We start from the raw sequence: 50,686 nt of genomic DNA, 5'->3' as shown, positions 1-50,686 counted from the left end.
CCTATAGGGTAGCCAGAACTACCTTGACCACCGAGGAACTACTACGAAGGAATGAGGGTTTTAAGGATCAAGGTTATCCGTACAGGTAACTTTTGTTGCTCAATCTGACCCTTTTAAAACATCCTCTAAGGGAGGCAGGGGGGATCGGCAGGTGACTAAAACTACAGCAAATCACTTTTCAAACGCCCTCTCAAAAATAGTGGTCGGATACCTGACAAAGCAGAAAACCTTAAAAAGCTTCAACGACGCCGTCGTGCGACTGAAATTCGAGTTGAGCGGCTCACTGAGCAACTCGCTCGTACCCGATTGCCCAAGGGCCGCGATTTAACTCAAGAGCAGTGGATGAATGCTCTCAATATGGCAGCCTGGGTTGCACCTCAAGATGAAGCCGAAGCAGCGATGTGGCAGGCTGACCTGCTGAGGAAATCCAGCCCGCTGCCCTTTCCGATTGCCTACGAAAGTAGTGAAGACCTGAAATGGTGGGTGAATTCCAAAGGTCGATTGTGTGTGACCTTCAATGGTTTATCCGAACTTGAGTTTGAGATTTACTGCGATAATCGCCAACTTCACTGGTTTAAGCGATTCCTAGATGACCAAACCATTAAGAAGCAGAGTGGCCACCAACATTCTGCTGGTAACTTTACTCTGCGATCAGGGCGCATTAGTTGGCAGCTGGGCGCTGGCAAAGGCCACCCGTGGGAACTAACCGAATGATGTTGTATTGCAGCGTTGACACTCGGCTATGGACAAAGGAAGGAAGCGAACAAGTTAGTCAGGAAAAAGCTACCAAAATTGCCCGAGTGGTCTCTAGCACTAGGGCCAGAGGCAACCTTACCGCTCAGCAAGAAGCCTTTATCCGTAAGCGTGAAAAGACTCTGACCTTACTCCAAAACTCTTTTCCACGGCCCAGTCGGCCCTTATATCAGGGGAACCCAACTATTCTTGTAGGTGTTAGCTTTGGACTAGATAAACCTGCCACTCTAGCGATTGTGGATGTCACCACGGGAAAAGCCATTGCCTACCGTAGCATCCGCCAACTGCTAGGCGATAACTACAAGCTGCTCAACCGGCAACGGCAGCGCAAACACCAAAAGGCTCGACAGCGGCGCAGCAAACAGCTACAGTTTGCCCCTAACAATATTTCTGAGGGTGGGTTAGGAAAATACATTGATTCGTTGATTGCCAAGGCCGTTGTTGAAATTGCTCAACAGTACAACGCCAGTAGTATCGCTGTAGGCAATTTATCCAATATTCGTGAGATTATTGAAAGCGAAATACAAGCTAGGGCAGAGCAACAAACTTCTCTTAAAGAGGTTCAAGCTAAATACGCACTGAACTACCGTTCCAGCGTTCATCGCTGGAATTATAACCGGCTTGCCCAAAAAATTGAGAGCCAAGCCCTACAGGCGGGGTTAATGGTAGAGCAGGTGAAGCAACCATTAATAGGAACTGCCCAAGACAAAGCGCGGGAAGTTGCTATTAAAGCTTTTCAAAGCCGCACAACAGGATAAGTAATTGACAGGGTTTTATCAATATTGATATACTGCTTTTAGCGCCGCAACTCATACCAGTGATGGTCAATGTGTTGTGTTAAATATGAGCTAGTTTGACTACTTGAAAAGTAGTCTTGCTTTCTGGCTCAGGTGACTGTCCACCCGAAGGTCGCTGGTGCGCTGGCGATTTGAGGGCACGGGTTCCGTAGTGATGGTTGCCGCTTACACCTCCGAGCAAGGAGGAATCCACCCCAACCCCAAATTTGGCAAACCTAAGCAGGAGCAATTTTCCTAAGAGGTTTGCCAAAAGTCTGAAACAGCTAGTATGTAAAGCTTGCAGATTGTTTGCTGTAGTTCAAGCAGTTCCAAAAACCGCTTGGATTTTCTTGCTAGGCTGACCTTTGCCAAATTGGCTTCTGAAAGGTCTGCTAGATAAGGGTTACAGCTCACAAGGGTTGCCTCTCTCTTCGAGGCACGGGAACGATTGAAAGCCAATCCAAAAATTAAGATAAATCGTTTGAAGCGTCGGAATGACCGAAAGGGTTATTCGCTGTGTGTATACGCTTGAAAGTCAGGTTGTTTGACTCTCTCAGCACTGTAAAGCTTGCAAGACTTAAAGAGTGAGAGGCAGTCACTCTTTGAGACTGAGCTGACACTTTGCAGAACAAAAGTACTGCCCAAAGAATTTTGCGTTATCCTTGAGAATGGGTGGATTGAAAGGCGCACTTCGTTCGGGATTATTCCTGTGGCGTGCATTCTAGCGTAAGCAAGGCTAGAGACGACAATTAAAGTGTTAACGATCATTTAGCAAGCCTTAGCGACACGAACGCGTGAAGGCGTCACCGATTTAGTTAGGACGACACTAAAGTGTTAGCGACGACAACTAAATCGTTACTCGACAGTTTTAGAAGAATCGGGATGGCGGGATTCGAACCCACGGCCCCTTCGTCCCGAACGAAGTTCAGAAAATCTTCTAATCCCTTCTGCCCCTCGATTATAGCGGTTCTCAATAAACCCTCCTACCAATTTCCTACCAGTGACCTACTGAACTCCCCTATCTTTTAGGTCTCCGAAGAAACCATATTGTTCTGAAATAAAGATGTGACAGGCATTACCCTTGGAATGTTAAAGCCTGTCAAAACTAACTGAGACAAATACTAGGCCGGTTGGCCGAGACCAAGGGCATCGACTAGGATGGAGCATTGATACTTGAGTTGGCGATCGCAGGCCGCTAGCAGGTACATAACAGTGTTGTCGCTTAAGGTCGCCAACTGGGGCGAGAAAGCCCCATAGCGCCGCAAAAACTCTAGATAGTAGGCTTGATGTTGGGCGTGAGAGAGGTCAGGGGCGACCTGAATGACAAAATCGTAGTCTTCTATGGTTTTATTCTTCCCGTTGCAGTTGCCTTCGGTCAGGTCTACCCGACAGTCTTCGTACACCAAAAAACAGTGAATTTGGGGAATAAAGTCTAGATCGTAGGGTTGTAGCAGCGCATTGACCCCCGTGACGATCTCATCGTTCAGACGGTAGAACCCCAGATTTTTGTGAACGGGCAGGCTATGTTCTTGAGCTAGGCGAGCGATCGCCCCGTGTTTGGTGGTGCAGCTGCCATAACCTTCCTCAAACAGAATTGAAGAATCTTCGTTATTGGAGTTGGCGGCGTAGGGCAAATTTTTCGTCCAGCGGCAAGCCTCGTGAAAGGTCTTTAGCCCTTGCTGTAAAAACTTTTCAGCGATCGGGCCGTGGGCTTGGAGCATTGCGTCAGGTAAGGTCTCGATGGGGTGCATGGTTTCGATTTAGAAGGTTAAAGGATAAGGCCGTGGGCCGGGCAGCAATAATTGGGCGGCGTTGGGTAAGCCTGGGATGATTGCCCCCTCATCCCAGGCTCACGGTATACAGCAACCCAGCCAGCACAGCACCCACGAAGGCGAAGCCAAGATAGGCCAGAAAAACAGGACGGCGAGCCAGCGCAAAAACAGCAATCATCGCCGGAATACTGGTGGCACCGCCTGCCAGCAGAAACGTCATACCTGCCCCTGGGGACAGGCCTTGCTGGATGAGTCCGCCCACTAGGGGCAGTGCCGCATAGCCGTTGAGGTAAGCTGGAATGCCGACCAAAGCAGCCCCCAGAATGGAGAGCAGACCGCCATCGCCTGCGATAGTTTGAATCCATCCGTCCGGCACATAAATTAGCATCAGGCTCTCGATCACAAAGGCCAGGGCCAGCCATTTGCCCAAAAACCAGGCATTTTTACTTGCCCCTTTCCAGAACGTTTGCCGCCGCTCTGGTTGTGTCCAAACCCGCCAGACAGGCGGTTTTGGATTGCGCACCCGACTGCCGCCACAGCCGCCATTATTGGCTCCGTCTCTCAGGGGATTGGCAAAGGCGGCGGACGACCACCCCGATCGCATCAGGGCTAGGGTGCCAAACCCTCCAAGTAAGCCAATAAAAATGGTGGCAGCGGTTTTTGCGATCGCAAATTTCAGACCCAGGGTAGCCACTGTCAGCACAAACATAGACGGATCCATCAGCGGCGACGACAGCCAAAACGCCATCACAGCCGCCACAGGCACCCCCATCGACAACAACGCCGCAATCAACGGAATCACGCCGCAGGAACAAAAAGGCGAGAGTGCCCCAAACAGGGTCGCCACAGGAATCATCACCGCAATGCGTCCCTGAAATGCTTTGGAAATTAGATTGTCAGCCCCACTAGCCTGAGCGTAGGCGGCAATACCGATAGACAACAGCAGAAAAGGGGCGACTTTCCATAGGCCAACAGCGGTAAAGGTTAGGCTATCAGACAATTGGCCTGGCACGAAAAAGGCCAGGAGCAGGAACAGCAGGGCGATCGCTAGGGCTACCCCATCCCATCGCCGCACACTGCGATTAAATCTTGTCAACACGTTAGTTGCCATCGAGAGTCAATCCTTTAGGGTTTAGATCTTCGGTATTTAGGCAAACATCGAAATAAAAGCCAAAATGTTTAGGGTTTAGTCACCGCCGTCTGGTGCAGGTGTTTTCGCTACATCGTCCATCTCAACGACATGATTGCGGGTGCAGCACTCCTCAAACAGAAAATCGATAAGCTCTTTGAGCGCCTCTGACCGTACGCTATACCAAATCCACTGCCGGTCTTTCTCAGGGGTGACGATGCCCACTTGCCGGAGCTTGTCCAGGTGGTGAGACAGGGTCGGGGCAGAAATGTTCAATTCCTGCTGAATCTCCCCCGCTGGCAGCCCCTTAGGATAAGCCGACAGCAGCAGTCGCACAATCCGCAGCCGCGACGGTTGCCCCAACGCGGCAAAAGCAGCAGCAATGTCTTCAATGGAGCGTTCAGGAGGCTTGCCTATTTCCATGATTTGACAATATTCAAAATACCAGGCTATGTCAAGCACCAGAACGCAATGTAGCTTTTTTACAAGGTTTCATCCAATCCGTGGAGCGCGTTACGGCCACCAGGTCGCGACCAGAAAAAAGTTTTAACCCAGTGCCGCTGCTTTCGCTGTGAACGACTTCGGCAATGGCTCGAATCTGAGCGATTAAGAACGGCTTAATACAATACTCGGGCGATCGCAAATCCATCGTAACCCTTACTCCCCACCGTCTGAATGGCCGTTGCCGACAGTCTAGGGTCTAGAGCTATCAACTCACAAAAATGCCGCACGCCTTGCACCTTAGGGTCAGCGCAAGCGGCATTTGCTACCTCACCCTCGCGCACAACATTATCGCCAATAATGACTGTCCCTGGGCGAGAAAGCTTTAGTGACTCATGCAAATAATCGGGATTGCTGGGCTTATCGGCATCAATAAAGATGACGTCAAAGGGTTCAACGCCTACTTTTACCAATTGCCTTAATGAATCAATGGCCTTACCGACCTTGATATCCACAATTTCTGCCAAGCCAGCTCTATCAATGTTGTCAGTGGCGATATCAGCGTACTGAGGGTTGACTTCTAGGGTCACAACACAGCCATTTGGTAAAACCGATCGCGCCAGCCAAATGGTGCTGTAGCCTCCCAGCGTTCCAATCTCTAAAATCCGTTTTGCTCCTTGGATTTGGGCTAAAAGCTGCAACAGTTTTCCCTGATTGGGGGCAACATGGTGGGGCGGCAGCCCAGCGGCTTGGCTCGCTTGCAGTGCATGGTCTAAAGCAGCATCTGACGGTAGAAAAGCCTGGGAAAAATACTTATCTACTGCCATCCAAAGCTCTTGATTCAATGGTTTTAGCCCCCTAAATCAAACGTCTACGAATGGCCGATGACACTTGCTCAACGGCAATAACGACCAAAAAGATCACCAAAATAATGGTCAGCGCCTGATCGTATCGGAGCAGCTGCATCGAGGTTGCCAGCTCAACACCAATACCCCCTGCGCCTACCAGTCCCAAGACGACGGCTGAACGCACTGAAGATTCCAATGAAAATAGGGTTGAAGCGACAAACGAAGCCGATGTTTCTGGCAGAATTGCCCCGATAATAACCCCCGCTTGCGATGCTCCTAAGGCTCTCAGCGCGTCTACAGTACCCGGCTCAATTTCCTCAATCCTTTCAGCAAAGAATCGACCGCAAAATCCCATCACATCCACAGCAATGGCCAAGATTCCCGGTCCCGGGCCGAGCCCTACAACCACAATAAAAATCAGACCCCAGATTAGGTCTGGAATAGCTCGCAAAAATCCAATAAAGAAACGGGTAACACGATAGACAAGCAAATAAGGGGTCGTATTTTTTGCCGCTAATAAAGCTAGAGGCAAGCTTAAAAAGGCTCCAAATACAGTACCCACTAGAGCCATCTCAAATGTTTCTAAGGTGGCTTTGAGAATATTGGGTAGACGAGTCAAGTCTGGTGGAAAAGCATCGTCCAGAAATTCATAAAGCCGAAAAACGCCTCTGATCATTCGTTCTGCCGTCAGCCCACTGATAGAAACGCCATGCAGAAAAATGCTGAGCATGACAACACCCAAGACAAATAGAAAGGGTGATGGGCGTTTCCAGCGAACAGGAGGCTGTAGGGAGTGAAGCTCAGTTTGCATAGGTCAAATTTGTGAGCAATAACTTTTTGTGATTTAATGAGCTGAATTTTGGCCTATCTGCGTGCTATCACCTCAGATTGCACCTTGGGCGCACTACGCTGATAGAGCCAATCGAGGGCATCTGAATTCACGTTAGTGACCGGTTGATCCAGCACGATCTGTCCAGACGATAGACCAATAATCCGGTCGGCATAGGTCATCGCCAGATCCAGCTGATGTAGGTTGCAGATCATAGTCAACCCCTGCTCTCGGACAATTGTGTAGAGTAAATCCATCACTTCTCGTCCCGCTTTGGGGTCCAAACTTGCGACGGGTTCATCTACTAAGACAATGTCCGGGTTTTGCATTAACATGCGGGCGATCGCAACTCGCTGCTGTTGCCCACCCGATAATGTGTCTACCCGCTGAGTCGCCAGGTCAGCTAAGTGAACCTGGGCTAGACAGTCCATCGCTCTTTGTCGCTCTACTGCCGGTGCAGTAGCGGGAAACCAGTACCAGGGGCCACGACTACGGCCCAGGGCACCCTGCAAAACATTGTGGAAAGCGCTGAGGTTTTTAACTAAGTTAAAGTGCTGAAAAACCATGCCAACACGCCGCCGCACTGTCCTGAGGCGAGCATTCGGCAAAGCCGTAACTTCCCAGTTTCCCAGAAATACCTGGCCAGAGGTTGGTTTCTCCAGGCCAACCAGACATCGCAATAAGGTGGATTTTCCCGATCCATTGGCACCAAGAATTACAACGCTCTCCCCAGGTTTAGCCTTAAAGCTAATCTGATTCAGGGCTAGGGTGTGGTTAGAATAAACTTTTGTGAGCTGATTGACCTGAAGGGAAAGCATGCTGCGGTTGACCTATTTTATTCGCCGACAAACTCTGTAAATTCATTAACGCCAATCGCCCTGTAGGCCTCGCGAACAGAATCGTAGTCGCCGTCTTCAACGGCTACCAACTCTGAACCAACAAACTTTTCGTTCGCATCAACGGATGTAATTGCAGCAATTAAGGCTGCTTCATTAGCCAACATTTTCTCCGTCATTTCTTCTACCAGTGAGGGGGCGATATTTTTGCTGGCGATTAACACGTCACTAGGTAACGTCTCGCCCCGGAAGAGAATGGGATAATCTGACTCCTGCGCCCCTTCTGCTTCCAGAAAGCGCTCATAGTCGATATAAGAACCACCCCAGGCCTTAACGTCTGCGTTCTTCAACGCCTGTAGTTCAGCATCGCCAAGCATCAATACCTCTAAATCGTTTTGAGGATTGAGACCCTGATCAACCAAAATTTTGGCAGGCCCTAAGTGACCGCTGGTAGACCCAATATCAGACATAGACAGCTGTAGCCCCTTTAGCTGCTCCGCAGTAGTGATGCCGCTATCGGCCCGAACGGCAATCACTGAGAAGTAATTGGGACGGGTAATTGCCAAAAAGGGTACAGCTTGAGTTTTAGCGTTGATCACCACATATTCTGCTGGACCGGTAAAGACAATGTCGACCTGATCTGATTGCAGCGCAACTGCCGCTGCGGCCCGGTCGGCCACCGGAAAGAATTCAATCTTGCGCCCTAGGGTAGCTTCTAGTTCCTTTTGAAAGGCTCCATAGTCTCGCTGCAGCTCTTCTAAACCCTGAACATCTGTCACGGCTAACCGCAATGTTTCTGGTTGATTACCGCTGCCAGGCTGAGAGCTGTTTTGAGATTGAGTGGTTGATGCCGTACAGCCTACCAAAAACAGTAGTGAATAGCCTAAAAAACCGCGTCGTTTCATTCGTTTCTCCTCACATTTCTAGATTTTTCTGGTTGACTCGATCAAGAATTAATTTTGCTATTGCAGTAGTTGATTTAGTTAAGACACTTTGGCAGGCGGAATTCCCTGCTAGGGGCATTGCAGTGTGTGACACAGTGCAATGCCCCTACGTCGAATCTGTCCTAATCCCATAGACGTTTGGGAGGAACCCGTAACGCTAGAGTTTTTCCTTAAGCAATAGGATGAGAAAAGCTTGAAATAAATCAAACTAGGTGCTGTCTTAACTTGGCTGAAAGCGTATCAATCAGGGCAACGGTTACGATCAAAATGATCATAATGGCGCAAACGTCTTGATATTTAAAGGCGCGAAAGCTTTGGTAAAGGGAAACCCCAATTCCGCCAGCACCAACAATTCCCAATACTGCTGCTGAACGCACATTTGATTCAAAGCGGTACAGCGTGAACGAAGTCCACAGTGGCACAACTTGAGGAATCACGCCAAAGACAATTTCTTGTATTTTGCTTGCCCCTGTGGCACGGATACCTTCTACAGGACCAACTTCGATGGATTCGATCGCTTCTGAAAACAGCTTTGCCAAAATACCGGCGGTATGCACAAATAGCGCTAATACCCCGGCAAAGGGGCCTAAGCCCACTGCAACCACGAAGATGAGCGCAAAAACAACCTCATTAATCGCTCGCATCGTATCTAGCAACCGTCGCACAGGGAAGACAACCCAGGCCGGACAAATGTTGCTTGAGGCCAGAATTGACAGGGGAACCGCCAGAATGGCAGACAGCAGCGTGCCCCAAATGCCCATAGCCACGGTTTCGAGGGTATCTTGCAGGTAAGACCGCCAGTTGGAAAAGTTAGGCGGAAAATATCTGGTAACGTATTCTGCCATCGTGCCGCTGCCCTGGAATAGTTCCACAAAGCTCAGGTCACTCAGGTGGCCTGCGTAAATTAAGACAGCGATCGCCAAGGCTAAATAGCCAATGCGAACTGGGGTAATGCGGGGGCGCTCCTGAGCCAGAAGATCGCGAGCCGCAGGAGAGGCAACGAGTTGATCAGGATGAATAGAAGCCGGAGATTCAGTCATAGGGTAAATAGGTCAAGGTGCGATCGCAGCTTACAAATTTCAGGCGCTCGTCCACTTCGACAGCTAGGGTGGGCTAGGCCCACCCTAGCTAGGTCGCCTAGAGAGCTTCGAGCTGCTTGTTCAGTTCATCGAGCTGAGACTGCTTCGCTTCAGGGCTCAGGTTGGCATCGTTCTGCACTTCCATCATTTTTTGGCCCAGGTCCAGCTCGCGGATCGTATCCCAATCGGCATCACCAGCCGGGTCAAAGCCTTGCCAGCCCAGGGGCTCTAGCACAGCCGCATCTTTGTAGTTGAGGAAAAAGTCTTTAACCTCTTCCTTTAGGCAATCGGGCAAGTCATTCCGATAGGCTACCGGATCGCTGGGGATAACGGGAGATGTCCAGATAATCTGAATATTCTCAAAGGCTGCTGGATCACCTTGCTCAAGTTTCAGCATGTTTTCGCTGTTGTTGGTAGCGACATCAACCTGATTATTGGCGATCGCCTGGGCCGTAGCTTCATGGCTGCCCGCAAACACCAGCTCATCAAAGGCCTCATTTGGGTTAATGCCATTTTTGGCAAACACATAAAAGCTAGGCACCACAAAGCCCGAGGTCGAGTTGGGGTCGTTAAAGGCAAAGGTTAGATCATCCGCGTTGTTGATCACGTACTGATCGCCGTCGCCGGCCTCAACATCAATGTTTTCAAGGATGGGATTATCTTTGTTCGTAATTAAGTGGGAGTAGTAGCCCTTGGTGCCGTCTACGTTAACGGTTTGGGCAAATGCTTCAGCATCAGAACGAGCCGCCGCTTCAATGTAAGACTTACCGCCATACCAGGCGAGCTGAATCTTACCTGCGCCCATGGCCTCAATGACGCCAGCGTAGTCGGTGGCGTAGAAACCATTGATAGGGCGACCAACCTCGGCTTCCATAGCATCCAAGAAAGGCTCCCACTGGACTTTAAGGTTCTCTTGAGACTCAGTGGAGATGATGCCAAAATCAATTTCGGCTAACTCTGGCGCACAGGCTGCACCGGCGGCATCGGTAGCCTCACCGGGGGCATCAGCATTGTCTTGCCCGGCTGTGCTGCAGCTTGTAATTAGGGCAGTACCGGCTAAGACCAGAAAAAAGCGGGCAGACCACTGGGTTAACGCAGATGTCATGGTGGCAAATCCTTATGGCTACAGGTTAAAACTGTGGAAATGAGTTAGCTATGGGCTTGAGAAATTCAGCTCTCGCGTGGGGGATACCCAGGCGGAAACCTTGACGGACTCTTGTTAAAACGCTGAAAAGACTTCGGCATGGCCGCTCAAAACCAGCTCCTCGGCGGCGGCACCGTAAATCGCATTGAGCTGTGGGTCATCTAGGCTCTGGATATGACCGTCAAACCGAACGGTGCCATCCCGGAGCGCGATCGCACGTTTGTAGTAGCAGCGCACCACCTGCACCTGATGCAACGAGGTGATGATGGTAATGCCCTGCTCTTTGTTCAAATGGGTCAATAGCTCCATCACCTTCCGGGCCGACTCCGGGTCAAGGGAAGCGATGGGTTCGTCGGCCAAAATAATTTTGGCTCCCTGCATCAGACAGCGGGCGATCGCCACTCGCTGCTGTTGTCCACCCGACAGACTTGAAGCCCGCTTATAGGCCTGATTTAGGATGCCGACTCGCTCTAGAGCACTGAGCGCGCGCAATTTTTCCTGCTTGCTAAAGCCCCGAACGAGCGATCGCATCATCGAAACCTGCGACAGGTTGCCCACCAGAACGTTTTCCAAAACCGTCAGACGATTGACCAGATTGAACTGCTGGAAAATAAACCCAATCTGGCTCCGCAGCTGACGCGCCTTAGAATGCAGCTTACCGTCGACTTGCAGCGGACTACCAAAGATTTCTATGGTGCCCTGTTCGGCTAGCTGCAGGGCATTCAGGTTACGCAGTAGGGTAGACTTCCCGGAACCAGAGGCTCCTACCAGCGCCACCATTTCCCCCATATCAACCTGCAAACTCACCGCCTGGAGCGCAGGTAGCCCCCTGAAAGACTTGGATAACTGCTGAACCTTAACAGCGGGGGCGGCAAAGGAAGCCTCCAACGCACTCTCCGTAGCTGATCGCATGGCTATTACTGGCCCAATTGAACATCAATGGCCCGAAAATTATGGATGTTGACCGCCAAACAATTTATGTAGATGTCTAGACAAGGCGATCCATAGCGAACCACAGATATCTTCCAGCAGACAGTTTAAGATTCTCCTCACGACAAATTAAGTTTGCGTAGAAGTCTGTTTAAGCTTTCTTCCTGTCGGTGAAGATTACCCTCCAAAGCGGTGTGACGGTGAAACGGCAGCAGATATAAGCTAAAGCTCATTCTCCAACACCAGCTCCATGCGATCGCCCCGAAATCGGGTGACGCCGTACTCAATGACCACACCCGTTTGATCGACATTGATCGACTCAGATAGCAAAATCGGTCCATTAGCGGGCATTTTCAGCAGTCGTGCATCGTTAGCCTGGGCTAGACGGGCCGAGAGGCGCGTGCTGCGGCGAATGTGGTCACAGCCATATTCCTTCTGCAGCATCTTCGAAATAGAGCGATAGGTTTTGCAGTGGTCAACTAATCCTGGAAAATGCTGGCCTGGAAAGTAGCTGCTGGAAATACTGATGGGTATATCGTCAATGGAGCTCAGGCGCTCAAATAGTATGACTGTCGCTCCGACGTCAATCTCCAACCGTTTTGACAGCTTGGCATCGGCATTGAGCTCGACAATGCGGAGCACTTGCCACACGGGTTGTAGCGATTGGGCCTTGAGGGATTCATTGAATCGCACCCGCTTGCCAATCGGCACGGCGATCGGATCAGCCATCACAAACGTGCCTCGGCCCCGCTCGACGCCAACGATGCCCTCTTGCCGCAAAACCTCTATCGCCCGGCGCAGGGTGTGGCGGTTTACCCCAAATCGCTCGCTGAGCTCGGTTTCGGTGGGTAAGCGATCGCCGACTTTAAATACAGATTCTTGAATATTGCCACGTAGCTGACTGGCAATTTGCAAGTATAGAGGCAGAGCTTCTTGATGCATATTTGAGGGAGAGAAGCAGTAAGTATAGATTCTCACAGCGACAGGGGACCACAGACCTGGTTCGGGGCGTTAGCCCACCAGTAGACCTAGCACGGTACTTTAACTCAAACAAATAGGGATTGCGTTCTATTTCATCATGCCCCATAATTCATCTAGACATCTATACAAGCTTAAGTTGCCGTTAATCTCTGGTTAAGTGATGGTGGACACAGCCCAAGCACAGTCACGATCGAAGTGGATGTCGGCCCTGGCTAAGGCACCTCTTTCGCTATTGGAGGAGCGTGTTACAAAGTTGGGGGCACTGCCCGAGTATCGCTTTCTGCGATCGCCCGAAATTGGCTTAGCCATGGTGCGTGGCCGCGCGGAAGGGGCGGGTCAGCCTTTCAACTTGGGAGAAATCACCCTGACCCGCTGCGTTGTTCAGCTAGAGCAAGCTGGGGACGACTCTATCTCGGGTTTTGGCTATGTGGCGGGGCGATCGCAGCGCCATGCTGAACTTGCCGCTGTCTGCGATGCCCTGCTGCAACACCCAGACTGGCAATCTAAGGTTCAAACCCAGGTAATCGAGCCGCTGCGAGCCGCTGCCCGCCAACAGCGAGTGGCTGAAGCGGCTGAGGTCGAATCTACCCGCGTCAATTTCTTTACCCTGCTGCGAGGAGAAGCTTAAAGCAGAGCAGCACCCGTCGCTACAAAATCTAAATTTCACGCCCCCATAGTCCTTGCTCTATGCTCACGACCCAACTCCCTGGATTCAAAGATCCTGTCCATGACGCTCAGCAAACCTTTCGAGCGCTGCTAGATGCCTTGGCGCGACCGGGCATCCAGCAAACCAACACATCCCTGACCCCACCGGAGGGGCTAAACCCTGGCTGCGCGGCGGCTTGCCTGACGCTGCTCGACTTGGAGACAACGGTGTGGCTACAGCCGGATGTTGCAGAATCCGCACGCTCTTGGCTGGTGTTTCACACCGGGTGCCGATTCACGGCTCAGCCCCAAACGGCTGATTTTGCCGTAATTAATAATGTTGAAACCATGCCCAACCTGGAGGACTTTAACTGGGGCACAGCAGCCTATCCAGAGGCCTCAACCTCTCTGCTAATTCAGCTGCCAGCCCTGGAAGGAACGGGGTCTGTCACCTTACAAGGCCCAGGCATTTTAGAGTCCATCACTCTGCAAATGCCTCTGGGCAGCGACTTTTGGCAGCAGTGGCAGGCGATGACCGCTCACTATCCCCTTGGGCTTGACGCCTGGTGTTTTGCCGATCGCCAGGTTTTGGGCCTACCGCGCACGGCCCGGGTCGCGGGCAGACAGGAGGGGGGTAGTGAATCTGCCGACTAATCCCAAGCGGCAGAAAGCTCGTGCCTTCCATGAATCATTGCGCTTTTAAAAGCATGGCTACAGTTTTTTAGTCGAGTTGTAGATCGAGAAATCGGTTAATTTGCGGAGAATGTTATGCCCTATGTTGCCGTCAAAGGTGGAGAACAGGCGATTCAAAACGCCGAAGCCTTGCTTAAGGCCAAACGGCGCGGCGAATCGGCTGTGCCAGAGTTATCGCTAGAGCAAATCAAGCAGCAGATGCAGCTTGCCGTTGATCGGGTCATGGCTGAGGGCAGCCTGTACGATCCAGATTTGGCGGCTCTGGCCATCAAGCAATCGTGGGGGGATTTAGTTGAGGCCGCCTTCTTGCTCCGCGCCTACCGCACCACCCTACCCCGGCTCTACTACAGCGAACCTGTCGAGACCGATCGCATGCACATTCAGCGGCGCATTTCGGCAGTTTTCAAAGATGCTCCCGGTGGCCAAAAGCTCGGCCCTACCTTTGATTACATCCACCGGCTGCTCGACTTCAAGCTGGCCGCCGAAAATAACCAGTTTTTGGCTCCAACTACCGGACTAGGGGATGCGATCGCCGAGACATCCACCTCCACACCTCGCGTCCTCAACACCCTAGCCCAGGAAGGGTTAATCGGCGCAACACGGTCAGACAATCCCCCCGATCCTGAAGCCGATCCTCCCTCCCCCCACCTCCCCACCCCCCCACCTCCCCACCTTCCCTCACCCCCCTTCGACATCACCCGCGAATCGCTCACAACCCCCACCAGTCGCGATGCTCGTTTGCAAAACCTGGCCCGCGCTGACGAAGGCTTTCTGCTGTCGATGGCTTACTCGACCCAGCGGGGCTATGGCAAAAATCATCCCTTTGCAGGGGAGATTCGGGTGGGGGAGGTGGAGGTCGTGATCTGCCCAGAAGAACTGGGCTTTGAGGTTGCGATCGCCGACATCACCGTCACCGAAGTTCAAATGGTGAACCAGTTCAAAGGCAGCAAGCAGATTCCGCCCCAGTTTACCCAGGGGTATGGCCTCACCTTTGGCTATAACGAGCGTAAGGCTATGGCCATGGCACTGGTAGACCGAGCCTTACAAGCTAAGGATCTGGGCGAGGCGATCGACGGACCGGCTCAGAATGAAGACTTTGTCCTATTTCATTCCGATAACGTCGAGGCCCAGGGATTTGTTCAGCACCTCAAACTGCCCCACTACATTGATTTTCAGGCTGAGCTAAACCTGATTCGCCAGCTGCGGCGCAATTATGACCAGGCCCAAGCAGAACAAAACGGCGTTGAGCCAACGTCACCGCAAGATCTAGATTCCCCGGCATCCAGCCTAGGCTATCCCCCATCTGCCAGCAACGGAACCTCGACCGAGGTTCCCAAAGTTGATCCTACTTCCCCTGATTCTCGCTCCCCATCGGAGGTGCCAGCATGAATCTTCTTTTTGTCACTTCCTCAATAACTACCAACCATTGACCCATGACTCTTTCGCCCCATTCTCCCAGCTCCCCGGCCCCCCCAGAACCGGGCTTTAACTTTGCCTACCTAGACGAACAGACCAAGCGATCGATCCGCCGTGCCACCCTCAAGGCGGTGGCGATTCCGGGGCATCAGATTCCCTTTAGCTCCCGTGAAATGCCGATGTCCTACGGTTGGGGAACCGGGGGAATTCAGGTCACGGCCTCGGTGATTGGTCAGACAGACACCCTGAAGGTGATTGACCAGGGCGCTGACGATACCACCAACGCCGTCAATATTCGCCGGTTTTTTCGTAAGGTCTGCGGCATCAACACCACCGAACGCACCGAGGAGGCGACGCTGATTCAAACCCGCCACCGGATTCCTGAAACGCCGCTGCGGGAGGGGCAAATCATGGTTTACCAGGTGCCCATGCCGGAGCCGCTGTACTTTATCGAGCCCTCTCGCACCGAAGCCAACAAAATGCACGCGCTGGAAGAATATGGCCCGATGTATGTGCGGCTGTACGAAGACATCACCCGCTATGGCCACATCGCTATGGCCTACGACTATCCGGTGATGGTGCACGATCGCTACTTGATGAAACCCAGCCCGATTCCCCGGTTTGACAACCCTAAACTGCACATGAACCCTGCCCTACAGCTATTTGGGGCGGGGCGAGAAAAGCGAATCTATGCCCTGCCACCCTATACCAAGGTGAAAAGCCTTGATTTTGAGGATCATCCCTTCACTGTTGAAACCTGGGAGCAACCCTGCGAATTCTGCGGCGCGACAGACACCTATCTCGATGAGGTGGTCACCGATGACCAGGGCAGCCGCCTGTGGATTTGCTCTGATACAGACTACTGCAACCAGCGACAGGGGGAGCAGGCAAATGCCACACATCAGTAAGGATTAGATATCTAAAGCGAAGGAAACGAAGACTATGCATCCTCAAAAAATAAAGAATCTGGCACATCAGATAATCCTGATATCTAGTCAGCTGAACAATGCTCCATCATTAAGTAGCTCTATACAAAATAGCCAAAATCAAGATTATAAAAAACTAGTATTAGAGGTTGAGAAAGCATGGAGCGAAAAATTTTCGGGGCAATACATAAGACAGATAATAGGAGATCTTCTCAGGATCGCCCTTGCTGGCGATTCTGAGAAGCTAGAAGAAGAAATAGCTAAACAGAATTCACATTTTGAAAAATACGAAACTCTTCAGGAAGTATATATTCCTTTGCACGGTATTGAAATATATTCCTCAGATGTTCTTGAATTGGGAAGAGTAAAACTATTTCAAGTCACTCAGGAAAGATTCGATGAACTCTCTAGCTCTATGAAGAATATTATTAAGACTATGGCCTATTCTGACACCGAAAAGAGACACATAGCAGAAGAGAATAGAAATGAACTTGAGGAAAAACTAGGTGCTGGGACAATATGTGCAAAATTCTGTGTGGTTGCGGAGCCAAGGAAGGCTAAGGAGTTAGCTATTATCGAAGTCACGAATGTACTGAAAATTTTGAGATATTCTATTACAGCTTTCGATTATTCTGGCTCAATGAGAATAGAACTGGGTTTGGCAGATCAAAAATCTTCTAGCGGAAGATCAGCATTCGCAATATCAGAGCAGGGCTTTTGGGACAACCGAGAAAGGCTGACACAGAGCTTCCGAATCCACCTTAATGACACAGAGAAGCAAAAGTTTCATGAAATAGGACTTTTCGATCTGTCAACCATTATGTCTAAAACGGAAAACAAGAAGACAGAGTTTGAGAAAACTCTTTTGAGATTTTTACACTGGATTTCAGATTCTCATGAGCAATTTGAAAAAGAAAATCAATTGCTCTCATTGTTTATTGGCTTAGAGTCTCTCTTTGGCTCAGGAAAGAATGCCGTAGGATTTGGAGTTGCCATGATTTTGGGTAAAGGCCTTCAACAGAGGCTGGATCTCAAAAATGAAATATCAAGACTTTACACGAAATTCAGGAATCCAACGGTTCATGGAAGTGAAAGTAGAGTAGATGAGGTTTCCGAATCCAATATAATTTACTTGCGAGAAATTACGATGAAATTGATGATCCACATGCTTTATTTGGCAAAAGAAAAGAAAATTAGTTCGAGAAGTGAATTGCAAAAGCTTGTAGAAGAAATGCAGCTTTCATAAGTCAAGTTTTTTATTGGTTATTATGAAACCCCTACTAACAGTTGCTGACTTAAGTAAATTATACGGTGGCATTAATGCTTGCGATCGCATCTCTTTCGATCTCTACCCCGGCCAAGTCCTTGGCATTATTGGCGAATCTGGATCGGGAAAAAGTACGTTACTAAATGCCATTGCCGGTCACATTCCTGTGGATGCGGGGGAGATGGTGTATTGCGATCGCAGCGGTCAGCCCATTGATCTGCGCACTCTGTCAGAGGTTCACCACCGCAAGCTGATGAAAACCGAATGGGGTTTTGTGCAGCAAAACCCCCGCGATGGGCTGCGCATGACCGTTACTGCCGGAGCCAATATCGGTGAGCGCTTGCTCGATGTGGGCAATCGCCACTACGGCAATATTCGCTCCGAAGCCAGCCAGTGGCTGAGCCAGGTAGAAATTCCCCACAGCCGCATGGATGACCTGCCCAGCACCTTTTCTGGCGGCATGCAGCAGCGGCTACAGCTCGCCCGCATTCTAGTGACCCAGCCCAGGCTAGTGCTTATGGATGAGCCCACGGGCGGGTTAGATGTTTCGGTGCAGGCCAAACTCCTAGACTTGATGCGATCCTTAGTCCGTACGCTCCATCTCAGCGTCATTTTGGTGACCCACGATATTGGTGTCGTCAGGCTTTTAGCCCATCGACTGATGGTGATGCAAAACGGTCAGGTGGTCGAAACCGGGCTGACCGACCAGGTGCTCGACGACCCCCACCATCCCTACACGCAGCAGTTGGTGAGTGCCACCCTCATGCCCTAGGGGAAATGCCGCGCGTTCTACTGTTATTGACACCCTTAAACCATGACCCAATCGCTGCTATCGAATCATTTGCACTTGTCGGTTGCGCCGCCCACCGGGGCTATGCTCCGGGCCGAAGGGCTTTACAAGCGCTTCGTTTTGCACCATCAAGGGGGAGTTTCTATTCCGGTTTTAGAGGGGGTTTCCCTCACGGTGCAGGCGGGTGAATGTGTGGCGTTGCAAGGGCCATCGGGCTCTGGCAAATCGACGTTTATGCGATCGCTCTACGCCAACTACCGCATTGACGAGGGCTCAATCTGGGTCAAACATCAAGGCGACTGGGTCGATTTGCCCCAGCTTCCCCCCCACCAGCTGCTAGCCGTGCGGCAGCACACCATCGGTTACGTCAGCCAGTTTCTCCGGGTGATTCCCCGCGTCCCGGCGCTGGACGTAGCCGCTGAATCCCTGCTAGATCTGGGTATGGATCCCGACATGGCCTACGACAAAATTCGCGGACTGTTCACTCAGCTCAACCTGTCGGAGCGGCTGTGGCAGCTGTCTCCCACTACGTTTTCTGGGGGCGAAAAGCAGCGTGTGAATATTGCTCGCGCCTTTGCCGTCAACTACCCCATTTTGCTGTTAGATGAGCCGACCTCTGCCCTCGATGCCGCCAATCGCGAGGTCGTGATGCAGCTGATTGAAGCCCGCAAAGCCCACGGCTGTGCCATGGTCGGCATTTTTCACGATGACGAAGTTAGAGAGCGAGTTTGCGATCGCGTCCTCCAGTTCTAAAGACCTTAGGACTCCGATAACGCCTAGTTAATCTTGATCCGATATGAGTATAGATGTCTAGATGTATCTGATGTCATTCTGCCCCTATTGCGTATCCCATGACCGAAACTATTTTCACCAACTACCGCTTACAACTACCTGGCGAAGAGGTGCTCGGTACGCTAGTTGTGCGGGATGGCATGATTGCCGAGGTGCAGCCCGGCGTTGTTTCCCAAGGGCACAACGGCGACGGCGATTACTTGCTGCCTGGCTTGGTCGAGCTGCACACCGATAACTTTGAGCAGCGGCTGTCGCCCCGGCCCAAGGTGCGCTGGCCGATGGATGTGGCGGCGGTCTACCACGATCGCGACTTGGCGGCGGCGGGCATTACCACGGTCTGCGATGCGATCGCCGTTGGAGACATCACCCCGACCTCCATGCGCATGACCCAGTTTGACCCGATGATCAACACAATTCATCAGGGCCAAATTGAGGGGCGCTTTGCGGTCGATCATCACCTTCACCTGCGCTGTGAACTGGGCTACGAGCACGCCCATGATGTAGCGGCGACCTATGCCGATCATCCTCTGCTGTCGCTCATTTCGCTGATGGATCACACCCCCGGTCAGCGGCAGTTTTCCCAGGTAGAGAAGTACAAAGAGTATTACCAGGGCAAACACGGCGTCGGGGCTGATGAAATGGAATGCTTCATTCAAGCCCGCATCGAAGCCCAGCAGCGCCATGCCGATGAGAACCGCCGCAAGCTTGTAGAACTTACCCAGAAGCATCAGATTTGCCTCGCCAGTCACGACGACGCCACCCCTGAGCATGTGCAGGAGGCGGTCCAGGACGGAGCCGAAATTGCCGAGTTCCCCACCACCCTCGATGCCGCTAAAGAAGCTCACAGCCACGGCCTCCAGGTGTTAATGGGCGCACCAAATTTGATCTTGGGCCAGTCTCATTCTGGCAATGTTTCCGCCATGGAGCTGATCGAGCGAGACCTAGTCGATATTATCTCGTCTGACTATGTGCCCCAAAGTTTGCTACAGGCCATGTTTTTGATTACTCAGCAGCAGCCTTTATACAAAGCCATGCAGCTATTTACCTTAAATCCCGCCAAAGCCATTGGCCTGGATGGCGATCGCGGCAGCCTCGAAGTCGGCAAACGCGCTGACTTTGTTACCGTCCACCACGACGGCGTTGTCCCCCGCTTCACCGCTGTCCACCGTCAGGGCCAGCGCATCGCCTAGAAACGAATTTCTGATTACTCTTCCCCCATTCTTTCTTTCATGAAACATCCCTCATTTACACCCAAACTGGCTCTACAAGGCGCAACTGTGTTGACGCCAACCGGATGGTTAGACTCAGCAACGGTGCTGATTGAAGACGGAAAATTTGTGGCCGTCGATCAAACGGCCAAGCCCAGCGGCTATGTGGCGATCGATGTCACCGGTCTGCACCTCTTGCCCGGCATTGTTGATATTCACGGGGATGCGTTTGAACGCATGATTTGCCCTCGGCCGGGCGTAAACCTGCCGTTGGATATGGCCCTGGTGGAAAACGATCTGGCTTTGCTGGGTGCCGGGATTACTACATTTTTCTACTCGATTACCGACTCTTTTGAGCCGGGGCTACGCAGCCGGGATATGGCGCGTCAGCTCATCAACCAAATTTCGGCATCTGACAATGGGCTGCGAGTCGATAGTCGCATTCACATTCGCCACGAACAAGCCAATACCGCTGATTATGATGAACTGTGCAACTGGCTAGACACTCGTAAAGTCACGTTGATTTCTCTCAATAACCACCTCCCGCCTACTACCGATGACGAAACGGTACAGCGATATACGAAGGGGCTGCGTCAACGGCTGAAGCTGTCTGAAGCCGAGATTTTGGCTCTGGTGCAGTCGGCCTATCCCCGCCAGGAGGAGGGTCTGGCTCAGTTTGAAGATTTGGTGCAGCGCTGTCATCACCTGGGTATTCCAGTGGCCTCCCACGATGATGAGACGGCAGCCGATGTGGCTAAAAGCCGAGAGCGGGGGGTGGCGATCGCAGAATTTCCCGCCTCCATCCCGCTAGCAGAAGCATCCCGCGCCTACGGGGCCGCCGTCTTAATGGGAGCCCCTAACCTGGTGCGGGGCGGTTCCCATGTTGGCTATATGAGTGTTGCCGCAGCGGCCCAATCCCAGGTTCTAGACTGCCTCTGTTCTGACTATCACTACCCCTCGCTATTCCACGCCCCCTTTCTACTGGCCGAACAAGGGCTAATGCCCTTTGAGCAGGCCTGGAAGTGCGTTGCCGAATACCCGGCTAAAGCGGCCAAAATTGGCGATCGCAAAGGCAAAATCGCCCCTGGCTACGATGCCGATTTTCTTCTGCTGACTCCGAATGATCCGTTACCCAGCGCCATTCGGGCGGTCTACATCAACGGCCTGCCGGTCAAACAATCCCTCTAATTTTTCTGCCCTATGTCACCCTCTCTCACCACTCTGCTGGATCTCTATCGCCAACGGGGTCAGGCCCAATACGGTGGTGAAGCGGTTAGCCAGCTCCACCACGCCCTCCAGTGTGCCACCCTGGCTGAGCAGGCCGATCAACCGCCTGAGATGATCGCCGCCTGCCTATTCCACGACCTGGGCCACCTGGTTCATCACCTGGGCGACGACCCCGCTCGGCGCGGCATTGACGATCGCCATGAACACCGAGCCATCCCGGTTTTAGCACTGCTGTTTCCCGCTGCGGTCACCCGGCCAATTCAGCTCCATGTCGAGGCCAAACGCTATCTCTGCGCCGTGGATGAGACTTACTGGGATTCTCTATCGGCGACTTCCAAACGCAGCCTAGAGCTTCAGGGCGGTGTGTTTTCACCGGCTGCCGCCACCGCCTTTATCCAGCAACCCCATGCAAACCAGGCCGTACAACTGCGCCGCTGGGATGATCTGGCCAAAGTGCCTAACCAAGACACCCCAGATTTAGAGCATTTCTTACCCAGCCTCCAGAAAGCCTGTCAGTCTGCTGCTGCGCCATGACCCTGATTGCTCAAATTAGCGATCTGCATGTGCAGTCGGCGGGTGCCTTGGCCTACGGCGTTGTGGATACCAATTCATTGGTGCGGGCTGCGATCGCCCATCTAAACCGTCTGAACCCCCAACCTGATTTAGTGGTTGCTACAGGTGATTTAGTGCAGCAAGGCACCCTGGCAGACTATCAACAGCTGAGAGAGATGCTATCAAACCTGCGCGCTCCGATTTATCTGATGCCTGGGAACCATGACCAGGGGACAAACCTACGCCAGGTATTTGCCGATCATCACTACCTGGCTAGCTTTAGGGATCATCTGAGCTATGTCGTAGACGACTACCCGATCCGCCTGATCATGCTAGACAACACGCTGCCGGGGGAAAAGTCGGGCCGACTCGACCATCAGCGGCTAGCGTGGCTAGAGGCCCAACTGGTGAGAGCACCTGAGGCCCCTACTCTGATCTTTATGCATCACCCCCCGTTTATGACCGGCATTCCCTGGATGGATCGACGTCGGGTGGGTGGCAGCGATGCGTTAGCCGACTTGATTGCCCAGCACAGTCAAGTCGAACGGATTAGCTGTGGCCACCTGCATCGGGTGATGTATCTTCGTTGGGCGGGCACGATCGCTAGCACACAGCCTAGCCTGGCCCATCAAAGCTTCCTCGATCTACAGCCCCATACAGCCAGCCAGTTTGTGATGGAGCCCCCTGCCTATCAACTCCATATCTGGGGAAATGGTAGTTTGGTTTCCCATACGGTTTTTGTCGGTGACTTTGATGGCCCCTATCGGTTTTCCGATGGGCAAAAAAGCACCTGAGCCGACTCATCCAACCAAAACCATTTCTGGTTCCCCCTTAGAAGCCATGACTGAGTGCATCCCAAGTTTGCAAATTCATCATTCTGACAGCCATCCAGTCCGTCATTCCCGTGCAGACGAGAATCCACCGCGAATAAGCAGACCTACTGATTTATAGAACTAGCCGCCAGGGCTTGCACCATTTCCAGTGGTACCTGCTCAGCCCGAATCAATGACAGGTTTGCCTTCAGGCTGGTGACCTCCCCAGCACGGATCGCGAAGAACTCGCCGACCTGTTGGTTAGCCAGCTTGCTGGTGACGTCTGTCTTGGCTTCGCTGAGCATAGGCTTCAGCTTGTTGAGGGCGGTGTTTTCCTTCACCTTGCCGACAAACCAGGACGAGATTTGATCTCGACACCGGTAGTCCAGATCTCCAGGGCTCTGGGTAGCGAGCAAGATGCCTAGCCCGGCGGAGCGGGCTCGTTTCAGCAGACTTTCCATCGGCTCTTTAGTCGAAGGTTTACCCTGGGCAGGCAGGTACAGATCGGCCTCATCAAACAACACCACCGCCTGGAGTTGGCCCGAGGGATGCCTCTGGGCATAGCGGTTGAGGTTGAGCAAAAACTGAGATACCCAAAACAGAATGCTGGCGTTATCTCCTAGGCTGCTCAGATTGATCACCGATAGCCGGGTCTTCTGGGGGTAAGACGAGGCCAACAGCTGCTCGGTGGACAGTTGTTCGCATTGAGGATTGAAGAGGTGCCCGGCCATCAGGCTGAGGGTCTGGAGGTCTTCCGCCAGCTTTTTGCAGTGCTTCGGGTCTAACACCCCGATCGCATTCACCAGCAATGGATCTTGCTCGGCGATGAATGAAATCAGCCGGTCGATGCTCAGGGGGTTATCGGTCTGAAGGGTGCTGAGCACGGCGATCGCCTGCCCCAGAACCGCCATCCGGATTTTATCCAGCCCCGCCGACTTGTAACCCATGATGCCGCCCAGGGCGGCGGCGCAGTAGTTAGCCATTTGCTGCCGCTCAGCGCTGGGCAATTGCCCTAGGCCCGGCGGGGTGATGGCAATGCTCAGCGGTCGCCCGGCGTTGCCCAGAGTGCCGGGGGTGTAGACCGCGACATCGATGTGGTCGCGCAGCAGTTGCCGGTAGGCCATCAGCCGAGGATTGTCGGTGGGCTGTTCCCAAGCCTCGGGGTTGGCGTAGCTGCACAAATCGCCCTTGCGATCAAGCAAAATGGCGGGCACGTCCCGCAGCAGCAATTGTTCGATCAAGGTCAGGGCCAGGGTGGTTTTGCCGCTGCCCGAGCCCCCCAGAAACGCGGCGTGACGCACCAGCGCTTCCCGAGGTAGATCGACCGGAGTCGGCACTGTGGTGCGAGTTTGGCCCAGGGGAACGGCTGACGCTGGCTCGGGTAAGGTTGGTTCCACCTCTAGGCCGGGAATAGGTTTTGACTCATCTTCAGGAGCATTATCCCCAGGCTTTGTGGTTTGCGGCTGAGGCGTTGGTTGGGTTGGCTGAGGCTGGCCACTGGACCCGAAACCGGCGGCAAGCTTCAGGTTGGCCAAATCCAAGATGCGCTGGAGCGAGGGCAATTGCGACAGGGGTTTCTCGGCCTGGAGCCAGGCGGGGTACTCAGGGCGATCACCGTACTGCTGCTCGAAGCTTTGAATCGCCAGCATCGTGCGCCAGTCAGAGTCGGCCACCTGGGCGCGACGGCCTCCTTGACTAAGAAAGGTACCAATCTGCTGGGCAATCTGGGTTCGAGGATTGTTGGGAAACTCTGTGGTGCGTAGGGCAACGGGGATGCGATCACCAGCGTTTTGCTGAAGCTCTCGGATTTGCCTAGCCAATGCACCTCCCCTTGCGTGTTTTTGACACAGACTCAGCAGTAACGATTCCTGGGTGGCATTCGGCTCCAGGTGTAGGTCTGTGGTCAGATAGTCTTCATTGATCTGGGTAGTGAAGTGGCAACCATTGCCCAGTTCTTGCCCGCAGCGCTGGATGCTATTGCCCATGAGGTGAAGCAGCTCGCGATCGTCGTCGGGAGGCTCAAAGCTCCCCGCTAGGTGGTCGTTCCAATGCTGGCTCAGCTCATAGTCTTCCGGAGGTTTCGACCCATTATCAGAACTCGAAGCAGTGTCATCTATGTCGGGTAATTGTCCTGTAGTAATGCTTTTTTCTCGCTGACGGCGACACCATTCCAAGACATCGCGAGTTGTCTGACCCGCTAGCGTCTCAGCGATAGAGTCAGGGAAAGGATATAACGCTTCGTCACTGTTGACCGATATTTCTGCCAATTCGTAAAGATTTTGCAGTCGCCGCGAGAGAATTTGCCTGACTTCATCTCCTGAACGCCGGGCACTAAGGCTTACGGGGGTTGGATCTAGCTCTAGGCGATCAAGATGGGGTCTTGGCAGGTGTTGTTTCAACAGATCGTAAAAGCTCTCTAGGCAGGAGAGCACGACGATGACGTTGGGAATCTCAGCTAGCGTAACGATAGTCTGAACAGCTCGCCGGAAACGCTGCCCAGCTTCATCCATACCGTGAATATCTTCGAGTTGGTCTAAGCAAACGACGAAGGCTCCGCCGGTAACCGCTTGAATCAGCAAGGCAAAAGACCGCAGCATCCGCAGTGGGTCATCGTCGTGATCGCGGGCGGCCATCCCACCTAAAACTCTGCTGTCATAGGGAGTTAGGGGTTCGCACCGCAGCAATTTAAGAACTTTAGCGCTGATAGCAGGCTGGCCGGGTTGCAGGTATAGCAGCGCCCGAATAACGTCGATATCAACCCCATTAAACTGTGGCAAGGCAATCACACGATCTGCGATTGGGTAGATTAAATCGATTAGCTCTTCCTGGGATAAATCGTCTTCTTTCAGTAGAGCAAGTTCATTAGGCGTAACGACGCCTGAGCTTTCGGCTAAGGCATTAGAAAACTCAATCAGTCCAGTTTTTGGCCCAAAGGGTTCGTAGTAGGGCTTATCGAAAGAATCGATGGTGTTTCTCAGCACATACCGAGCATAGTTTGACACCGCAGAGGTCATCTGCATGTAGCTAAAGAAGCCCTTCTGTTGTTCGTGGGTTTGATTGCGAAAAAACCGCATCAAATGAGTTTTACCCGCCCCCGACTCTCCCAGCAGCAATAGGATGCGGCCTGAGTCGCTAGCGGCAGAACTATCGGCACGATTCAGCAACCGTTCGTAGGCTAAGCGAGCTTCTAGATGAATAGTATCAACGTCGTAGAGGTCTGGCTGCCAGATTTGGTGTTGGTGGGTGACGGCATGAAAAATATCAAGCCCTTGGTGAGAACAAAAGGCGTCAAATCTTGGGTCAGTAGTCATAGCAATTGGCTTTAGTCAAGACGAATAAAGTGGAACGTACTGTTTAGATGATTAATTTCGGAGGCCGATACATCGTTGGCATCTAGGGCGTAGGCCAGGTCAGCCCGACTTAGATCGAGTCTTCGCTGCTGATTAGCGGTTACCAAACGCTGTTTGAAGTCTTCTAGACTGAGCGTTAGGTCTGGGTGCTGTTGCTGTAAGGTTGCCCAGACCCGAGAGATAAATACTTTGGAATCTCCTAACCGGCCATCTTGAGTTGCTTTGGCCGCGTTGAGAGTAAGCTCAGCAAACGCTTCATCTGACAGGGTAGGTGAGGTGTTAGTGGTAGGGGCGTCGGTTTTTGGGGGTGGCGGCGCGGCGCTGCTGGGCAGGGCCTGACGCAAAATCGCGGTGCGCAGTTCATCGGGGGTGGTGCGCTTGGCTTGGGCGACCTTGGCCACCAGCTGCGACAGCGCTTTGTCCCAGGACAGGGGCTTGGGGGTTTGAAGTAAATCATTCAGCAGAGCAGCCATGACGGTGCCCTGGTTAAACGATTGCTGTCGCAGGTCGGGAAGCTTTGCCTGGAGACGTTCAGCGGTTTGGGGGTTGCACAGATGCTGCCACAGCAGGGCATTGCGCGCCTGGGTGAGCGTGCCAAAGGGGGCAATGGGCAGGTCAAAGCCCTGCTGGAGGATGGCCGCTCGCAGTCCGTCTGCCTCCGCTAACCGTCTGCGGGTCTCGGTCGAAAGGGCAGGCAGGTTAAAAGCGTGGGCGATCCAGTCGGTATTCTTTAGGGTTTTCCACTGGAGTCGAGGGGGCAGGGTCTTGAGTCTGAGGCCGTCGAGGATATGCTGACGCCCGCGATCGCTCAGTTGGTGGCGGGCCGAGCTGACAGGCTGGGTGTAGTCTTGCTTGCTGAGGTTGGTGAGAGTGGTTTCGATTTGCTCTGTATAGGCGGTGTTCGATAGCTCGCTGCCAGCGATCGCCTTTAGGGCAGCTTTCAACTCGCTGATGGTCATACCGTTGGCATCGGCGAAGAGTAGGCGGCTCAAGAGCAGGTCTGATAGGGGAATGGGTTGCAGTGAAAGCATCATGCCTCCGAAGGTTGGGGGATGGAAGAAGATCGGGTAGCGAGGGCCTGATCAACGGCATCGAGAATGCCTTCGAGGTCTCTAACCACATCTTCTGAGAGGAAGCGCAGCACCAGAAACCCCTGCTGCTGCAACAGCCGATCTTTGCGGCGATCGCGGCGGTAGTTGTCGAGGGATTGAAAGTGATAGTGGCCATCTAATTCGATCACAATTTTGGCCGCTGCGTCTAGAAAATCCACCTCCATCGGGCGACCGCCAAAGTCGATGTCTAACCGCGCATTCACCTGAAATCGCCCCACGGTCGTCGGTTTGGCCTCTAGATACTGAAACAAGAACCACTCCGCCTGACTGCGATAAACCTCTGCTGCCTCTGCTGTATCGGGCTGGTGAGCCTGATTCAGGAGAGTCAGTGCCGTATCCAAGGCTTCTGGGGTAGTTCCGTGCGTTTCGGCCAGGTGAAGCAGGGGCTGAAGCTGCTCGTCGTCAAGGCCATGAGTGCTCAACCACTGCCTAATATTGCCCGGTTCGAAAGACGGGACATCGATTAGGCCACCGCGCAACATTGCCTTAGCTCTCGATTCGGGCAGCTCGTTTAGCAAGTACTGAACCTGGGCAATGGTTAGCGCCAGGGCTACCGGAATCTGCGGCACCGCCTCTACCAACTGGGCGAGGGCGGTGAGGGCGACAGCGGCCCGATCATCCTCGGGTAGCAGCACCAACAACCCCGGCACCACAGACTGTGGAAATAGCCGAGCTACGGCAGCAAAGCTGGCCAGCACCGTAGAGGAGTCCGCTAGCGCCAGGGACTTAGTTTGTGGCTCTGAACTGGGGAAGGCAGGGAGCCAGGTGAGGATGGCTCGGAGCTGATCGGCATCCTCTGATAGGGGCGCTAGCTGCTGCCAAAACAGCTGACGCTGGTAGTCGCTGGTACTGGCTAAGAAGGCGGTTAGTTCCGCTTCGGGGCGATGGGCCAGGGTGGCAAAGTTTTGCAGGATCCGCGATCGCAGATCATCGTGCTGCGCGATGGTCGAAGACCGGCATTGAAGGGCCATCGTGGTGAGCCAGGTTTCGAGAAGGGTGGCGATGGACGTGTAGACCCCCACACCCGTCAATCGGTCTGTCTGTTTTGACCACTGGGTCCACAGCTGACGGGCCGCAATGGCTTTTCCCTGTAGAACCGACAGCGTTGGAATGGCCTGACACCGCTGGGACTGATGTAGGGTAAGGCGGGTAATTCGCGAAGCGTTCCCTGCGGGAATCGCTGTGGACTGCGGGTCAAAGGTCAAAACGTAGAAACACCCTTGCACGGTCAATTCAATGCTAGCCAGGGTTCATCCGACTCATCCCAAGATAGCTCTGCTTAACCAAAGCTCAATCGGTGTGTGAAGGGGATGTTGTAAAGGTTTTCAGGGGCGGGGCTCAGGACTGCAAACCCTGGGACGGCGACTTCATTACTCCCGTCAAGTGGGTGTAAACGCGAACTTGGGCTAAAACTGAGATGGTCACGGCTGCCTATAGCTTCGCTCGCTTTTGGAGGATTGCCCCGATGGTTGAACCGTTATCCCTGTTAGCTGGAGCCATTACCACCTACGTTGTCCCCAAGGCATTGGAAAAAGTGGGCGAGAAGGTGGGGGAGGCGGCCTTGGCAAAAAGTGGTGCGGCTATCCAGGCGACGCGCAGGGCAGTGCAAGACAAGTTGACGGCCACCCAGACGGCGGGTGTGCTGGCGATCGCTGAAGCCGAACCCACCGACGCCAATCTCAAGCTGCTAGAAACCGTTCTGCTGACCCAAATGCGGCAAGATCAGCTGTTTGCCGAGCAACTGCAAGCGCTAAATCAACAAATCCAGGCGCAGTCGCCCGGCCTGCAAGCGGTGCTGGACACAGTGCGGGTCAGGGGCAATGTGGAAGTGGGCAATGTTGAGCAGGTGAGTGAAACAGGGGTGGCTGAGCAAATCGTGGGTCGCAATCTGGGGGTGGGTGGCGATCTAAAAATTGGCGATATCACCCAGAAGCAGTAAACCTGGTAACTTTCGACTTTTGACTGGGGTGAAGGAGTAAGGGCTTGAGCAAAAATCCACCAGTTCCAGAAGAATCGCGCCCAGATGAACCGCAGTCTGGGCTGTGGCAGGTTGAGCAAACTGTCCTCCGAGGGGTTTCTGTTGCGGGCAACTTGACGATTGGGGATGTCACCCAAACAGTTCATCTGCCGCCGCCCCCGAAGACGGAACCCAAGCGCTTCACGGTGCCCTACCTGCGCAACGAGTTCTTTACTGGGCGGGACGCCATCCTTATCCAGCTCCACGACACTCTGGGGCAAACGGACACTGCCGCCCTTAGTCAGTCCCAGGCAATCCACGGGTTAGGCGGGGTGGGCAAAACCCAAACGGCGGTGGAATATGCCTATCGCTATTTTCAGCAAGAGTCTGGCTATGACTGGGTGCTGTGGGTAAATGCCAGCAGTTTGACACTGGCTGGTAGTTTTGGGGCGATCGCTACTGATCTAGCCCTGCCCAACCATCGGGAAAATAAGCTGGATGAGAACATTGCGGCAGTAAAACGCTGGCTATCTACGAGCGATCGCTGGCTGCTGATTTTCGACGACGTGGACGATCCCGATGCTGTACAGCCTTTTCTCCCCAATGCACCTAACGGACGCATATTGATCACCTCGCGACTGCCGCGACTGGAAAGGCTGGGGGTGGGTCAGTCGATCGCCCTCGATACCCTGGCCCCAGAAGAGGCCCATACCTTTTTGGAGCGACGCACCCAACGGGATACCCTCGATTCGCCTGAGCAGCAAGCCCTAGAGACTCTAGCTCAGGAACTCGGCTACCTGCCCCTGGCACTGGAGCAGGCTGCGGCCTATATCCAGACTAAAGGGGTAAGTTTTGCCGTCTATTTGCGGTCTTACCAGCAGCGACGCTTGCAGGTGCTAGAAAAAGAGCAGCCCCAGATGGGTAACTATCCTGCGTCGGTGGCTACTACCTGGCAGATCAACTTTGAGGCGGTGCAGGCCAGCAGCCCCGCTGCCGCCGATGTGTTGCAACTGAGTGCATTCCTGGCACCGGATAATATTCCCTACGAGATTTTGAGCCTGGGTAAAGATCACCTGGGAGAGACATTGGCAACTGCCTTAGCTGAGGTGGCAGAGGATGAGCTGATAATCCCTGAACTGCTGGCGGAACTGACCCGTTATTCTCTGATTCGGTTAGAAACGGATGACCGCTACAGCATTCACCGCATGGTGCAGGAAGTTTTGCGCGATCGCCTCACTCCAGAACAACGGCAGCAATGGCTTGATCGCACGGTTAATGCTCTAAATACCACATTTCCATCTCCAGAATTCAAGAATTGGCAGAGGTGTAGACGCCTGGTAGAACAGGTGCAGGCAATTGATCGTCAGCAGGCCACGGAAACACTCAACTTAGCATTTCTATTAAATCAAATAGGCTACTTTCTCTACGAACAAAGACGCTATAGGGAAGTCAAACCGCTTTATGTGCAAGCATTAGAGATTCGGAAATCAGTGCTTGGTGAAGACCATCTCAGTACGGCTCAAAGCCTGAACAATCTGGCAGAGTTATACAAGTCAGAAGGTCACTACCGGGATGCTGAACTGCTCTATCTCAAAGCTCTACAAATTTGGCAGTTACGGCTTGGGGAAGAGCACCCTGATACTGCCACTAGCCTAAATAATTTGGCAGGGCTGTATGAGATTCAAGGTCTCAACAAGGAAGCTGAACATCTCTATTTAAAAGCATTGATAATTAGACGTTATCATTTTGGCGAAGATCATCTAAATACCGCGTTTAGCCTCAATAATCTGGCTTTCTTATACCAGTCTCAATGTCGCTATGGAGAGGCTGAACCGCTCTACCAAAAAGCTTTGAAAATCATGTGCTCATGGCTAGGCGAAGACCATCCACATATTGCCGCCAGCCTGAACAATCTAGCAGAACTGTATCGTGAGCAAAGTCGCTACGAAGATGCTGAACCACTATACTGGCAAGCATTACAAATTAGACGTTCACAGCTTGGCGAAGATCATCTAGACACTGCACAAAGTCTGAATAATTTGGCACTTTTACATAATGACCAGGGCAAGTACAAGGAAGCGGAAACCTTATACTTGAAAGCGCTTTCCATTTTGTTCGGTCAACTTGGAGAAAATCATCCTAATACGCAAACAACATTGCAAAACTTTGTTTACTTCTTGGGGCAGGTAATGATAGCGGAGCGCACCGCAGACATGTCTAAGCATCCTCTCACCCAAGACGTGTTGGCACAGTTGCAGCAGGGATAACGCTGCTGTCGAGGGACAGGTGAGTATCCTGCATTGGGCGATCGCGATAAACTGATACAAAGCTTACCGTTCGCCTATAGCACCACCAAGGGCAGCCAGAGCAACCATGGCACTCGCAAGCGATCGACCCACACAACCCATTTCCCTGAGCCTTGAGGATTTTCTCGCTCAGTATGGCGATGACAGTCGCTACGAACTCATTGACGGAGAACTGTTTGATTTGGAACCGACGGGGCCTCATGAGGAAGTGGCGGCGGCGATCGCCCGCTGGCTCAATTACGACATCGTGCAGCAGGGGGCCGATTACTTCATCCCCCATCGCTGCTTAATCAAACCCCTGGCCAACCAGACTGGGTTTCGCCCCGATGTGATCGTCCTAGACCGAGCCTCCCTCCCTCAAGAGCCGCTGTGGGCCAGCCAACCCGTTGTCACGCTTGGGAGCACCGTCAAATTTGTGGCGGAGGTCGTCAGTAGTAATTGGCAAAACGACTACGCTCGCAAACTTGAAGACTACGCCCTACTGGGCATTCCAGAATACTGGATCGCAGACTATCAAGGACTCGGCGGCGAATTCTTCATTGGTCGGCCTAAACAACCCACATTAACCCTCTGTATTTTGAACTCAGAAGGGCGTTACGACCGGCAATTGCTGCGCGGCGATCAGCGCATTATGTCTTCTGTCTTTCCCAACTTGAACCTGACCGCCAAAGCCATCCTCGGGGTTGGATGAGATTGATCTTCAGCTGCTATGAATGAATGCCACCTTTAAGCGTCCTCCGGCAGCGGCACCAATAACCCCGACACCAAAGCCGATGACAGCAGCTGCTACTCAGCTGTGATGCAAAGGCGACTACCCATAGCCCTCAAGCAAACACAACGACGTATTGAGAATGTTGGGGCATTACCCATGGTTCAAGGGCAATGCCTAAAAAAGCGTGAACATGTTATGGACTTGTAGTGTTTTGGTAAATAGATTAGAGCTCAAAAAGGTAGAACGTCAGCTTGGGAAGCTGTGAATCACTTTTTGCGTGGCAAGGGTTTTAGAACCACAAATTTAGCGTTACCCCAAACTTACCCCAATTAAGTCAAGCTACATAGCTTAAAGCTCAATGTGGAAAAATTAAGGGCAGAGGTATTAAGGGCGTGCCAGTCGCCAGCAAGGACAAAAGCGGCCCAGCAGTAGGGGTGTGAATATTCGATCTCAGAGCGGATCATGTCCAGATGTACCTGACGCAGGGCCTTGCTGCGCCCCATGCCATCATCTGTCCTTCCAACGGCAGCAATGAGAGGTTGCCTATTGCGATTCGGCTCTGGCGTCGGTTCTAGCGCCAGTACCATCCCTAGCCTGCATCCCATCAGCGATTACTCAGCTGTGCTGCAAGTAGAGACGGACTTAGCCCATGACCCGTCAGGCCTTAGGATTAGAGGCTCAAATCTAAAGTGGCGGATAAAATGCCGAGTTCCGTCGTGGGTTTGAGCTGAAACCCAGCCCGCCTGCACAGGTGCTGTATGCCATCGTTCTCAGCCAAGATTTCCCCTGTTAGGCGCTTTAGCCCTTCGGCGCGGGCGACATCGATCAGGTGGCTCAGCAACTCGGTGCCAAAGCCCTGGCCCTGGTAGGGATCGGCCACCAGCATGGCAAACTCAGCCTCGGGCAGGCCGTGCTTTTGGGTGAGACGACAGACGCCGATAATTCTGGGGTCGGGGGCACTGGCTTCGGCCACCAGGGCGATCTCGCGATCATAGTCGTTAAAACAGATGCGGGTGAGACGATCGTGGGCGATGCGGGTACTGTGCTTGATGGTATGGAAGTAGCGCAGGTAAATGCTGTAGTCAGACACCATTTTGTGAAAAGCGATAATTAGCGGCTCGTCTTCTGGGCGAATAGGGCGAATGGTGATGCCGTCGTGCCCAGGCCAGATGTATTGGGTGGGGTAGGGGCGGATGGCTAGGGGAATGGGCTGCGAAGCAGAGGATCGCAAAATCACCCGCGCATCCAGGGCTAGCAGACCGTTGGGGGATGCCAGCAGCGGGTTGATGTCAATGGACTCAATCTCGGGCTGCTCGGCGACGAGCTGACTAAACTGCACTAGCAATTGCTCTAGGGCATCTAGATCGACGGCCTGACGACCCCGCACACCCTGGAGGGCTTTGTAAATTAGGGTTTGCTCCATTAGGCGGCGGGCCAAGGTGCTGTTGAGGGGGGGGAGTGCGATCGCACTGTCCTGAAACACCTCGACTAGCTGCCCACCGCTGCCAAACACCAACACCGGGCCAAACTGTGGGTCTTGGCTACTGCCCAAAATTAGCTCATAGCCATCGACGCGGATCATTGGCTGCACGGTGACCCCCTGGAAGTGCTCGGCCCCAGCCATTTCGGTGACGCTGACGAGGATGCGATCAAAGGCGCGGCGAACGGCGTGGTCGCTGTCGAGGTTGAGCTGCACGCCGCCCACATCGGTTTTGTGGGTGAGGGTGTAGGAATAGAGCTTGAGCACCACGGGGTAGCCCAGGTTATCGGCGGCAGCGATCGCCTCCTCCACCGTCGCCGCAATCCGGGTTTCCACTACGGGAATGCCGTAGGCCGCCAGCACTGCCTTGGAGTCTGCCTCAGTGAGTAGGGTCTGCCCAGCAGCCTGGGCGGTGTGCAGAATCTCTGCCACTGCTCCTCGGTCAATGCCGTTGTTGAGTGCCAGGGTGGGCGTTTCATACAGTCCCTTAAGAGCGTAGCTGTGCCGCCACAGCAGCCCAAACAACCGCGCTGCCTGATCGGGGTAGCGGTAGGTAGGTATACCCGCCTGGTTGAGAATGTCTTCGCCCGCGTCTACCTCTGCGCCGCCCATCCAGCTGGCCAAAATCGGCTGGCTCGATTCGCTGCTGCGCCAGGTATCCACCACCGCCTGGGCGGTTTGGGTCGGGTCGGTCATCGCCTGGGGGGTGAGCACCACCAGGCAGCCGTCGCTGTTAGGGGCAGCCAAGGCGGCTTTAAGAGCCTCAGCAAATCGGGCCGGTTCCGCATCGCCCAAAATGTCGATGGGGTTGCTGTGGCTCCAGTGGGCGGGCAGCGCCCCATTTAGAGCCTCCTCACTAGCGGGCGAAAGCTCCGCCAGAGTTCCCCCAGCGCGAACTAACGCATCCGTCGCCAGCACCCCCGGCCCGCCCGCGTTGGTGATAATGCTCAGGCGTGGGCCACGGGGGCGCGGCTGCTTGGCCAGCACCTCGGCGGCATCAAATAACTCTTCGATGTTGTCAACCCGCAGCACGCCACAGCGGCGAAAGGCCGCATCTAGTACCGCATCGCTGCCCGTTAGCGACCCTGTGTGGGAGGCCGCTGCCTGGGCTGCTGCCTGGGTGCGCCCGGCTTTAATCACAATAATGGGCTTGCTCAAGGCCACCTCCCGCGCCGCCGAGAGAAACGACCTGGCATCCCCAATCGATTCCATATAGATGACGATGCTGTGGGTGTGGGGGTCGTCGCCTAGGTAGTCAATCAGGTCGCCCCAGCCCACGTCGAGCATTGAGCCTAGGGAGATAAAGGCGCTGAAGCCCACGTTCTCCCGCAGACTCCAGTCAAGAATCGAGGTGCAAAGCGCACCGCTCTGGCTGATAAAGCCTACGTTCCCCCGCCTCGCCACCTGGCTGGCGAAGGTGACATTAAAGCCGGTAAGCGGGTTCTGGATGCCCAGGCAGTTGGGGCCGATCAGGCGCAGACGTCCAAGGGCAATGTCCTTAATTTGCCGCTCTAGCTCAATGCCCTCGGGGCCGATTTCTTTGAACCCCGCCGAGAGAATGATCGCCCCCTTCACCCCGGCATCCACGCACTCCTGCACCACGGCGGGCACCCCAGGGGCTGGGATGGCGATGATGGCCAGGTCGGGGGCTTCGGGGAGGGAGGAAATGCGATCAAACGCCTGAATGCCCAACACGTTGCGCCGCTTGGGATTGATCGGGTACACCGTACCGCCAAAGGGATGGCTGATTAGATTCCACAGCACAGTACGGCCCACGCTGCCGGGTCGCTCGGTAGCGCCAACCACCGCCACCGACCGGGGCGCGAAGATCGGATCAAGGGGATGACTCCCTGTTTTCCAAAGATCCGTCACCGGATCGGGGCAGGTCAGCATGGTCAAGTCCCCGTAGAAGCAAGCATGATTTACTAATTTTGAATTCGCAATTTTGAATGAATTAATCGCCGCGGAGAGCGGACATTGCTCACCTTATAAAAGTTGCTAAAAATTTTGGGTTTAGCTATGGCAGGTGGCGCTGCGGACAGTGTCAAAGAAATATCGCACATTCTCCTCGGGGGTGTTGGGTAAAATGCCCTGTCCGAGGTTCATGATGTGGCCTCGGGAACCGGCCTGGCGAATGACATCTAGGGTGCGCTCGCGGATCAGCTCCCGCGACCCTAGCAGCACGCAGGGGTCAAGGTTGCCCTGCACGGGGCGATCGCCCAGCACCGCTCGCGCCTGGGCCATCGGGATGGCCCAGTCAACGTGAATGACATCGGCCCCAGATTTTGCCATCAACGGCAGCAGGGCAGCGCTGGCGTTGACGCAGAGGGTGACTGGCACCTCAGGGTAAATCGCTTTGACGGCCCGGATTACCTGCCACTGGTAGGGCAGGGCAAAGGTGGCATAGTCTTGGGGCGTCAGGTGGCCTGCCCAAGAGTCGAAGATCTGGATCATTTGCGCCCCATTTTGAACTCGGTAGAGGGCGTAGGTGGCAATAGAGCAAGCCAGTTGGGCCAGCATCTGGTGCAGTAACACGGGCTCTTGCCAAGCCATTTCTTTGATCACACTATAGTAGGTCGAGTTTTGTCCTTCTACCAGGTAGGTGGCCAGAGTCCAGGGCGCACCAACAAAGCCCAATACCGGCACCTGTCCCTGCAACTCGTCGCAGAGGGTGCGCAGGATCTCACCAACAAACGGTAGAGAGGCCTCGGGGTTGAGCGGGCGGAGGGCATCCACCTGAGCCTGAGAGCGCACCGTCTCCGCCAGAATTGGCCCTTTGTGATCGACAATCTCAAAGGTTACCCCCATCCCTGCCAAGGGCGTGAGAATGTCAGAGAAGAAAATCACTCCGTCGGGCTTGAAAGCACGGTAGGGCTGGAGAGAGATCTCCACGGCTAAGCCGGGAATCTCAGAGCGATCGCGAAAGGAGGGGTACTTCTCTTGCAGGTCTCGATAGCTTTTGAGGTAGCGGCCCGCCTGGCGCAACATCCACACAGGTGGGCGATCAACGGGCTGATTTTGGGCAGCAAGCACTAGGCGATCAACAGGTTGATTTTGGGCAGCAAGCACTAGACGATCCGCCAAGACAGCAGTTGCCGTCTCGGGTGGGGCGAGGGATAGAGGCATGGGGAGTAAGAGGTAGGGGGGTGAGGGGATAAGGCTATTCGAGCTGTTCGAGGGCGTCACGCACATCCACAAGGTGGTTGTTAAACACCTCCAGTGCGGCATCGAGCACCTTAAAAATGGCTGGGTCGCGCACGGCGTAGAAGACAAAGTTGCCCTGCTTGCGGCTGACCACCAGGTTGCGGCTGCGCAGTACCGAGAGCTGCTGAGACACCGCAGAGGCATCTAGCTCGAGCCATTCGGCGATGTAGCCCACGCTCTGTTCGCCCACTCGCAGGGTATCGAGAATTTGAATTCGCACCGGGTTCGACAACACCTTAAACAGGTCTGCCTTAAAATAGCTGGGCTTAAACGTCATAGATCTAAATTGGGCTGTGTAGCTAGCAATCTCTTCATATAGCTTAGCATTGGTCATTTTAGGCTATAGCCTCAACCTGATGCACCAAAGATTTGGCGGTAATGTGGCGTACTCGATCTAAACATTTTGAGATGGTAATGGTGCCATTGTCGTAGGTGGTGAGCACCTTGCGATGGCCCTCAAGTGCCGGCCTTTGACCATCACACACTCCATCCGACGCTCCCTTAGCGTGAATTTTGTACTGGTTCAACATCGCGGAAGACACCCGCTCGTTCCCCTGATTCGAGATCAGCACCACGTCAGGGCGGCAGTAGTTAAACACCTCGGGGCAGTAGCCGCTTTCGTGGCCATGGTTAGACGCTACAAACGTGTTGACCCGCCGTAGGTGGGTGCGAAAATCTTCGCACTGGAGCAGAGCCTGCCAGCCTGCTGCCGTCAGGTTACTGGGGAACACAATCTCAATATCGTCGTAGGAGACAAATGTCACTAGGCTCAAGTCATGCGAGGCTTGATAGGTGTCCTGAGCATTCCAAAAGAAAGAGAGATCAACGTCATCAACTTTCATGTGCTGGCTAGTTTTTTGGCATTCAGGATGCATCTTTGTCGTGACATCCAGATAGTTTTTAGCCCATAGAGAAGCGGCTTTCAGTTCAGGAAATTGCTCAGCATCTACTGTAGGGTTAGCCACCAATAAATTAATGTTGAGGCCATGCTCAAGGCAGTGATCGAGCAAGGGTTGAATCCCTGCTAAATTGTCTGGGCTATAGGCGGGCACCACTAGACAGTCAATGGTGCGACACTGGCGCTTGAGCAGATGCTGCCACGGGCTAAAACCGGTACGCGTGTTAAAGCCGGTATCGATCAAAATGCTGTGGTGGTTGTAGCGGTCAATGGCGGCACAAAAACCGTGATCAACATCAAAAATATGGATATCTAGCATGGGGACGCCTGGCCACGAGGGCCGAGAAAAGAAGTGATGGCTTGAAGCGTTTGGGCGGTGCACTCTTCGAGGTTCAGTCGGTTGTGGCGTCGAACATGATTTCATAGGGGGTATCGGGGCGGCTGTGCTTGAGGAAATTGAGGTGGGCTTCAGCCTTGGAGCGGGAGGGGAAACGGGCAACGACCACACTCTTGAGGGAAGGCAGGGGACGAATAATGCACCAAAGCGTGGCGGCAGGGTCAGGCGCAACGGGGGCAAACTGGCGAGCTAACTGCCGCCGAAACAGTTCTGTACGAATGTGCATGGACAAACTCACTGAAGCGGTGGAATGAGCCCGGCGGCGCTTCCCGTTAGGGGCTATAACGGCCAGCAAAAGAAGAAAGTGTGGGCATGTTTCTAGAGCACTAATGCCCACAGACTATGCCACGGACAGTCATCCAGTTGGGCTAGAGATGCCGTGGGTAAACCCTAACATGAATATCTATCTGCAAGATTGTTAAGATAGATAGATGCAAAGACTATAATCTATGTATGCTTAGGTATAGTGACTCCGGGTTCGCTGACCGCTTCAATACCCGGTTAGTAGGTTGTGGACATTCCCTGGTTTCCTGAATCTCGGTCAAGGGGCCTAAGCTCCTTGTTTTCTTCAAGCCGGAGATCTTCTCATCGGAGGGAGCAGGCTGTTCTGACTCACAACCTCATTGCTTTGGAACTAGGAGGTTCCTTGAACCCATGACAGAATTGATTTCTTCCCAAGGCCGCTTCTCCCGGTTATTACCTCCCCTTTTCACCCATTGGCGAGGCGATTTGATTGGCGGGTTGACCGCTGCCATTGTGGCGCTGCCGCTGGCGTTGGCCTTTGCGATCGCCAGCGGTGTAGACCCCAAAGCGGGGCTTTACACGGCGATTGTGGCGGGTACTCTGGCCGCCATCTTTGGTGGCTCCCCTGTGCAGATTACCGGCCCCACCGGGGCCATGGCCGTGATTTTGATCGGTATTGTGGCCAAGTACGGCATTGAGAAAGTCTGGCTGGCCGGGCTGATGGCGGGGCTGATTCAAGTCGCTCTGGGGGTGGCCAAGCTAGGGCGACTGGTGAAGTTTATCCCCTACCCGGTGACGGCAGGCTTCACTAACGGCATTGCCGTGATTATTTTCTTTGGCCAGCTCAACAACTTCTTTGGGCTGCAACTGCCCCGCAGCGATCACTTTTTGCCGGGGCTGTGGCAGACCGTTACCCAAATCGAGGCGACCCAATGGGCAGCGGTGGGCCTAGCCCTGGTGGTTATCGTCACTAAGCTGTTTTGGGGCAGGCTCTCGACGCCGATTCCGGGGTCACTGGTAGGACTGGTGTTGGCAACGGCAATCGCCGCCGGATTCCACCTCAATGTGCCGACAATCGGGGCCATTCCTCAGGCGTTGCCCCTGCCCCACGGCATTCCTCACTGGCATGACTTTGGCCTAATTCGCGAATTGATTAACCCGGCCCTAGCTCTAGCAGCCCTGGGCAGTATTGAATCGCTGCTGTCGGCGGTGGTGGCCGACGGCATGACCGTGAGTGAGAAGCACAACAGCGATCGCGAGCTAATCGGCCAGGGCATTGCCAATGTGGTGGTGCCGTTCTTTGGCGGCATACCGGCCACCGGGGCGATCGCCCGCACCGCTGTCAACGTGCGGGCCGGGGGCAAAACCCGCCTGTCGGGAGTAATTCATGGGCTGGCTCTAGCGGCGATTATGCTCACTCTGGCACCCCTAGCGGCCCAGATTCCTCTAGCGGCGCTGGCGGGCATTCTCATGGTCACCAGCCTACGGATGATCGAGTGGGAGGCGATCGGCCTGCTGCTGCGGGCCACCTACGCCGACTTTGCCGTGATGATGCTGACCTGGATGGTTACCATCTGCTTTGACCTAGTGCTGGCGGTGGAGGTCGGGCTGATTGCCGCCGGGGTGCTGTTTATCAAGCGCATGAGCGACCTCAGCATGGGCAAAGTGCCCGAGGCCGAGGCGTTTCCCCCTGGGGTGCCCCTAGAGTTGACCAAGCAAATTGCCGTGTACCGGGTCGATGGGCCGCTGTTCTTTGGTGCTGCCGAGCGCTTCGCCACCTTTCTGCGCGATGAGCCGGAGGTGAAGTACCTGATTTTACGGCTGCGCTTCGTGCCGAATATGGATACCACTGGTTTGGTGGCGCTGGAGGATATCTACCACGACCTAGAACGCCGAGGCTGCCGCTTAATTCTGAGCGGGTTGCAGCCCGAGGTAGAGCACTTGCTGGAGCGTAGCGGCCTGCTGGCGCACATTGGCGCAAACAACTGCTTTGACACCACCGATACCGCCATTCGCTCCCTCACCAGCCATGTTTCCCCGCCAGAAAGTACCCGCAAGCAACTGACAACTCTAGAAACCTAGCCCAGACCTTAATCCCGTAACCCAAGACATTGTTGCCATGCCCTTTACTGAACCTTCAACCCAGGGGCTAGATACTCTCGAGCAAGAGACCGACCTGGATATCTTTTTGCCCCATGTCAAGCAGCGTCTGCTAGTGATTAGGCAGCAGATTGAGCGTCTGCAACAGACTCCCTTCTGTGCCGCCCACCAAGCCAACCTGCAATGCCTCTATATGCAGCTATCTGCCATCAAGGCCATCATTACCGAACGTCTGGGAGAGAAAACAGAACGCCAACACCCATGATATCTGCCATTCATCCCCCTGAAGTCAGCTGATGAAAGCTCGACAAAGTCTTGAATCTCTACGGCGGTTTTGCAGCGAAGACACTCACCTGTACGGCAACTGGTATCTTATTGTCTCGCGAGTCCTTTTATGTGGCTGCGGGCAGCGAGGATAGCTGATGGTTCCCATCTGCTCAGGACAAAACACCTACGCTGCCGCCAGGTTCACCCCTAGGATCTGTCCACTTTCTTGAGTCAAGATCAAACGCCCAGCCTTGGTGCAGATACCACTCTAGGAGCACCGCTCGACATTGCAAACAGGTTAACTGCTGGAGTAATTGGTGAACGCCAGTTGCATTGGCGCGATAGGCAACGGCGGCCAAGGCGGTTGGGGTAGCTGGATCGAGCTGAGCGATAAACCCATAGAGTCTTTGGTTGGAGAAGGAGCTATTAATGGCCCAACCGGGGGTGGTTAGAGGAGTGAGCTGAGTAATGGCAATGGCGTCAAGCCCTAATTCTCGCTTTAGGATGGCGATCGCAGCGGCTTCGGGCTTTTGCTCCGTCAAGCGCCTCCCTCCCGGAAAGTCGAGCGTTACCTGTCCAACCCCAGGCCGGTAGCTGGCGGCGAGCAACAAGATGTGAGGCTGAGCTAGGTCATCCGCTTGAATCGGCAAAATGATAACTGAGTCGGCCTTTTCGATCCGCCAATAGTCTAGATCTTGCCCCTGGGCATCTTGCCAGTGCTCACCGATCAGCGTCAGCCAACGAGAGTGGAGTTCTAGAAAGCGATCCTGAACCTGCCAACAGGGCGAATCATGCGGGGGCATGACTCCCTCCTAGTAAAGGATGACCGGAGGCGCTGGGGTGTTCAGCCAACTCTGCTTCGGGGCTGACTGCATTCCACATGGGGGTGCTGAGGTATCGTTCTCCTCCACTGGGTTGAATAACGACAATGCGTTGACTGTGATGCCGCGATCGCAGCCCGATCTGCAGCCCGGCATAGACTGCTGCCCCGGTTGAAATACCGCTCAAAATACCTTCAACCTGGGCCAGCTGTCGCCCAGTTTCGTAAGCCTGGGCCTCAGTGACTGTAACAATTTCATCGATCAAATCCACTCGCAAGACATCGGGAATAAACCCTGCCCCAATGCCTTGGAGATCATGCTCCCCTGCCAGTTGACCGCTGAGTACGGCACTGTGGGTTGGTTCAACCGCCACAATCTGGATATGAGGATTTTGCTGCTTGAGGTATTGCCCAGCCCCGGTGAGGGTGCCTCCTGTCCCGACACCCACCACTAAAACCGCCAGGTCGCCATCGGTATCCTGCCAGATTTCAGGGCCGGTAGTTTCATAGTGAATTTTAGGATTGGCGGGGTTGCTGAATTGGTGGGGTGAGAAAGCATTCGGCAGCGTGGTGAGGAGGTAATTGGCGTGGGCGATCGCCCCGGCCATATCGGCTTCGGCGGCGGTCAAAATTACCTCCGCCCCGTAGGCATGCACTATCTGCTGTCGTTCTCGGCTCATATTTTCAGGCATGGTCAAAATCAGCCGATAGCCCTTGGCCGCACAGACCATCGCCAGCCCAATGCCTGTGTTGCCAGAGGTCGCCTCAACAACAGTGGAGATGCCCGGTTGAATTAACCCAGCTTGCTCCGCTTCTAAAACCATGCTGGCCGCGATGCGGTCTTTAACCGATTTGGCGGGGTTCAAGCCCTCTAGCTTTAACACTAGAGTGGCTTCACAGCCCCACCGCTGTGGCAGCCGCTGAAGCTGGACTAATGGGGTATGACCGATAGCGTCAAGCACATTGGCATAGATGTTCATAGGACAGGGGGAAGGGAGTTTAAACGAAAAGCCAAAAGCCCGCTGCCGTTAGCCCGACCATAAGCACCAGGTGGGGCAAGTTGCTGAGTAGAGGACGTTGGGTAATGCGCAGCAGCGGATAAATGCTGAACACCAAAGCTGAGAGCAGCGTGCCCCCTTGCACGAATGCTGCGACATCGGCACTCCAAGTGAGGGTGGGTAGCCCTGTTCCACTAAGGCCCAAGGTGCGAGCCAAAACCGGCAAAATTTGCCCCGCTTCGGTCATCGCGGCTGGCACATAGTGAGCCAGGTTGAGAGCCAGGGTAAAGGGCAGATAGGCGTAGATGACGGTAAGGTAATCTGGCTGTTTTGGATCGAGGAAACGGGCGATCGCGTGGGTCAGATAGGTTGCCATAGCCGGAAGGCTGAGCAGGGCTAGGGCGATCGCGGCACTGCTCAGAAAATGGTCAGCATCAATGGGGATAGCGGGGTACCCCAACCCAGCTAGGATCCGTTGACTGTGATGCATCAACACCCCGCCCAACAGCAGCCATAGCAATGCCGCTTCGGCCCAAAACGCCTGGTGGTTGTCCAGCAAATCTGAGGTGGGAAACCGCAGATTCAGCTGCACCGAACGATGGGGACAGGCTTTCAGGCAGGTCATGCACAGCACACAGTCGCGGTTATCTTGCAGCTGCGCCGGGTGCGAATAGAGCGGGCAGCCTCCGGTGGCTTGCCCTTCGTTAGGCAGGGCATCGGCAAAGATGACGGGGGTCGCGCTGCTGCCCTTGTAGCAGCCAAAGGTACTGCACTGGCTGCCACACACCTGCTGGGTTGAGCGCAACTCTACCATGGCCAACTTGGCAAACATGCCATTCATACCGCCGATGGGACAGAGGTAGCGGCACCACAGTCGCCGCTCGTAAATCAGGCTAAAAATCACGGCCCCTGCCGTAATCGCCAGCAGTAACCAGGTCGAGAGATAGGCGTGGTGGGGCAAATCCCACAGCTTTTCCCAAAGATAAATCACCACAAAGCCGCCAAACAGCACCCACGCTCCCCACCGGTTGAGCCACCGGGTCGGCCAGGGGAGCTGCTGGCGGGGAAACAGCCAAAGGGAGAACCGGCGCAGCCATTCCGCCGTGATCATAAAGGGGCAGACGGCACACCAAAGCCGACCAATAAAGACAAAGAGCAGCAGATAAACCGGCCACCACCAGGCCCAAAAGAAATTTAGCGTGACGCTGCTGTCTCGGGTTTGCGGCCCCAGAAACCCAGCTAAAGTGACGGGCACAAACACCGCCATCATCACGATCCACAATCCTTCGGGGTACCAACGACTGAGCAAGACTTGCCGTAGCCAGGGCAATTGGGTCAGCAAATCTACTCGAAAGGCGTTTTTGGCCGACTGCACTGACCATAGGGCCTGCTCAGGAATCACCACTTGTCCGGGAGGTGTCATAATCACCGCCCGGTGCAAAATTTCTGCCAGTTCGGATAGGTTGCCAGGGTAATCGTAGCTAATCAAGCGGCGCAGATCGGCCTGATCTAGGGTCAGCGACGGGCGGTTTTGGGCCTGGCAAAATCGGGCAAGAAAGTGATGGGCAAAGTCTGGAATGTCGGCCTTGCGCTGGGGCAGGCTAAATAGTTTGATGGCAATGGCCTCTACTCCTGGCAGAACCAGCTTTTCAGGAGATGCCAGAATTAAGCGCACCCAAGACTGGACTGCTTTGGGCGGTTCACTAGACGCGGCATTGAGCAGAATATTTCTGGTGTTGCAGTAATGAGCTAGGCGATCGCGGGCTTCCCCACTGAGCACCTGGAGATTGCTCAGGAACAACGTTCCCCGCTCCAGCAGTTCAATCAGACCCGGTGCACCGCCGAGTCGACCAAATAGGCGATCGGTGTCGAGGCTACCGTCCGCTGAGCGAGGTAGCTGAGCACAATCTAGCTCCGCAAAAGGTTGCTCGGCGAGGCCAGAGCGGCTATGGATCAGACCGGCTAAAAAGGTCTTGCCAGTGCCCGGCGACCCTTGCAGGACTACAGGTTGGAGTGTTGCGGTCGCCTGGTCAATGACTGCCCTCAGCTTTTGGCTGAACTTGCTGCTGCCAAGAATCGTTTCGCCAGTGGGCACCGCATGGATATAATCTCGCACCCCCTGGATGCGGCGTTGTTCTTGGGCAATACGGATACTGAAGGCATTGAGATCTTGGGCCAGCAGAGCGTTAAACAAGTGTTCAAGTTCGGCATACTGCTGCATCAAGTGATGAAACTGGGCCTGGGGCAAAAACCAGATTTCGCTGGCTGTCAGGGCGATCGCCTGGGTCTGGTGCCTGGCGCTGTCTGGGTTGGCCAGCAGCGACACATAGCCAAACAGCTCTCCCGCACTGCGCTGGCGAATGAGCGATTTACCAATGGGAGAAAGCCGATTAACCTCAATGGCCCCCCACTTCAGCAGATATAGCCCAATGGCGGGTTGCCCTTCGCGGTAGATCAGCGCGATCGCTCCACCTACTCAAGGTGGAGCGATCGCGCCAGGTCTTGCTGGGCAGGCTCTGGCAGCTGCCCCCACAGGCGATGAAACCGCAGCCAGTTACAGCGCTCCTCGATGAGAGCTAAATCGTCGTTGGGCAACCCCTCCAGGCCCATCCCCAGGGGGTGATGATCTAGATCTACGGGAGGCGATGAGGCAGGGAGAGAAACCATGCTGTCAGTGTAGTGACCCTAAGGGTTAACGGCTGAATTTAGCAACAATGGGTGATGTCTCACCCACTGCTGGCTGCCTAGAGTTTGAGGCCCAGCACCTGCACCAGTTCATTCCACAGGGTTGTTACCGTTAATCTTGAGGAGACAAATCGTTTTATTCTCCATAAACATCCCCGACAACCTTGCCACGAAACACGATGTAGTTGTAAATGTTGTAGAACAACATAATCGGAATCAAAACCCCAATAAAGGTGAGCATAAACACCAGTGCACTGGGGGCAGCAGCGGCTTGGTAGATGGTGATTTGAGTTGGGATGATATAGGGGAAGACAATTAAACCCAGCCCGACAAAGGTGAGCAAGAAAATTAAAATTGTCCAAATCAATGGCGTAACTTCTTCCTCCTGGTTCAGGCTGCGCAGCAGCAGCCCCACTAGCACCACCCCCAGCACGGGAATGACCGCAAAGATATACACCAAGGGCGGACTTAAGAGTCGGGTTCGCGCTGCTTCATAGACGATGGGGGTGACAATGGTGATCAAAATCGCACCAGTAACCGTGGTGATAGCGGCCAGTTTAGCGGTGCGATAGTGGTTCTTTTGCAGCTCACCCTCAGTTTTCAAGATCAGGTAGGTGGAACCAATCAGCACGTACCCCTGAATTAAGGTGAGGGCAACCAGGAGCGATCGCCAGTCGAGCCAGTCCCAGATCGAGCCAATGAAGTGACCCGCCGCGTCCACCGCAATTCCTTCAATCACCGCGCCCAAGGCAAACCCCTGACCCAAAGCCGCCATAAAACTGCCCGCCCCAAAAGCAAAATTCCACAGCAGCTTGCGGTCAGAATGCTCACGAAATTCAAAGGCTACGGCACGAAAAATCAGCCCGAATATCATCATGAAAATGGGGATATAGAGGGCGCTTAGAATCGTGCCATAGGCCAGGGGAAAAGCTCCAAATAAGGCCCCTCCCATCAGCACCAGCCAGGTTTCGTTGGCATCCCAGATGTTACCCAGGCTGGTCATCAAAATGCTGCGCCGCTCTTCGTCTGAGCTGGTGAGCGACAAAATGCCCACCCCCAGATCAAACCCGTCGAGCATGACGTAAAGAAATAGGAATAGGGCCAGGATGACAAACCAAACCTGGGGCAAAAAATGGAGTAATGCGTCCATAGGGCTGACCTACTGCTGGGCTTCTACTGCTGAGCTTCCACGGGGCGTTGATCGGGTACGAAGGTGGCGGGTTGGGTCTCTATCGCCGGTTGACCGTCTAGCCCTGGGATGGGCAGGTCTAGATTAGGGCCGTGGCGAATAATACGACTGCCGAAGTACAGGGTCGAAACGAACAGAATGGAGTACACCACTGCAAAGAGAGTGAGCGATGTGAGCACCTCCCCCGCCGGTAGGTGAGAAGCCGCATCGGCGGTGCGAATTTCTCCGTACATCGCCCAGGGTTGCCGCCCGACACAGCGGACAATCCAGCCCGACTCCACCGCGATATAGCCCAGGGGGGCGGCAAAGATCCAGGTGCGCAGCAGCCATTTTTGCTGGGCAATTTTCTCAGCGGAGAGGTTGCCCAGTAGCCATTGGAGCAGACTCCACAGCATCAGCCCAGCGAGGAAAAAGCCAATGCCGCTCATAATGCGGAAGGAATAGTAGATCAGGCCCACCATGCGGGGGCGATCGCTCGGTGCCCACTCCTTCAGCCCCTGTACCGGCTCAGACAGGTTTTTCTTAAATTCCAAAATATAGCCCAGCCCGTTGGGAATGGTGATTTCCCATGAGTTTCTCTGGGCAGCCTCGTCGGGAATGGCCAGCAGGCTCCAGTCAGCGGGTTGACCAGCGGGGCTGGTCTCCCACTTGGCTTCCATGGCCGCTAGTTTGGTGGGCTGGTAGTGGGCAACCTGTTCGGCACTGAGGTGGCCGATGTAGATTTGCAGCGGCGTCACCGCCACGGCGGCGGCGAGGACAATTTTGAGCGATCGCGCAAAAAACGCCTGGTGTCGATTGTTCAAAATGTACCAAGCGCTAATGCCGCCAATCACAAACAGAGAGGTCTCTAGGGTGGCAAAGAACATGTGTGACACGCTCTTGACCATGAAGGGGTTGGCGATCGCCTGGAAGTAATCGCTGACGATGAACTTGCCATTGACCATCTCGCCGCCCGCTGGGCTTTGCAGCCAAGAGTTCGCTACCAAAATCCAAAACGTCGAGAGGTTGGCCCCAAAGGCCACCATAACGGTCGCCAAGTAGTGAATGGCTGGGTGTACCCGCCCCCAGCCAAACAGCATGATGCCCAGGAACCCGGCCTCTAGCATGAAGGCCATCGCCCCTTCAAAGCCCAGAATGCTGCCGAAGAAATCGCCCACTGCCTCGGAGAACGGTGCCCAATTGGTGCCAAACTGAAACTCCATCGGCAGCCCCGAGGCCACCCCAATACCAAAGTTGAGCAAAAAGAGTTTTGACCAGAAGCGGGCATGGCGGTAGTAGTCGGGGTTGCGGGTTTTAAGCCACATCCCCTCTACTATTACCAAATAGATAGACATCCCGGTGGTGAGCACGGGCCACAGCATATGAAAAATTGCCGTCAGAGCAAATTGCATGCGCGAGAGGGCAACAGTATTTGATAGAAGATCCATGAACCAACCTCAGTTCAAGTTCGTTTATATTCGATGAACGTAACCCGCTTGAATCACAGCCCTTTCTACTGTAGCTTCTTAAATTCCTGCCAAATTTTGCATGGCTTGATTTGTCGTTAAAAAAATATGATCTTTGCCAAGAGAATCTACGAATCCAATCGAGGCAAGCTTGTCCATGACGGGGCCTTTAACCTCAGAGAGATAAAACTCAATTTTTAGCCGCTTTAGGTCAGCCGCCAGTGTTTCTAGAATTTCTAAAGCACTGGCATCAATTATATTGATGGCGCTACAGACAAGCAACACACTTTTTATATCTAGGCGCTCGGCGATCGCCTGATTCAGGAAATTTTCTAAATACTTAGCATTGGCAAAGTAAAGGCTTTCATCCATGCGAACGGCCAAAACATCAGGGCTTGTTTTCACCGAGTGGCGTAACTCATTGCGAAAGTGTTCTGAATCGCCGACACGTCCAACAATGGCAATATGAGGATGGCTTGTCCGCCAAAGGTGCAGTCCCAGAGCAATCAGGGCACCCAGAATAATTCCCTGTTCAACCCCTAGAGCTAATACCGCAAAGAAGGTAACTGCCCAGGCCAGGCCATCGGCCTTGTCGTAGACCCACATCCGTCTCAGCGTGGCAAAATCAATCAGCTTATAGACGGCGGTAATAATGATGGCAGCCAGACAAGCCTGGGGTAAAAAATAAAATAGTGACGTGAGAAACATCACTGTAATCGCAATTAACAGGCCAGTAATGATGGATGACAGTCCCGTATTAGCCCCCGCCGCAAAGTTGACCACAGAGCGGCTCAAGCCTCCTGTCACCGGATATCCACCGGTAAATGCTGCGCCCAGGTTTGCGGCCCCAAAGGCAACGAGTTCTTGATTAGCATCAATTTTTTCGCGCCGTTTGTTAGCTAGTGACTGTCCACTCGCAAAGCCTTCCATATAGCCCACTAGGGCGATAGCGAGGGCAGCTGGTAACAATACTTGCAGCGTTTGCATATCTAAAAGGGGCACCGTAAACGCCGGTAGCCCTTTAGGAATATCGCCAACGACCTTGATCCCTGCCGCCTGGTCGAGATGGAATCCCCACACTACAAGCGTGCCTAAAATAACCACTAGAAGCGGCGCACTCTTAGATACCGGCAGAATTTTTTGCTCGCTCCATCCCAAACGCTGAAGCAGCCTCACCAAAGGGCCGTTGAAATAAAGCAACAGCCCAACGCTGAATAAGCCTAAGGCTAGCGCCACCCAATTAGTTTGGGAAAGGTTATTAATAATTAAAGCTACTAATTGAAAAAAGGACTCAGTAGAGGGAATTGCTAGCCCAAACAAATGTTTGACCTGGCTAAAGGCAATGATCACAGCCGCTCCACTAATGAAGCCAGAAATAACAGAACGACTGAGAAAATTGACTAAGAAACCCAGACGCAATACTCCCATGAATAATTCAAGTAGGCCAACCAAGAAGGCCAAGGTTATCGCTATGGCCACATACTGAGTCGTGTCTGAGGGGGCTAGCTGAGCGATCGCCGCTCCTACCATGAGAGAGTCCACCGCAACGGGGCCAACCGCCAGCACCCGACTAGTCCCCAAGAGTGGGTAAATAATCGCAGGGGCAATGCTGGCGTAGAGCCCAATTTGGGGTGGTAAGCCTGCCAACAGGGCATAGGCCATGCTTTGCGGAATGAGCAGACTGGCAACAATAATGCCAGCGGTAATATCTCCGACTAGGTGTCTAGATTTATAGTTGAGCAACCAATCAAATGCAGGAATATGACGGTGAAGGAATTGGCTGGATGGGAAAAACGGACTACTTTTCTTAGTCAATTTTAGTTTCACCAAAAGTCTGGTTAGTTTAGATATTAAACACGCTGGTTCCAGGGCATTTTGGCAATCAGCATTCCTAACGCACACGTATCACTAATCCCGGCAAACACTAGTCCAGATCCCACAAAACCGCTGAGGATCAAGAACCAAGGCGAAACAAATGCACCTAATACAGTGCCAATGACAACGAGTGAGCCAGCTGCAATTTGCACCTGTCGCATTAGACTAATCGGCGCGGTTTTATTCACCTGGGTTGGGTAGCCCATCTTTACCCAGGCTGACAAACCTCCTTCTAAGTGGGTCACTTCGCTGACGCCAGACGCAAATAATTTCTGCGCGGCTTGGGCCGAACGATTGCCAGTTCGACAGTATAGAACAGTTGGTTGACCAGACCTCGTTGGCACCTTAGTCGGGTCAAAACTGGACAATGGAACTAGGATCGAGCCGGGAATTTTTTCACCTGCATGTTCAGCGGGTTCACGTACGTCTATTAAAGCAACAGCCTGCTGATCAATTAATGTCTTTAGGGAAGCTGGATCAAGGATCTTCAAGCGATTCTGCTTGACTGACTTGGTCTTGCTGATAGGCATCTCATTTGTGCTCGTCATTGTATGTTCCTAACGGTTGAATATTTTGAACAATGTAGTCTGCGAAGAGATTTTTCGCAGCGGGTCGAGCATTAAAATCTACCCCCATAGATTCCTGTAGCATTTTTTAATCTCACCACATTATCAACAGGGGATAAATCATCGAAATCAATCTAGCTAGCTAGGCAGCAGACGGAATATTGCCGGCTCTACCGGGTTGATTATGCAGTTGCAGTAGGAAAATGCCAGCTAATGAGGCAGCGTAATTTGAATCGCTCAAAATTTCTGAACCCGTAGCCAGAGCGTTTGATGAGCTTCAAGCGATTGTTGA

Annotated in this window: 45 protein-coding genes and 1 pseudogene; 17 read left to right on the top strand and 29 right to left on the bottom strand. The window is 53.7% G+C overall.

What is annotated here, in order from left to right; translation table 11 throughout:
• Positions 1 to 207: 207 nt before the first annotated feature.
• Positions 208 to 1,511: pseudogene (gene cas12k, locus VB780_RS31565) on the top strand (type V CRISPR-associated protein Cas12k).
• 1,139 nt (positions 1,512 to 2,650) lie between these two features.
• Here cas12k and VB780_RS30050 read toward each other — a convergent pair.
• The 11 genes from VB780_RS30050 to phnF form a co-directional block, all read right to left on the bottom strand.
• Entirely contained in the window at positions 2,651 to 3,280 is a 630-nt protein-coding gene (locus VB780_RS30050; protein ID WP_323354872.1) for a hypothetical protein, read from the bottom strand.
• A gap of 88 nt (positions 3,281 to 3,368) precedes the next feature.
• Positions 3,369 to 4,412 carry a permease gene (locus tag VB780_RS30045; protein ID WP_323354871.1) on the bottom strand — a complete coding sequence of 348 codons (1,044 nt, stop codon included), beginning with the start codon at positions 4,410 to 4,412 and terminating at the stop codon, positions 3,369 to 3,371.
• A 75-nt stretch (positions 4,413 to 4,487) separates the two neighbouring features.
• The gene (locus tag VB780_RS30040; RefSeq protein ID WP_323354870.1) at positions 4,488 to 4,853 is read right to left on the bottom strand and encodes a metalloregulator ArsR/SmtB family transcription factor; all 366 of its coding nucleotides are present in this window, start codon (positions 4,851 to 4,853) and stop codon (positions 4,488 to 4,490) included.
• A gap of 194 nt (positions 4,854 to 5,047) precedes the next feature.
• Entirely contained in the window at positions 5,048 to 5,716 is a 669-nt protein-coding gene (locus VB780_RS30035; protein ID WP_323354869.1) for an O-methyltransferase, read from the bottom strand.
• Between the two features lie 13 nt (positions 5,717 to 5,729).
• A complete protein-coding gene (gene phnE, locus VB780_RS30030; protein WP_323354868.1) occupies positions 5,730 to 6,530 on the bottom strand; it encodes a phosphonate ABC transporter, permease protein PhnE in 801 nt (266 codons plus the stop codon).
• A 53-nt stretch (positions 6,531 to 6,583) separates the two neighbouring features.
• Complete coding sequence (gene phnC / locus VB780_RS30025) at positions 6,584 to 7,366, bottom strand: phosphonate ABC transporter ATP-binding protein (RefSeq protein WP_323354867.1); 783 nt, start codon at positions 7,364 to 7,366, stop codon at positions 6,584 to 6,586.
• Between the two features lie 17 nt (positions 7,367 to 7,383).
• Complete coding sequence (phnD, locus tag VB780_RS30020; RefSeq protein WP_323354866.1) at positions 7,384 to 8,289, bottom strand: phosphate/phosphite/phosphonate ABC transporter substrate-binding protein; 906 nt, start codon at positions 8,287 to 8,289, stop codon at positions 7,384 to 7,386.
• Between the two features lie 242 nt (positions 8,290 to 8,531).
• A complete protein-coding gene (phnE, locus tag VB780_RS30015) occupies positions 8,532 to 9,368 on the bottom strand; it encodes a phosphonate ABC transporter, permease protein PhnE (protein ID WP_323354865.1) in 837 nt (278 codons plus the stop codon).
• Between the two features lie 97 nt (positions 9,369 to 9,465).
• Positions 9,466 to 10,512, bottom strand: a complete 1,047-nt coding sequence (phnD, locus tag VB780_RS30010) for a phosphonate ABC transporter substrate-binding protein (protein WP_323354864.1) — start codon at positions 10,510 to 10,512, stop codon at positions 9,466 to 9,468.
• 114 nt (positions 10,513 to 10,626) lie between these two features.
• A complete protein-coding gene (phnC, locus tag VB780_RS30005) occupies positions 10,627 to 11,463 on the bottom strand; it encodes a phosphonate ABC transporter ATP-binding protein (RefSeq protein ID WP_323354863.1) in 837 nt (278 codons plus the stop codon).
• Positions 11,464 to 11,703: 240 nt separating this feature from the next.
• Entirely contained in the window at positions 11,704 to 12,423 is a 720-nt protein-coding gene (gene phnF, locus VB780_RS30000; protein ID WP_323354862.1) for a phosphonate metabolism transcriptional regulator PhnF, read from the bottom strand.
• 199 nt (positions 12,424 to 12,622) lie between these two features.
• Between phnF and phnG the strand changes: the two genes are divergently transcribed.
• From phnG to VB780_RS29945, 11 genes are all read left to right on the top strand, one after another.
• Entirely contained in the window at positions 12,623 to 13,090 is a 468-nt protein-coding gene (phnG, locus tag VB780_RS29995; protein WP_323354861.1) for a phosphonate C-P lyase system protein PhnG, read from the top strand.
• A 59-nt stretch (positions 13,091 to 13,149) separates the two neighbouring features.
• Positions 13,150 to 13,761, top strand: coding sequence for a phosphonate C-P lyase system protein PhnH (phnH, locus tag VB780_RS29990; protein ID WP_323354860.1), 612 nt, complete (start codon positions 13,150 to 13,152; stop codon positions 13,759 to 13,761).
• A gap of 114 nt (positions 13,762 to 13,875) precedes the next feature.
• The gene (locus VB780_RS29985; RefSeq protein ID WP_323354859.1) at positions 13,876 to 15,189 is read left to right on the top strand and encodes a carbon-phosphorus lyase complex subunit PhnI; all 1,314 of its coding nucleotides are present in this window, start codon (positions 13,876 to 13,878) and stop codon (positions 15,187 to 15,189) included.
• 44 nt (positions 15,190 to 15,233) lie between these two features.
• Positions 15,234 to 16,124 (top strand): alpha-D-ribose 1-methylphosphonate 5-phosphate C-P-lyase PhnJ, encoded by an 891-nt coding sequence (locus tag VB780_RS29980; protein ID WP_323354858.1) that lies wholly within the window; start codon positions 15,234 to 15,236, stop codon positions 16,122 to 16,124.
• A gap of 34 nt (positions 16,125 to 16,158) precedes the next feature.
• Positions 16,159 to 17,388: a hypothetical protein gene (locus VB780_RS29975; protein WP_323354857.1), complete on the top strand. Its 1,230-nt coding sequence runs from the start codon at positions 16,159 to 16,161 to the stop codon at positions 17,386 to 17,388.
• Positions 17,389 to 17,410: 22 nt separating this feature from the next.
• Positions 17,411 to 18,181: a phosphonate C-P lyase system protein PhnK gene (gene phnK / locus VB780_RS29970; protein ID WP_323354856.1), complete on the top strand. Its 771-nt coding sequence runs from the start codon at positions 17,411 to 17,413 to the stop codon at positions 18,179 to 18,181.
• Positions 18,182 to 18,223: 42 nt separating this feature from the next.
• Positions 18,224 to 18,952, top strand: coding sequence for a phosphonate C-P lyase system protein PhnL (gene phnL, locus VB780_RS29965; protein ID WP_323354855.1), 729 nt, complete (start codon positions 18,224 to 18,226; stop codon positions 18,950 to 18,952).
• 98 nt (positions 18,953 to 19,050) lie between these two features.
• Positions 19,051 to 20,181 (top strand): alpha-D-ribose 1-methylphosphonate 5-triphosphate diphosphatase, encoded by a 1,131-nt coding sequence (locus VB780_RS29960; RefSeq protein WP_323354854.1) that lies wholly within the window; start codon positions 19,051 to 19,053, stop codon positions 20,179 to 20,181.
• Between the two features lie 39 nt (positions 20,182 to 20,220).
• On the top strand, positions 20,221 to 21,387 hold the full coding sequence (locus VB780_RS29955) for an alpha-D-ribose 1-methylphosphonate 5-triphosphate diphosphatase (RefSeq protein WP_323354853.1): 1,167 nt from the start codon (positions 20,221 to 20,223) through the stop codon (positions 21,385 to 21,387).
• Between the two features lie 12 nt (positions 21,388 to 21,399).
• On the top strand, positions 21,400 to 21,960 hold the full coding sequence (locus VB780_RS29950) for a phosphonate degradation HD-domain oxygenase (RefSeq protein WP_323354852.1): 561 nt from the start codon (positions 21,400 to 21,402) through the stop codon (positions 21,958 to 21,960).
• Positions 21,957 to 22,772, top strand: a complete 816-nt coding sequence (locus VB780_RS29945) for a phosphodiesterase (RefSeq protein ID WP_323354851.1) — start codon at positions 21,957 to 21,959, stop codon at positions 22,770 to 22,772. The genes VB780_RS29950 and VB780_RS29945 overlap by 4 nt, the downstream gene beginning before the upstream one ends.
• A gap of 143 nt (positions 22,773 to 22,915) precedes the next feature.
• Here VB780_RS29945 and VB780_RS29940 read toward each other — a convergent pair whose 3' ends face one another.
• The 3 genes from VB780_RS29940 to VB780_RS29930 are packed head-to-tail and all read right to left on the bottom strand — an operon-like array spanning position 22,916 to position 28,457.
• Positions 22,916 to 26,101, bottom strand: coding sequence for a helicase HerA domain-containing protein (locus VB780_RS29940; protein WP_323354850.1), 3,186 nt, complete (start codon positions 26,099 to 26,101; stop codon positions 22,916 to 22,918).
• An 11-nt stretch (positions 26,102 to 26,112) separates the two neighbouring features.
• Positions 26,113 to 27,171 (bottom strand): hypothetical protein, encoded by a 1,059-nt coding sequence (locus tag VB780_RS29935; protein ID WP_323354849.1) that lies wholly within the window; start codon positions 27,169 to 27,171, stop codon positions 26,113 to 26,115.
• Positions 27,171 to 28,457: an endonuclease domain-containing protein gene (locus VB780_RS29930; RefSeq protein ID WP_323354848.1), complete on the bottom strand. Its 1,287-nt coding sequence runs from the start codon at positions 28,455 to 28,457 to the stop codon at positions 27,171 to 27,173. Before VB780_RS29930 ends, VB780_RS29935 begins: the two co-directional genes overlap by 1 nt.
• Positions 28,458 to 28,717: 260 nt before the next feature.
• Here VB780_RS29930 and VB780_RS29925 point away from each other — a divergent pair, with 260 nt between their 5' ends.
• The 3 genes from VB780_RS29925 (at position 28,718) to VB780_RS29915 (ending at position 32,206) form a co-directional block, all read left to right on the top strand.
• Entirely contained in the window at positions 28,718 to 29,191 is a 474-nt protein-coding gene (locus tag VB780_RS29925; protein WP_323354847.1) for a Fis family transcriptional regulator, read from the top strand.
• 152 nt (positions 29,192 to 29,343) lie between these two features.
• Entirely contained in the window at positions 29,344 to 31,476 is a 2,133-nt protein-coding gene (gene fxsT, locus VB780_RS29920) for an FxSxx-COOH system tetratricopeptide repeat protein (protein WP_323354846.1), read from the top strand.
• A 106-nt stretch (positions 31,477 to 31,582) separates the two neighbouring features.
• Positions 31,583 to 32,206 (top strand): Uma2 family endonuclease, encoded by a 624-nt coding sequence (locus tag VB780_RS29915; protein ID WP_323354845.1) that lies wholly within the window; start codon positions 31,583 to 31,585, stop codon positions 32,204 to 32,206.
• A gap of 350 nt (positions 32,207 to 32,556) precedes the next feature.
• Here the strand turns inward: VB780_RS29915 and VB780_RS29910 are convergent, their stop codons facing one another.
• The 6 genes from VB780_RS29910 to VB780_RS29885 form a co-directional block, all read right to left on the bottom strand.
• The gene (locus VB780_RS29910) at positions 32,557 to 32,730 is read right to left on the bottom strand and encodes a CHAT domain-containing protein (RefSeq protein ID WP_323354877.1); all 174 of its coding nucleotides are present in this window, start codon (positions 32,728 to 32,730) and stop codon (positions 32,557 to 32,559) included.
• 167 nt (positions 32,731 to 32,897) lie between these two features.
• The gene (locus tag VB780_RS29905) at positions 32,898 to 35,600 is read right to left on the bottom strand and encodes a bifunctional acetate--CoA ligase family protein/GNAT family N-acetyltransferase (protein ID WP_323354844.1); all 2,703 of its coding nucleotides are present in this window, start codon (positions 35,598 to 35,600) and stop codon (positions 32,898 to 32,900) included.
• 120 nt (positions 35,601 to 35,720) lie between these two features.
• Complete coding sequence (gene hemE, locus VB780_RS29900) at positions 35,721 to 36,833, bottom strand: uroporphyrinogen decarboxylase (RefSeq protein WP_416349281.1); 1,113 nt, start codon at positions 36,831 to 36,833, stop codon at positions 35,721 to 35,723.
• A gap of 34 nt (positions 36,834 to 36,867) precedes the next feature.
• The gene (locus VB780_RS29895; protein ID WP_323354843.1) at positions 36,868 to 37,188 is read right to left on the bottom strand and encodes a metalloregulator ArsR/SmtB family transcription factor; all 321 of its coding nucleotides are present in this window, start codon (positions 37,186 to 37,188) and stop codon (positions 36,868 to 36,870) included.
• Between the two features lie 58 nt (positions 37,189 to 37,246).
• On the bottom strand, positions 37,247 to 38,128 hold the full coding sequence (locus tag VB780_RS29890; protein ID WP_323354842.1) for a hypothetical protein: 882 nt from the start codon (positions 38,126 to 38,128) through the stop codon (positions 37,247 to 37,249).
• A gap of 73 nt (positions 38,129 to 38,201) precedes the next feature.
• The gene (locus VB780_RS29885) at positions 38,202 to 38,432 is read right to left on the bottom strand and encodes a hypothetical protein (RefSeq protein WP_323354841.1); all 231 of its coding nucleotides are present in this window, start codon (positions 38,430 to 38,432) and stop codon (positions 38,202 to 38,204) included.
• A gap of 428 nt (positions 38,433 to 38,860) precedes the next feature.
• On the opposite strand from VB780_RS29885, the gene VB780_RS29880 reads away from it, so the two are divergent.
• Entirely contained in the window at positions 38,861 to 40,531 is a 1,671-nt protein-coding gene (locus tag VB780_RS29880; protein ID WP_323354840.1) for a SulP family inorganic anion transporter, read from the top strand.
• A gap of 37 nt (positions 40,532 to 40,568) precedes the next feature.
• Positions 40,569 to 40,814 carry a hypothetical protein gene (locus VB780_RS29875; protein WP_323354839.1) on the top strand — a complete coding sequence of 82 codons (246 nt, stop codon included), beginning with the start codon at positions 40,569 to 40,571 and terminating at the stop codon, positions 40,812 to 40,814.
• Positions 40,815 to 40,986: 172 nt separating this feature from the next.
• Here VB780_RS29875 and VB780_RS29870 read toward each other — a convergent pair whose 3' ends face one another.
• From VB780_RS29870 to VB780_RS29830, 9 genes are all read right to left on the bottom strand, one after another.
• Positions 40,987 to 41,619, bottom strand: coding sequence for an NUDIX hydrolase (locus tag VB780_RS29870; RefSeq protein ID WP_323354838.1), 633 nt, complete (start codon positions 41,617 to 41,619; stop codon positions 40,987 to 40,989).
• Positions 41,606 to 42,616 (bottom strand): cysteine synthase A, encoded by a 1,011-nt coding sequence (gene cysK / locus VB780_RS29865; RefSeq protein WP_323354837.1) that lies wholly within the window; start codon positions 42,614 to 42,616, stop codon positions 41,606 to 41,608. Before cysK ends, VB780_RS29870 begins: the two co-directional genes overlap by 14 nt.
• Before the next feature lie 19 nt (positions 42,617 to 42,635).
• A complete protein-coding gene (locus VB780_RS29860; RefSeq protein ID WP_323354875.1) occupies positions 42,636 to 45,035 on the bottom strand; it encodes a sigma 54-interacting transcriptional regulator in 2,400 nt (799 codons plus the stop codon).
• Between the two features lie 71 nt (positions 45,036 to 45,106).
• Positions 45,107 to 45,301 (bottom strand): hypothetical protein, encoded by a 195-nt coding sequence (locus VB780_RS29855; protein ID WP_323354836.1) that lies wholly within the window; start codon positions 45,299 to 45,301, stop codon positions 45,107 to 45,109.
• 154 nt (positions 45,302 to 45,455) lie between these two features.
• On the bottom strand, positions 45,456 to 46,469 hold the full coding sequence (gene cydB, locus VB780_RS29850) for a cytochrome d ubiquinol oxidase subunit II (RefSeq protein WP_323354835.1): 1,014 nt from the start codon (positions 46,467 to 46,469) through the stop codon (positions 45,456 to 45,458).
• Between the two features lie 23 nt (positions 46,470 to 46,492).
• The gene (locus VB780_RS29845) at positions 46,493 to 47,935 is read right to left on the bottom strand and encodes a cytochrome ubiquinol oxidase subunit I (RefSeq protein ID WP_323354834.1); all 1,443 of its coding nucleotides are present in this window, start codon (positions 47,933 to 47,935) and stop codon (positions 46,493 to 46,495) included.
• 78 nt (positions 47,936 to 48,013) lie between these two features.
• Positions 48,014 to 49,768, bottom strand: coding sequence for a SulP family inorganic anion transporter (locus tag VB780_RS29840; protein ID WP_323354833.1), 1,755 nt, complete (start codon positions 49,766 to 49,768; stop codon positions 48,014 to 48,016).
• A 35-nt stretch (positions 49,769 to 49,803) separates the two neighbouring features.
• Positions 49,804 to 50,376 carry a rhodanese-like domain-containing protein gene (locus VB780_RS29835; RefSeq protein WP_323354832.1) on the bottom strand — a complete coding sequence of 191 codons (573 nt, stop codon included), beginning with the start codon at positions 50,374 to 50,376 and terminating at the stop codon, positions 49,804 to 49,806.
• Positions 50,377 to 50,576: 200 nt separating this feature from the next.
• Positions 50,577 to 50,686: transposase (locus tag VB780_RS29830; protein WP_323354874.1), on the bottom strand; the 110-nt coding region annotated here is incomplete at its 5' end.

This window comes from Leptolyngbya sp. CCNP1308, assembly GCF_034932455.1.
Lineage (GTDB): Bacteria > Cyanobacteriota > Cyanobacteriia > Phormidesmidales > Phormidesmidaceae > Nodosilinea.
Note: the sequence above shows the minus strand (reverse complement) of the source record. Positions and strands in the feature narration are given on the sequence as shown.

Excerpts from the sequence above, each read along its gene's own strand:
- cysK (WP_323354837.1), bottom strand. The coding sequence starts at position 42,616 with ATGAACATCTATGCCAATGTGCTTGACGCTATCGGTCATACCCCATTA.
- phnE (WP_323354865.1), bottom strand. The coding sequence starts at position 9,368 with ATGACTGAATCTCCGGCTTCTATTCATCCTGATCAACTCGTTGCCTCT.
- VB780_RS29910 (WP_323354877.1), bottom strand. The coding sequence starts at position 32,730 with ATGGGGCGCAGCAAGGCCCTGCGTCAGGTACATCTGGACATGATCCGC.
- VB780_RS29890 (WP_323354842.1), bottom strand. The coding sequence starts at position 38,128 with ATGCTAGATATCCATATTTTTGATGTTGATCACGGTTTTTGTGCCGCC.
- VB780_RS29935 (WP_323354849.1), bottom strand. The coding sequence starts at position 27,171 with ATGCTTTCACTGCAACCCATTCCCCTATCAGACCTGCTCTTGAGCCGC.
- VB780_RS29880 (WP_323354840.1), top strand. The coding sequence starts at position 38,861 with ATGACAGAATTGATTTCTTCCCAAGGCCGCTTCTCCCGGTTATTACCT.
- VB780_RS29875 (WP_323354839.1), top strand. The coding sequence starts at position 40,569 with ATGCCCTTTACTGAACCTTCAACCCAGGGGCTAGATACTCTCGAGCAA.
- VB780_RS29980 (WP_323354858.1), top strand. The coding sequence starts at position 15,234 with ATGACTCTTTCGCCCCATTCTCCCAGCTCCCCGGCCCCCCCAGAACCG.
- cydB (WP_323354835.1), bottom strand. The coding sequence starts at position 46,469 with ATGGACGCATTACTCCATTTTTTGCCCCAGGTTTGGTTTGTCATCCTG.
- VB780_RS29955 (WP_323354853.1), top strand. The coding sequence starts at position 20,221 with ATGAAACATCCCTCATTTACACCCAAACTGGCTCTACAAGGCGCAACT.
- phnC (WP_323354863.1), bottom strand. The coding sequence starts at position 11,463 with ATGCGATCAGCTACGGAGAGTGCGTTGGAGGCTTCCTTTGCCGCCCCC.
- VB780_RS29845 (WP_323354834.1), bottom strand. The coding sequence starts at position 47,935 with ATGGATCTTCTATCAAATACTGTTGCCCTCTCGCGCATGCAATTTGCT.
- phnE (WP_323354868.1), bottom strand. The coding sequence starts at position 6,530 with ATGCAAACTGAGCTTCACTCCCTACAGCCTCCTGTTCGCTGGAAACGC.
- VB780_RS29885 (WP_323354841.1), bottom strand. The coding sequence starts at position 38,432 with ATGCACATTCGTACAGAACTGTTTCGGCGGCAGTTAGCTCGCCAGTTT.
- phnF (WP_323354862.1), bottom strand. The coding sequence starts at position 12,423 with ATGCATCAAGAAGCTCTGCCTCTATACTTGCAAATTGCCAGTCAGCTA.
- hemE (WP_416349281.1), bottom strand. The coding sequence starts at position 36,833 with ATGCCTCTATCCCTCGCCCCACCCGAGACGGCAACTGCTGTCTTGGCG.
- VB780_RS30050 (WP_323354872.1), bottom strand. The coding sequence starts at position 3,280 with ATGCACCCCATCGAGACCTTACCTGACGCAATGCTCCAAGCCCACGGC.
- VB780_RS29855 (WP_323354836.1), bottom strand. The coding sequence starts at position 45,301 with ATGGTTTCTCTCCCTGCCTCATCGCCTCCCGTAGATCTAGATCATCAC.
- phnC (WP_323354867.1), bottom strand. The coding sequence starts at position 7,366 with ATGCTTTCCCTTCAGGTCAATCAGCTCACAAAAGTTTATTCTAACCAC.
- VB780_RS29905 (WP_323354844.1), bottom strand. The coding sequence starts at position 35,600 with ATGCTGACCTGCCCCGATCCGGTGACGGATCTTTGGAAAACAGGGAGT.
- VB780_RS29985 (WP_323354859.1), top strand. The coding sequence starts at position 13,876 with ATGCCCTATGTTGCCGTCAAAGGTGGAGAACAGGCGATTCAAAACGCC.
- VB780_RS29945 (WP_323354851.1), top strand. The coding sequence starts at position 21,957 with ATGACCCTGATTGCTCAAATTAGCGATCTGCATGTGCAGTCGGCGGGT.
- VB780_RS30040 (WP_323354870.1), bottom strand. The coding sequence starts at position 4,853 with ATGGAAATAGGCAAGCCTCCTGAACGCTCCATTGAAGACATTGCTGCT.
- phnD (WP_323354866.1), bottom strand. The coding sequence starts at position 8,289 with ATGAAACGACGCGGTTTTTTAGGCTATTCACTACTGTTTTTGGTAGGC.
- VB780_RS29950 (WP_323354852.1), top strand. The coding sequence starts at position 21,400 with ATGTCACCCTCTCTCACCACTCTGCTGGATCTCTATCGCCAACGGGGT.
- phnG (WP_323354861.1), top strand. The coding sequence starts at position 12,623 with ATGGTGGACACAGCCCAAGCACAGTCACGATCGAAGTGGATGTCGGCC.
- VB780_RS29835 (WP_323354832.1), bottom strand. The coding sequence starts at position 50,376 with ATGACGAGCACAAATGAGATGCCTATCAGCAAGACCAAGTCAGTCAAG.
- phnH (WP_323354860.1), top strand. The coding sequence starts at position 13,150 with ATGCTCACGACCCAACTCCCTGGATTCAAAGATCCTGTCCATGACGCT.
- VB780_RS29940 (WP_323354850.1), bottom strand. The coding sequence starts at position 26,101 with ATGACTACTGACCCAAGATTTGACGCCTTTTGTTCTCACCAAGGGCTT.
- VB780_RS29960 (WP_323354854.1), top strand. The coding sequence starts at position 19,051 with ATGACCGAAACTATTTTCACCAACTACCGCTTACAACTACCTGGCGAA.
- VB780_RS29925 (WP_323354847.1), top strand. The coding sequence starts at position 28,718 with ATGGTTGAACCGTTATCCCTGTTAGCTGGAGCCATTACCACCTACGTT.
- VB780_RS29895 (WP_323354843.1), bottom strand. The coding sequence starts at position 37,188 with ATGACGTTTAAGCCCAGCTATTTTAAGGCAGACCTGTTTAAGGTGTTG.
- phnL (WP_323354855.1), top strand. The coding sequence starts at position 18,224 with ATGACCCAATCGCTGCTATCGAATCATTTGCACTTGTCGGTTGCGCCG.
- VB780_RS29915 (WP_323354845.1), top strand. The coding sequence starts at position 31,583 with ATGGCACTCGCAAGCGATCGACCCACACAACCCATTTCCCTGAGCCTT.
- phnK (WP_323354856.1), top strand. The coding sequence starts at position 17,411 with ATGAAACCCCTACTAACAGTTGCTGACTTAAGTAAATTATACGGTGGC.
- VB780_RS29975 (WP_323354857.1), top strand. The coding sequence starts at position 16,159 with ATGCATCCTCAAAAAATAAAGAATCTGGCACATCAGATAATCCTGATA.
- VB780_RS29870 (WP_323354838.1), bottom strand. The coding sequence starts at position 41,619 with ATGCCCCCGCATGATTCGCCCTGTTGGCAGGTTCAGGATCGCTTTCTA.
- phnD (WP_323354864.1), bottom strand. The coding sequence starts at position 10,512 with ATGACATCTGCGTTAACCCAGTGGTCTGCCCGCTTTTTTCTGGTCTTA.
- VB780_RS30045 (WP_323354871.1), bottom strand. The coding sequence starts at position 4,412 with ATGGCAACTAACGTGTTGACAAGATTTAATCGCAGTGTGCGGCGATGG.